Consider the following 57,362-nt stretch of genomic DNA (forward strand, 5'->3'; position numbering starts at 1 on the left):
ACAGCTACCTGACTCGGCACCCGCACGAGCGAGAGTCCCTGGCCGGCCTGTTTGCCGTCCTGGACGGGCCGGACGACCCGTCCAGCCGGGCGACTCTTCCCGGCCACGTCACCTGCAGCGCGGTCGTCATCGACCGAGACCGGCGCGTACTGCACATCGTCCACAAGGCCACTGGGCTGCTGCTCACCCCGGGCGGGCACGCCGAGGCGGACCGGAGCCTGATGGCCGCTGCTCTTCGGGAGGTGTCCGAGGAGACGGGCATCCGGCCCGGTGACCTGTGTCTGACCCCGCAGTTCCTGGGCGGCCCGATCGACATCGACGTGCACGGGATCGACGCCAATCCCGCAAAGGGCGAGCCGAGCCATCAGCACTTCGACTTCCGCTTCGCCTTCTACGTCAGCGCCGAGCAGCTGCCGCCGCTCAGGCTCCAGGACGAAGAGGTCTCGGGTTCCCAGTGGCTTGCGTTCGCCGACGTCAGGTCCCCAACGCTGCGGGCCAAGCTGTTGGACGCCGAAGCCGATGGGCTCGACGGGCAGCCGGAGCCAGTCAACGCGTCGGCTCTGGTCCACGACGGCTTCGGACGCTACCTGCTTCATCTCAGGGATCTGCGGGAGGGCATCTGGGCGCCCGGGGTCTTCGACCTCCTGGGAGGCGGGCGCGAAAGGGATGACCGGTGCCTGGAGGACACCTTGCGGCGGGAGCTCGCCGAGGAGGCCCCCGGCCTTGCACCGGTGGGCTTGGCGCCCTACGCAGTCGAAGAGGCGACGAGCGTCGACGGCCTCGCGGTGCCGATCAAGGTCTTCACGGCCCGCTGGAGCGGACACCCCGACACGGCGGACCTACAAGAGGGCGTCCTTCTGCAATGGTTCACCCCCGACATGCTGGACCGACTACCCATGAGTCCCGGTCTCGGCGACCTGATCCGCCGCCACGCGGCCGAGCACCCCCCGGCCGGCAGCCCGCCGGACCGCATCCGCCCACTGCACGAAGAGGCACCGGAGGGGACCGAACTCCACATCATCGGCGTCCACCTTCACCTCCAGGACGAGCAGGGCCGGATCCTCCTCGGACTGCGCCATCCCGACTCGGCCTTCGCACCGGACGAATGGCACTTTTTGGCAGGCCATTGCGAGAGGAAAGCCGCCATCAGCTGTTTGGTGCGCGAAGCTCAGGAGGAGGCCGGGCTGATCATCGATCCCGGTGACATCGAGCTCGTGCATGTGGTCCACCACGTCGACTCGCCGACGGCGCGGGCACGGATCGCCCTCGTCTTCCAGGCCCGGGCATGGTCCGGTACCCCGCAACTCCTGGAGCCCGACCGGTGCGTGGCGTGGCGGTGGTTCAGCCCGCAGGATCTTCCGGCAAAGGTCGTGCCGTACACCCGCCTGGCGATCGAAGGCATCGTCGCGGGCCGCCCGTACACCCAGACGGGCTGGTGAGCCCCTGTGACGCTCCCACCGACACCCAGCTCTTCCTGGCCTGAGCACTTCCTCGCGCACCGCGCCGGCCACCACTGCCCAATGTGCGGCAACGACTGGACGGCCGATGACATCGGATGGGGGCTGCTGCTGCACCGCGGCGAGGTGTCCCAGTCCTATCTCTGGCGCTCCGGGCGAGTCCGGGGCTACTCCATCACCATCGTGACCGCGCGCCACGTGGCCGAGCCCACCGAACTTTCGGACGACGAAGCCGCCGCCTTCTGGCGGGACACCCTCGCCCTGGGCCGCGCACTTGAGGCGCACTACCAGCCGTTGAAGATGAACTACCTGCTCCTCGGCAACGCCATTCCGCATGCCCACCATCACGTCGTGCCGCGACGGGAGGCGGGTGCGGACCCGGCGCCGGGCGGCCCCTTGCCCTTCGACGTGCTCGACCTCGGGCGCCAGGAAGAGGCCCAACTACAGGCGGACGCCCGGGCGCTGCGCCGGCTGATGAACGGCCCCGGCAGGCCGGAGGCCGGGCATTGAACGCGCAGTTCGACGTCACGGCCGTGGCGGGAATCCTGGCGCTGCACTACCGCGTCGTCCCCACCGACGTCCGCGAAGGGCCGTCAGGGACCGCCACGTGCAACTACGTGGCCAAGGACGGCGACGGCCGCCGATGGTTTGTGAAGGCCTACCCAGAGCACGCTGACCTGGGCGCCGAGGGGCGCGCCCTCGAGCTGGCCGAGTTCGCCGCACTCGGCGGGGTCCCGGTGCCGGCGATGCGCCGGACCCTGGACGGCGACCTCATCGCCGTCGAAGGCGGCCTGGCGGTGGCCGTCACCGCGTTCGCCGAGGGCGCCGAGACAGCGGAAGGCGGCCTGCACGGCGAGCAGTGGGCCGCCGTCGGCGCGACCGTGGGCCGACTGCACCGCACGCTCGCGCGACATCCGGACGGGCCGCCGCGCCGCGCCCCGTCCCACGAGGTCTGTGACATCGAGCGGGGCCGCCAGCGCCTGGAACGGCTCCTCGACAGCTACGCGAAGCAACCCCCGAGTTCCGCGTTCGGAGCGTGGTCGAGAGACGCCGCCCAACAACGGCTGGACGAACTCCCCGCAACGGCATCCATGCTCGAAGCACTCCCCTTGACCCTGGCAGCGCAGATCGTCCATGGCGACCTGTCCTCCCTCAACCTGATGCTGAGAGGCGAGAAGGTCGCCGCGGTCGTCGACTTCCGGCCGCCGACGCACCGCAGCCCGATGTGGGAGCTGGGACGCATCGTGCTCGATCCGCGCACGGTCCTGACCGCCCCGGACTGGCCCACGGGCCTGGCCACGGCCGTCGCCGCCTACCGGGAGACCAACCCGGCCATGCCGGACGAGGACCTCATGACGGTGCCCCGGGTGGCGGCCGGCTACCTGGCCTGCTCGGTGTACCCGCTCTCGGAGCCGCTCGACGACCCAACCGCGGTCACCCCTCAGCTGGAGGCGTACGGGCGGGCCCGCCACGAGGCCCTGGGTGTGCTGTGCGCCCGCCTGGACGAGGCGGAGGAGGTGCTCCGTGACCAGCTCCGCTGACTCTCCCGCTCGGCTCCAGACGTCGCTGTGGCGGCACCGCAACTTCCGGACGTTCCTGATCGGTCAGAGCGCCAGCGTGACCGGCAGCTCGATCAGCTCGATGGTGATCCCGGTGATCGCCGTCCTGGAGCTGCACGCCACCACCTCTCAGGTGGCCTGGTTGGCGTTCCTTGGACTGCTGCCACCCGCGGTGCTCGCCCTGCACGCCGGGGCGCTCGCTGACCGCCATTCCAAGCAGCGCCAGATGATCATCGGGGATCTGGTCAGTGCGGCCGCACTGGCCACGGTGCCGGTGGCGGCAGCCCTCGACGCACTGACCCTGCCCCAGCTCATGGCGGTCGCCGTGGTGCAGGGCGCCGCGGGCGTGGTGCATGACGCGGCGGCCATCAGCATCCTGCCCAGCCTGGTCGACCGGTCCTTGATCCAGCGGAGCAACAGCCGGGTCGGCGCACTCTTCGCCATCTCCGCGACCGGCGGCAGCAACCTCGGCGCCGCGCTGACCGCCTTGGTCGGACCGGCCCGAGCCCTGCTCGGAGACGTCCTCTCCTATCTCATCAGTGCCTGGTGCACCGCACGCATCCGCATGCCCAAGACCGACCGGGCACGTACCGGGGAGCGTCGGCTGTGGGCGGAGATCGGCGAGGGCGTGCGGTATGTACGCAGTGACGACCGGCTGCGTACCTTGACGCTGGTCAACGCGTCGACTTCCTTCGCCCTCGCACTGCTCAACACACTGTGGGCGCTGTACTTGCTGCGCACCCTTGCGATGAGCACCACGGCGTTCGGTGTCGTGCTGGGGCTCGGCGCCCTGGGCGCGGCCGCCGGCGCGCTCCTCGCCCCTGCCCTTGCTCGACGGATCGGGCCCGGGCCGATGATGCTGGCCGCGCTCGCGATCACGCCGGTGACCCAGATTCCGCTGCTGCTCGCCTCTCCCGGCCTTGGCTGGCAGATCGTGATCGGTGCGGCGCTGTTCGTGCAGTTGGCGTGCGCCGGTGCGGCGGGCACCACCCAGCGGTCAATCCGTCAGATCATCACCAACTCCCGCATGCAGGCACGGATGCAGGCGGTGAGCACTTGGCTGACATCGGGTGCCAGGCCGCTCGGCGCGCTGCTCGCCGGCGCACTGGGGACGTGGGCCGGTGTCCGGGCCGCCCTGGTCGTCGGTGCCTTTCTGCTCACTGTGCCGCTCCTGGTCCTGGCGCTCTCTCCGCTGCGCGGCCTGCGGCAGATGCCCGGTGCCCCGCCCGAGCGGGAGGAACCCGCGCCTGCCGAAGAACTACCGCGCCCCGGCCCTCCACCTCAGGTGCCGGCCCCTGGAGCGGCGGCCGCCGCAGACATCCGCCGTGAGAGCTCGTTGGACGGAGGCGCCACATGACGGACCTGAACACCGGGGACACCACGCGACGGCCCGCTGACCCAACTGCGCACGCTCCAGCGACGCTTACCACTACGGACCCCTTCCACACGGAGACGGCAGAAGTCACCGGGTCCGCGGACAGCCGCGGCACCCGGGGTGATCGCGGTGCTGCTGCAGCCCGGGCAGCGATGGTCGCCCGCCTGGAGAAGGCCGGCGATCTGGCGGCCGGCCCGGTACGTGAGGCGCTGCTCGCCCTGCCGCGCGAGGTTCTGATGCCGCAGGCGTACGTACGGCGCAGTGCGCCGAGCGAGGAGCCGCCGCGGTGGGACCTGCTGGACTGGTCGGCGCCGCAGGACCGCCCCGAGCTGCTCGGGCTGCTGTACGGCGGGGCCAGTGTGCTCGTTCAGCACGACGGCGAGCCGTTGGTGGGCCGGGCGCGCGGGACGCGGTCGGGGGCGTCGATCACGTCAATGTCGACGGTGATGGGTCTGACCGCCTCGCTGCTGGAGGAGCTGGATCTGCGTCCGGGTCTGCGGGTGCTGGACGTCGGGACGGGAGCGGGAGTGACCGCCGCGGTGGCCTGCCAGGTCTGCGGCGACCAGGGGGTGGTCTGCCTCGACCGGGATCGGCACCTCACTGACGCGGCTGCGGCCCGGCTGGCCGATCTCGGGTTCCGTCCGGAGGTGGTGTGCGGGTCAGGAGAACAGGGCGTTGCGGGGCGGGAGTTCGACCGGATCTTCGTGTCGTACACGGTGGAGCGCGTGCCCACGGCCCTCGTCGAACAGCTCGCTCCCGGGGGCAAACTGCTGGCGCACGTGAGCAGTGCGTCCCCGTCGTGGCCCGGCCTCGCCGTTGTCGAGCGCACCGCCGACGGGCAGATTACGGCGGAGCTGCGGGCCGTGGAGTTCGCCCACCGGGCGGGACACGGCGTGGCGCGGATCTGGCTCACGAAGGAGTTCCGGCAGCGCATGGCCACCGAGCCGGGCACGTGGACTCAACGGAGCATGCTGGCGCCGCCCCCGGACAGCAATCGCGGTTTCTGGCTGGCGGCCGACCATCTCCTCGGCGGTGGCCTGGTCCGGGACTTCGGCGCCGAGCACGTCGTGATCGGCGCGCCCGGCTGCGGATCCTGGATGCGCGCGGAGGCGGTGGGCCACCGGCGCTGGAGCGTCACCGTCAACGGGCCGCGGGACATCTGGAAAGAGATCCAGGACCTCGCCGACCGGTGGCGGGCCGCACGCTCCCCTGACCGCTACCGCCTCCTTTTCGATGCGGACGGTAGGCAGTGGGCCGCCTCCGAGTGCGGACGCCTGTCCTGGCAACTACCCGCCCCCCACCCGCTCGATGAGGGAGCCACTTCGTGACCTACCCCGACGGTCCCTTTCCGGGCCTCCCATCGGAGCAGGAGGCAATGTTCGAGGCCGCGGCCTCGACCTACGCCTGCCACCGTCCAGGCTTGCCGGACGCGGCGGTGCGCCTGCTCACCGACGCGCTGCGGGGCCGCCCTTCCCCGGTGCTGCTCGACCTGGGCACCGGGACCGGGCAGGTGCCCTTCGCGCTCCTGTCCGCCAGCGCCGGCCTGACGCACATCGAAGCGGTCGACGTCAGCCCGCAGATGCTGCGCCAGGCCGGGCAAGCCCTCGCCCCTGTGCTCGGCAACTGCACCCTCGCCCTGGTCCACGCGGCGGCCGACGCCTACGAGCCGCTCGCGACGCTGCCCGGCGAACCGGATTCCGGCCCGGACCTGATCACCTGCTGCCGGTCCTACCACTGGATGGACGGTCCGTCGGTCCTGGAGATGGCAGACCGGGTCGCCACACCGGGTGCCGCAGTGGCGATCATGGGCGACGGGAGCCTGTGGACCCACGACGCCGACTGGACCCGTGCGCTGCGCGAGCTGATCCAGCTCTACCTGGGCGACGAGCGCCGGGCGGGCGCCCGCAGTTCCTACGCCGAGCCCCGCCGCTCGTACCAGGAGGACCTTGCCGCCTCAGCGTTCAAGGAGGTCACCGAACACCTCTTCCCCGTGACCCGCACCTGGGCGCCGCGGGAGGTACTCGGTTACCTGCGCACCACGTCCTTCGCCGGGGCTGGCCTCTTCGCAGAGCGGCATCAGGCGTTCGAGGACGAGGCCCTCGCACTTCTCCACGCGCACGCGATGGACGGGTCTCTGGTCGAGGAGACGACGTTCAGGGTTCTGCTCGCCCGACGTCCGGAGGGAGCGCGATGAGCGGCGGGCAGCGGCACACCGAGCCGGTGGACGTCCACCTGATCCTGCGCCGGGAGACCGCCGACGGGCCGCAGATCTTGCTGTCGCGGCGGGCCGGGCAGGTGTACGCCGCCGGCCTGTGGCACCTGCCGTCGGGTCATCTGGACGGTCCGCACGAGGACGTCGTCACCGCCCTGATCCGCGAGGCGCGGGAGGAGACCGGTGTCGTCATCGACCCGGCCGACGTGCGGGCCGCCGTGACCGTGCACCACCGCAGCCCCGGAGGCGCCAGCCGTAGCGGGCACTTCTTCGAGGTCCGGAGGTGGAAAGGCGCGCCCGGGATCGCGGAGCCGGACGTCTGCGACGCGATGGACTGGGCATCCCTTTACGCGCTGCCCGCCCAGATGGTGGCGTACTGCCGTGCGGGCCTGGACGCCTACAGCGCCGGCGCACGCCTCGCCGTGCACTTCCAACTGCCCGGCGACAGCATCGCCTTCGACCCCGGCGCCGACCGGCTGCGCCTCGTGCCGGACGTGACCGGTCAGGCGTCTACCGCCCGCCCCGACGCCGCGGTGGTGGAGTTCGCGGAACGGGCGGTCGGCCGGATCACGCAGTGGACGGATACGTCATGGGCGCGCGCGGAGAGCCGCGTGTGGCGGGTCCACGGCGTCCAGGGCGGCACCTGGTACGTGAAGGTGCACCAGAGCGAGCGGTTCCACTCCAGGGAGGTTCGAGGACTACGGACGTGGGCGCAGGAGCTGGGCGCGGCCGCGCCCCGGCTGGTCGCCGCCGACGAGACCGTGCGGGCGGTGGTCCTCACCGCGGTGCCGGCCCACCCGCTGCACGGCACCGTTCTGGCCCCGGACCGGGAGAGGGCTGTCTTCCAACGGATCGGCGCGCTGGCCCGCCGCATCCACCAGTCCTCTCCCCCACGGCCCGCTCCGGTCGGCAGCGGCCCGGCCGTCGCCAAGGCCGACCGGCACCTGGCCGGAGCACGGTCTCATCTGCTCCCGGGTGATGAGGAGTTCGTCCGCGAGCTCGTCCGGCAGGCCGAGGACCTGCAACCGCTGGAATGGGTGGAGACCCACGGAGATCTCCAGCTCCGCAACGTCCTGTTCACCCCTGACGAGTCGGACGCCCTTGATGTCTTCGTCGCGGTGATCGACTTCGAGCGCAGCGAGCCGGGACCGGCCGTACGGGACCTTGTCCGCCTGTCCGATGCCTGGGCTGGCCGCGTCGACTTGTTCGAGGCGTTTCTGGCCGGGTACGGCAGGTCCCTGACCGCCGCTGAGGAAGCCCGCCTCGTCATCGACGCAGCGCTCGATTCCGTGAGCGGGATCGCGTACGGCGTCGCCCACCGCGATCCCGAGCTGGTCGAACGCGGCCGGCGGACCCTGGCCCGGCTGCGCGCCGAGCACCGTGCAGCCCTCTCACCGACAGGAGATGCGACGTGAACGCCGACACGGCACCCACTGCCGCGGCCGAGCCGCATGACGCCGCCGGGCGATCGCCGGTCCGCGCGGCAACGCCTAGTGACGCCGAGGCCATCACCCGGATGCGCTCCGCATACATCCTGTCCGCACCGTTCACCGAGGACTGGGTCCGCCAGTGCACGGACGAGCTGGCGCCACGGCTGACGCCCGAGGGAGATGCGCGGGCCTTCGTCGTCGACGCCCAGGACGGCACGATGGCTGCCTGCGCCCTTGGCCTGATCCACCCCGTCCTGGCGGCGCCGGCCTACCCCCGGGGCCGGGCCGCCCGCGTGCAGTTGGTCGCCACGCACCCGGAGCACCGGCGCTGCGGCTATGCCCGGGCCGTCGTCTCCTCTCTCCTCGACCACCTCGCCGACGTCGAGGACGTCACGCTGTTTGAGCTGCACACCAGCCCGGAGGCCGCGCCCCTGTACCGGGAGCTCGGCTTCAGCGGCAACCCGGCGCTCATGCGGATGACCCGCCACCGCCCACCCGCCGGTCTCGCGCCTGGTGCGCAGCCGGATTCGGCGTGGGTGCCGCCGCAGCAGTACGCCGACGCACTGCCCCGGGCGGCCGCGTTCGTATGCCTCTACGTCACCGACGAGGACGACCAGCCGCTCCAGCTGCACTCCGTCTACTCCCCCGGGCACCCCTGGCACATGATCGGCGGCGCGATGGATCTGGGCGAGCGGCCCTGGGACGCGGTGGTGCGCGAGTGCCGGGAAGAGACCGGCATGACCGCCGTGGGCCCGCCCCGGCTGCTGGCCACTGTGTACGGGCAGCCCCGGGAGAGGCGTCCGTACAGCACGCTGCAGCTCGTCTTCGATGGCGGGCGCCTGACCGATGCACAGATCCGGGGTCTCACCCTCAACGCGCGCGAGCACGACGAGGCCCGCGTTCTGCCTCTGGCCGAGTGGGAGGCGTTGATGCCGGCCCGCGATTTCGTGCGGCTGCGCGCCGTGGAGGAGGCCCGCCGCACCGGCGTGGCCGCATACGTCGACACCTGGGGGAACGCGTGACCGCCAGCAACATTGTCTCGATGTCCGACCGGAGAGTCGCCGCGATCCCCGTCCAGGAGTGCGGCGAGGTCCTCGTCGACGCCCGCGCGCACGGCCTGAAGGTCGACGACCGCAAACGGGACGCGGCGGGCGCCTGGGCCCACGTTCGGCAAGGCGTTCTTGCCCGGCTGCTGCACGCCCAGTCGCTGCTTCCCACCGGTGTGTCGCTGCTGTTCGTCGAGGGCTTCCGGCCGCCGGCCCTGCAGCGCCGGCACTTCGAGGAGTACTCCGACGAGCTCGCGCGCGCCCACCCGGACTGGCAGGCGGCCGAGCTCCGGGCGGCCGCCAGCCGCTTCGTGTCGCCTCCACAGATCGCGCCGCACTCCGCCGGCGCGGCCGTCGACGTGACGCTGATCGACCACCAGGGCCGCGAGCTGGACATGGGAACGCGCGTCAACGCTTCACCGGAGGAGTCCGACGGCGCCTGCTACACCGACGCCCCCGGCCTCAGCGGCCCGGCCCGCACGAACCGGGCCACTTTGAGCCGTGCCCTTGCCGCCGCGGGCATGGTCCCGTACCGAACCGAATGGTGGCACTGGTCGTTCGGCGACCGGTACTGGGCACTGCAGACCCAGCAGCCGGCCGCCCTGTACGGACCCGTCGAACTGCCCTGACACCGCCTGCCCTTTCACGAACGAGGAGCGATCTGTGGGAATCACCCGGACTGACTGGTCCAAGCGCTACACCGAGGGGCGAGGCTTCCGGCGGCTCGGGGACGACGAGAAGGGCTTGATCGTCGAGCACGCGCCGGCGCCCGAGGGCGGCCGCGCGCTCGACGTTGGGTGCGGGACGGGCGAGATGTCCGTGTACCTTGCCTCGCTCGGGTACACCGTCGACGGAGCGGACTTCGCCGAGGGCGCCCTGGAGCAGGCCCGCACGGACCACCCCGACGCGGAAGTGCGGTGGCTGTGCCTGGACATCGAACGCGACGACCCCGCCCCGCTGGGCAACGACCTCTATGACCTGGTGGTCTTCCGCCTCTCGGTGGCCTTCTTGAACGACCGCACCCGGGTCCTGCACGCGCTCGGACGCCGACTGCGCGAGGGCGGCACCATGCTGGTCATTACCCCGCTCGCCGCGCACACCCCGGCCGCAAAGCGGCGCATCGCACTGGACGAGGAGGAGATCACCGCCCTCACCTGCGGATGGACGAGCGTGCAGCGCATCGCCGCCGGCGACCTGGCGGCGCTGGTCCTGCGCGGTCCGTGTGCGGACACGGTCGCCGTGGAGCGGTCCGTGCCGGCCACCGGCTACGCCGTTGCCGGGGCGCTGGCTGTCGTGACCGACGAGCACGGGCGTGTCCTGCTCGGCTGGTCCAAACGCGGCATGTGGGAGGCTCCGGGCGGGAAGATCGACGGTGCGGAACCGCTGGACGGGGCCGGGGTGCGCGAGCTCGCCGAGGAGACCGGCCTGCACGCCACCGGCGCCAGCGTGGTGTCCATCCTCACCGACGCCGCCCAGGGCGTCCCGCGGGTGACCGCCGTCATCCGGATCGCCGGCTTCACCGGCACCCTCACCACGGCGGAGCCGCAGAAGTTCACCCGCTGGGAATGGCACGACCCCCACGGTCTCGGATGTCTCGGCCCGGTGTTCACCCCGGCCGCGAACGCACTGGATGCCGTCTGGCCCGGTGTCATCCCCGGCCTGCCGCCGGTCAACGCCTACCCGACCGCCGCCGAACCCCCGCCGGTGCCTGGAGAGCCGGCCGAAGCTGTCCGGCTACGCCACCGCATGGCAGACGCCGTCATCGCGGGCGGCTGGGCGCCCTCCGCCGTGGTCCAAGACGCGCTGCGCACGGTGCCCCGGCACCGGTTCGCACCGGAGACGGACCTCATGACCGTCTACGACGACGACCTGGCCGTCGTCACGCGCCGGGACGAGCACGGCCGGGCGACCAGCTCGGTCAGCGCGGCCTGGCTCCAGGCCGACATGGCCGAGCAGCTCCAGTTGACGCCCGGGGCGGCCGTGCTTGAGGTCGGATCCGGCGGGTACAACGCGGAGCTGCTCGCCCATGTCGTCGGGCCGGCCGGGCGGGTGGTCACGGTGGACGTCGACCCGTACGTGGTGCACCGCACGCAGCGGCTGTGCGCGGAGGCCGGCAGCGGCCGGGTCACCGCCGTCCTGGGCGACGGTGGTCTTGGCGCACCGGGCCAGGTCCCCGCCCAGGGGTTCGACGGGGTGGTGATCACACACAACGCGGCTGACGTCGCCCCGGCCTGGCGCGAGCAACTCCGTGAGGGCGCACGGTTGGTGGTGCCGCTGGAAATGGGCGGCTACACCCGTTCCCTGACCCTGGTCCGGCGCGGCGACGTGCTGCACTGCGAGCACTGGACGTACTGCGGGTTCGTGCGGGACCGCGGTGCCGCCGCCCGCACGGCCCCCGTCCTCCCCCTGGCCGACGGCGAGGTCACCGTGCGGTGGGAAGACGGTGAGCCCGGTGACACCGCGGGGCTTGAGGAGGCGCTGCGCGGGCCCCGGCGCGAGCTCACCACCGGCCTGGTGGTCCGGGGCACCTTCAATTTCGAGACCTTGCAGGTCTACGCCGCGACGACGCTGCCGGGGTTCTGCCGCCTGACCGCCCGGGAAGGTTCCGCGCTGGTGGCGCAGCAGGACGCAGCGGCGATGGTTTCAGACGGCTCCCTCGCCTACCTGACCTACCGCAAGGTCCAGGACGCCCCGGATCCAGCCGACCGTCTCACCGAGTTCTTCATCCACGCCTACGGCCCAGCGGCCGAAGAGGTGGCGGAGCGCTTCGCGGAGTGCGTGCGCGTTTGGGACCGCGAGGTGCGCGAGAGCGGCTATCCGCCGATGACCATCCACCCGGCCGGCACGCCCGCCGACCAGCTGCCGCCCGGCGACGTGCTCGACAAGCCCAGCGCACGGCTCGTCTTCCAGTGGCCGGCCCGGGCCCCCGCTGGCGCACTGGGCCTTTCGGCCGCAGGGGGACAGCGTGCCTGACTCCGACGAGCTGGTCCCCGAGACGGCGGCGTCCTCCACGATGCCGTCCCTGCTCGGCGTGTTCGGCCACCCCGACGACGAGAGCCTCCTCGCCGGTGGTGTCCTCGCCCAGCACGCCGCCGCGCACGCGCGCACCGCCGTCGTCACCATGACGTGGGCGCCCGACAGCCCGCGGGCTCCCGAACTCGCCGACGCCTTGCGGGCGCTGGGCGCGGGTCCGCCCCGCATACTCGGATACGGCGATGCCCGCAACCCGCAGGCGGCTCCCGGCCGTCCCCGCCTCGTCGACGCACCGCTCGACGAGGTGGTCGCCGCCCTGGTTCAGCAGATCCGCTCGTTCCGCCCCGACATCGTGGTCACGCACGACGCCCTGGGCCAGCTGACCGGTCACCCGGACCACCGCCGCACCCACCAGGCCGCTCTCCTCGCCGCTCAGGACGCGGGCCTCCCGCACCTTCACCCTGCAGCAGGGAAGCCCTGGCAACCGCGCGCCGTGTACTGCGCCACGCACTCCGCATCCGGCGTCGGCGAACTCAGGCCGCTTCTGGAGGCCGTCGGCAAAGATGTGCTCGCAGTCCCGGACTCGTACGCCACCACGGCCATCGACGTCACCCTCTGGCTGGAGCAGAAGTGGGCCGCGATCCTTGCGCACCGCGGGGGAGGTCGCCCGCGAACGGGCGCTGCCGGGGATCCTTGCTCGCCTGCCTGAGGAGACCCGACGAAAGATCATCGCGACCGAATTCTTCACCCGGCTCACGACCGGGCCCCTCCCCAGCGCTCGCCATCGGCTTACCGCCTCACTCTTCCATGGACCCGACCGGCCCTTCTGACTTGGAGAGCAATGACGACCACATCCGTTCCCGGCGAGCTGCCCGGCACCGTCATGACCGACGAGGCGTACGGCGCGATGCGCACCGCGGCCGCCCTGTGGGTCGGCACGTCTGTGCTCATCACCAACCCCTTCGGCCAGGTCCTGGTCCAGCACGTCGACTATCGCGACACCTGTCTCCTGGCCGGCGGCGCCGTTGACAAGAACGAGTCCCCCGCTCGCGCAGCAGCCCGTGAACTGGTCGAGGAGCTCGGAGTCACCGCCACTGTCGACCGCTGCCTGGCCGTCGACTGGATCGCCGCCGACAGCACCGGCGCACCCGCCATCATGCGGTTTCCCGGCGAGATTCTGCACGTCTTCGACGGCGGCACCTGGGACGACGACCGGATCGGCGAAATCCGGTTGCCGCCGAGTGAGATCACCGGGATCGAGTTCGTCGAACCCGCGCGACTGCCCGATCTGCTCTCCCCGGCCGACGCCCGCCGCGCCCTGTCCGCGCTGCGCGCCCGGATCAACGCTGGCGGGACGGTGATCCTTGAGAATGGCCTCCCGCTCGCCCCGACCATTCTCGACCGCGCAGCCGTCCTGCAGACCGCCCGCCCCACCTACCACTATCCCTGGCACCAGGGGCCAGCCCCGCACGACCTCGCAGTCACCCAGGTGTGGGCCTGGTGCTTCGCGCCGGACGGACGCGTCCTCGTCCTTCTCGAACCCCACACCGGAGTCGCCATCCTGCCCGGCGGCACACCCGAGGAACAGGACCAGGGCGACCCCGTAGCCACCCTGCGTCGCGAAGTTAAAGAGGAGGCGACCGCCCGCATTGGTTGCCCGCTGCTCCTGGGACACGTCACCGACCCCTCCGTACGGCGCGGATACCTGCGCTACGCCGCCGCACTCACCAACGTCGGCCCCGCGCAGCCCGATCCAGCCACGGGCCACACCTACATCCGCATCCTGGCCACCCCCGAACAGGCCATGGAACTCTTCGACTGGGGGCCACCGGCCGTTGACCAGCTCGCGGTCGTCCACTGGGCCCGCCAGCAGCTCGGCGTTCCCCGGGCCGTCCGCCAACCTGTCACCGAACTCTCCGGCCCCACTGCCTGGTAGCCGCCGCTTCGTGTTATTTGGGACAACTGGGCGAAGAACCCGGCTCCCTTCAACAGCCGCCTCGACCGCTACCCAGGGCGCCAGCGATTCGCCGACGCCCTCGAACTCCCGCGCCAGGCGTTCGGCCTCGCTCCGCCCGCACCTCGCCCGGAGATACGACACGGTCAGCCGATCGGAGCATCTGCGGCCTTCCCCTGGATGCCGACCCATAGGCTCGGCAGTCCAGGACAGGAGGACGGTGAAGGTCCTTTGCGGCGAAGGAAGTTGATCGCGGGCTTGGCTGCCACGGCCGCGGCAGCCGCCGGCTCCCCACTCCTCGGGAACAGAACAGCCCAGGCAAGCGAGGCCCTGCTCGGAGAGCTGCTCGTCGCCCGTCTGCGTGATGCCATGCTCGGCCTAGGGCAGCCCCCTGTGACGCCGCCGGCCGAGACACTAGCGACGGACTTCACCCGCGCCCTCGCCGACTTCGACGCCTGCCGCTACGCCAGCCTCGCGGTGCGCCTGCCACGTCTCATCCGCTCCGGACATGCGCTCACCGCCAGCACCCGTGAGGCCGGGGACTACGTGCTCCTGGCCAAGAGCTACCTGCTGGCGACCCGCATGCTCGTCAAGTTGGACGAGCAGCAGCTCGGCTGGATGGCCGCCGACCGCGCCCGCCAGCTCGCCGAAGCAGGCGGCGCACCCCTCGCTGTTGCCGAGTCTGCCCGGCAATTGGCCGTGCTCGCTCGAAAAGCTGGATGGCTTCAGGAAGCCCTGTCGATCGCCCTGACCGCCGCCGACCACCCGGACCTGCGCAGTGCCGGACGCGCGGGAACGGCCCTACGAGGGCTCCTCGTCCAGAGCGCGTTAGTCGCGGCAAACACTGTGTCCCCCGCAGGTCGTGTCGCTTTATGCGGAGGGCGAGCCTCGGCGTCGTGTCGCGATGCGCCAAGGCATCGTGTTCCATTTCTGGGCCCCCGTTGTGATGGAGATCATGGGCCACGGTGTCTGGGGTTCCCTGACGCGGAGCTTGGTTTCGGCGGTCCCGCTCCGAATGCCTACACGGTAGCGGGCAGGACGTGGTCGCCGACCTTGTCCGTGCTCAGGCACAGCGAGCAGACGACCGCGTCGTGGGTGACGCAGGCGGCCAGGTCGGGGCGCTCGTAGGGCTGACGGCAGACGTGGCAGTCGAGCGTGACCGCGCTGGGGTTGCCGTCGGTGTCGAGCAGCGGCTCGTCGATGCCGTCCTCGGTGCGGCGCAGGTAGTACTTGCCCTTGGTGACGATCGCCATGATCGGGGTGAGGACGAAGGCGATGACGGCGGAGGCGACGGGGGAGTACGGCTGGAGGGTGTCGCCGAGGGCGTGGAAGTACATGGCGATCGACAGACCGGACGCGGCGACGAAGGCCACAACACCCACCGGGTTGACGGCGTGGAGCATGCCGCGGCGGAACTCCGGCTGGAGCGGGGAGAGCTTCAGGGCGTACTTGTTGATGCCGATGTCGGTGGCGACGGTGACGATCCAGGCGATGGCGCAGTTCGAGTAGAAGCCCAGGATGTTGTTGAGGAAGCTGAACATGTTGGCTTCCATGAGGGCGAGCGCGAAGCCGAGGTTGACCAGGACGAAGACCATGCGGCCGGGGTAGTGCTTGGTGACGCGGGTGAAGGAGTTGGTCCAGGCGAGCGAGCCGGAGTAGGCGTTGGTCACGTTGATCTTGATCTGGCTGATCACGACGAGGGCCACGGCCAGCGGGAGCACCAGCCAGGACGGCATCATCGCGTCGAAGGCGCCCTTGAACTGCTGGATGGGCTCGGGGGCGACGTCCGGGCCGACCTTGGCGAGGATGTAGACGGCGAGGAAGACGCCGATGGCCTGCTTGAGCGCGCCGAGGACCACCCAGCCGGGGCCGGCCATGATGACGGCGGTCCACCAGGTGCGCTTGTTCGCCTCGGTCTTGGGCGGCATGAAGCGCAGGTAGTCGATCTGCTCGCCGATCTGCGCGATGAGCGAGAGACACACGCCCGCGCCGAGCAGTACGGAGGCGGTGTTGACGCCGCCGTCGCCGTCGGTGCCGGCGTAGGCGAGGAAGCGGTCGACGGTGCCGGGGTCCTTGGAGATCAGGTAGACCAGCGGGCCGACCATCAGCAGCAGCCAGACCGGGGTGGTCCACACCTGGAGCTTGCTGAGCGCCTTCATGCCGTAGATCACCAGGGGGATCACCATCAGCGTGGAGACCAGGTAGCCCAGCCACAAAGGCAGCCCGAGGCCCAGTTTGAGGCCCTGGGCCATGATCGAGCCTTCGAGGGCGAAGAAGATGAAGGTGAAGCTGGCGAAGATGACGCTGGTGAGCACCGAGCCGTAGTAGCCGAAGCCGGAGCCGCGGGTGATCAGGTCCAGGTCGATGTTGTAGCGGGCGCCGTAGTAGGCGAGCGGGAAGCCGGTCACGAAGATGACGACGGCGGCCACGGCGATCGCCACGAGCGCGTTGCCGGTGCCGTGCGCCAGTCCGATACCGGCGCCGATGGAGAAGTCGGCCATGTAGGCGATGCCGCCGAGGGCCGTGGTCGCCACGACCATCGGGGTCCAGCGGCGGTAACTGCGAGGCGCGAAACGGAGGGTGTAGTCCTCCAGGGTCTCCTTGACCGCCTGATCGGCTGCGGTCATCGGGGTGTCCGGCATTGCCTGCGGTGACTCGGTGGTGCTCATGCCACGTCTCCCGGTGAGGCTGGGTGCGGGTGCGGTGCTGCGGTGGGGCGCCCCGCGTGGCGTCATCGGCAGAACGGGGAAGCCGACGGGCCGTCAGAAGCTGTCTCTGGCAGCCCTGAATGCGACGGTGATCCCACGGCCCGCCACGCTAGAAAGCGGTTGTTACCACTGATTCCCGTTGACGTGAACGCGATGTTTCCGCAGGCCCGGATCTTCAGAGAGGAATAGCGGCCAGAGCGCGTGCCGGGTGGCGGGGGCTGAGGAAGACCACGATGCCCTTGCCCTCAGGCGAGGGATGGGTGGCCTGGGTCCAGCCCTGCCGGCGGTAGAAGGTGACGGCGCGCGGGGAGCGGATGGAAGTGAGCAGCCAGGAGCGGCCCTCGGGGGCGTCCTCGGTGACCGCTTCCAGCAGTTCGGCGGCCAGCCCCGTGCCGTGGGCCGCCGGGCGGACGGCGAGTTCGTCGATTTCGCGGGCGCCGCACAGCCACTCGACCGTGCGCTGGGCTCCCAGTCCGGCGGCGGCCTGCGGGTAGCAGCGGTCGGTGGGGAAGGGGGCCACGGTCGTCCAAGCGGTGGCGAAGCCGATGGTCTCGGCTCCGGCGAAGGCGAGCGCCGCGGTGAAGCCGGGGCGGCGGACGTTGTCCACCAGCCGGCCCACGAACTCGACTGCCCGCTCCTCGTCCTCGTTCCAGGGCGGGGCGCAGAAGGCTTCGGCGTATACGGAGTGCAGGGCGTCGGCGTGCTTCAGCAGGTCCTTGCCGCGCAAGAGGCGGATGTCAGTTGCCATCAGGCGGCACCTGCCAGGGCGCTCGCCGACGGGTGCGCGGTGGCGCCCCACATGGGTGCCGACGGGGCGATTGACCCTCTGAATGGCGCCGGTTCGATTCCGGGGTGGCCGAGGAGGCGGCAGCAGGTCGCGATGCCCATCTGGTTGTCCGTGTGCAGCCTGAGCGGCGCCGCGGCGCCAGAGCAGTGCCAGTTTTCGGCGCCGGTCTGGGGGTAGCGCCGGTCGCGGCCGAGGGTCATGGAAGAGCCCATGCATTCTCCTTGTAGCCAATCATTCGTTGTTGCGACTAGTGTGCAATAAGCCTCCTCGGGTGTGTACCCGGGCGCACGAGATCTGATCGACTGCGTCGAAGGAGGAGCCGGCGGCGCGGGCACCGATCCGTGCCGCCGTCCCGTACCGGATGCGGGGCGCTGTTTCTGCCTGACAGCGTCCGTCCCAAGGACAGTGCCCCGCGTCCACCTCCATCGGTCGGGGTGCCCGGGAGCTGACCGACGACCGCGTCGGCCGGCGTGGGCGGCGGCGACCCTGCTGATCACCGCGGTGGTGATCCACACCGTCGGCGAGCTGTGGCATTCCGCCGCGGGCTTCGAGGTGTCCTTCGCCCTCGCCCCGCGGCCTGCCACCGGCCAGTACCTGGGCGTGTTCGGCCTCGGCGCAGGTCTTGCCGAGGCCCTCGGCCCCGGATTGTTCCCACGGCGGTGGCGCATGCGTGCCGGTCGCCGGCCCGCGCGCAGGGACGGTCGAAGCCGCCTCGGTGGAGTCGGCGGACGCTTCCCTCGCCGATCCCTCTCGTCCGCTCGGCTGGACCAGTGGCTGCCTTGACCTGGACACTTGCGGTGACGCTGACCGAATACTGACCCGGCCTTTGCGGCAGTCATCTTGTAGTTGCAACTCTTTCGCAGAAACCTGGTAGGCGCGTCTGAAAACAGTCGCTCGCCGAGCAGTAAGGCCCGCGCCCCCATGACCACCGCTCCCGATTCCGCTTCTGCCACCCCAGGCACCGGCCGCGGCTTCTCGTGGCACCGCATCCGTACCTCGATGACCCGCAAGGAATGGGCGAGCCTCGGGGGGATGGCCACCTTCATCCTGGCCCTGCACGTCATCGGCTGGTTCACGCTGGTCGCGATCGTCGCGCCCGAGCACTACAGCCTCGGCACCAAGACCTTCGGCATCGGCATCGGGGTCACCGCCTACACCCTGGGCATGCGGCACGCCTTCGACGCCGACCACATCGCCGCCATCGACAACACGACCCGCAAGCTGATGAACGAGGGCCAGCGCCCCCTGTCGGTCGGCTTCTGGTTCTCCCTCGGCCACTCCAGCATCGTCTTCGCCCTCGCCTTCCTGCTCTCCCTCGGCGTCAAGGAACTGGCCGGCCCCGTCGAGAACGACGACTCCGAGCTGCACAGCGTCACCGGCTGGATCGGCACGACCGTCTCGGGCACCTTCCTCTACGTCATCGCGATCATCAACCTGATGATCATGGTGGGGATCTGGAAGGTCTTCCGGCAGATGCGCTCCGGCCACTTCGACGAGGCCGCCCTCGAGGAGCAGCTCAACAACCGCGGCTTCATGAACCGCCTCTTGGGGCGTCTGATGAAGTCGATCACCAAGCCCTGGCAGATGTACCCCCTGGGCGTCCTGTTCGGCCTCGGCTTCGACACGGCGACCGAGATCGCGCTCCTCGTCCTCGCCGGCTCCGGCGCGGCCTCGGGCCTGCCCTGGTACGCGATCCTCTGCCTGCCGATCCTCTTCGCGGCCGGCACGTCGCTGCTGGACACCATCGACGGCTCGTTCATGAACTTCGCCTACGGCTGGGCCTTTTCCAAGCCGGTCCGCAAGGTCTACTACAACCTCACCATCACCGGCCTGTCCGTCGCCGTCGCCCTCATCATCGGCACCGTCGAACTCCTCGGCCTGATCGCCGAGAAGGCGGACCTGCACGGCCCCTTCTGGGACTGGGTCTCCGGCCTCGACCTGAACATCATCGGATACGTCATCGTCGGCCTGTTCTTCGCCACCTGGGCCATCGCCCTGCTGGTGTGGAAGTTCGGCCGGATCGAGGAGAAGTGGACCGCCGGCCTGGCGCAACCGGCGACGGCGGAGCAGACCGCCGATTAGGGCAGCGTGCGGCGGCGGCCCGTCCCGGGCCGCCGCCAAGCTCGCTGCCGGTCACGTGCTGCAGCGAGTGCACCGCCCGTAGATGAGAAGTGCCCCCTCGGAATCTGGCCGCAGACCCGTCAGCTCCTCGATCCTGTCCACTGCCTCGGTCAGGTGACGGCTCGACAGTCCCGCGACGCTGCCGCACTCGCGGCACACGGTGTGGTGGTGCGGTTCTCCTGTGATGCCGTAGCGCGCCGGGCCAGGACCGTGGACCGAGTGGGTGAGGCCGACGGCCGTCAGGGCGTCCAGCGTGCGATAGACGGTGGTGGGGTTCACGGCGTGGCCGGACCGGGCCAGTTCCTCGAAGGCTTCGGCCGGGGAGAGATGGCGCTGGGAAGCGGACAGCAGCGTCAGCAATCGGAGTCGGCCCGGCGTGCAGCGCAGCCCGTTCCGCTGCAGCCGCACGCGAGCCTCCGACCGTGCTGCCGCCGGGTCACACGCCGGCTGCTGGACCACCCTCACGCTTTTGCCCCTTCCCCGCGACCGCTGCCCGACGGCAAAGACTTGGCTGCAACTACCGCGACACTGCCCCGAGTCCTAGTAGGTCCAATGCCTGATCGGCGGCCACGCTTCTTGCTGCTAGCGTGCAGCTGCACACCATTCGCAATTATGTCGGAGGATGCTGGACATGCCGGTGTACACGCTCCCGGAACTTCCCTACGACTACTCGGCGCTTGCCCCGGTCATCAGCCCCGAGATCATCGAGCTGCACCACGACAAGCACCACGCCGCCTACGTCAAGGGCGCCAACGACACGCTGGAGCAGCTGGCGGAGGCGCGGGACAAGGAGACCTGGGGCTCGATCAACGGCCTGGAGAAGAACCTGGCCTTCCACCTCTCCGGCCACATCCTGCACTCGATCTACTGGCAGAACATGACCGGTGACGGCGGAGGTGAGCCCCTGGCCGCCGACGGTGTGGGCGACCTCGCCGACGCGATCACCGAGTCCTTCGGCTCCTTCGCGGGCTTCAAGGGCCAGCTCACCAAGGCCGCGGCGACCACGCAGGGTTCGGGCTGGGGCGTCCTCGCCTACGAGCCGGTCAGCGGGCGGCTGATCGTCGAGCAGGTCTACGACCACCAGGGCAACGTCGGCCAGGGCTCGACCCCCATCCTGGTCTTCGACGCCTGGGAGCACGCCTTCTACCTCCAGTACCGGAACCAGAAGGTCGACTTCATCGATGCCATGTGGGCCGTAGTCAACTGGCAGGACGTGGCCCGGCGTTACGCCGCCGCCAAGGAGCGCGGCGACAGCCTGCTGCTCGCCCCGTGACCTCGTAGCAGCACCCCCACAGAACGTCCTGCCTCGTGATCGTCTTCTCACCCTTCACGTCGGCAGGCGGTACAACGGACGGCTCCCGCAGGCCCGATGCCTGCGGGAGCCTTCCCGTTTCCGCGGCAGACTCGAAGGGCAGCTACGGCCTCAGGCAGGGGTGAACCGCAGATCGGGCCGCTCCCAGTCGACCTTCGGCGGTGCGGGAGCAACCGTCCCCACCCGGACGGCGCCCAGGCGTCGGTAGAACGCCACGGCCGGCGGATGGGAGACCACCCCCACCCCGCGCAGTCCTGCCGCCCTGGCCTGTCCGAGCATGTGCTCGATGAGGAGCCGGCCGACACCCCTTCCCTGGACGTCATCCGCCACGAACGCCAGGTCCAGCTCCGGTGACTCCAGCACCAGCGCGTAGAAGCCCTGGAGCCGTCCGACCTCATCGATGGCCACAAAGACCTGGTGACGGGCGATGTAGTCGGCGGTGACCCGGTACCCGGGGATGATCGAGGCATACGGTCCCCGGTAGGCACCGGAGTCCTGGACCAGGCCGGTGGGGCGGTCCGCGTCCTGCGCAACGGCGCGCTTGATCGTCGTGGACTGCATCCGTCTACTCCCCGGCTTCCGCGGCGGTCAGTTTCTCCCAGTGGACGGTGCGGTCGCACCAGCGGTCCAGGAGCACCTGGTCGTGGCCGACGGCGAGTAGCCCGGCGCCGGTGGCGGTGCGGTACTCCTCGACGGCCGTCACCAGGGCGGCGGTGGTGGAGGCATCCAGCATCGCGGTCATCTCGTCGCAGATCAGCCAGCGCGGACGCAGAACGAGAGCTCGGGCGAGGCAGGCGCGCTGGAGCTGGCCGTCGCTGACCTCGTGGGGCCGGCGTTCCAGGAGGTCGGGAGTGAGGCCGACGGCTGCGGCCAACTCGGCCGCGCGCTCGGGTATTTCCTCGCGGCGGCCGGTGGCGCGCAGGGGCTCGGCGATCACGTCGGTGAGCCGCAGCCGGGGATCGGCGGAGAGCCGGGGCTGCTGGAAGACGACGCCGATGGCGGTGCGCTGGACGCTCGGGGCTCGGTGACGCCAACGGCGGACGGGCTCGCCGCCGAGCATCACCGTGCCGGCGTCGGGCCGGTGCAACAGGGCCGCGACCCGGGCGAGGGTGGACTTGCCGCAGCCGCTGGGGCCCAGCAGGCCGACGGACTCACCGGGGGCAAGGGTCAGCGTGGCATCGCGGACGACGGGGCGATTCCTGTCGTATCCGGCGGTGATGGCCTGCAGTTCAAGCACGGATGTCCTCCGGCACGTGCGGGTGGTGGCAGGCGACGCCGCCGGCCGTCGAGGGCAGCACGGCGCAGGCGTCGGTGGCCCGCTCGCAGCGGGGCGCGAAGGCGCAGCCGTCGGGGAGGGCACCGAGTTCTGGCGGCATGCCCGGGATCGGGCTGAAGGCGCGCTCAGGAAGGGCTTGGAGGAGGCCGCGGCTGTAAGGGTGGCGGGGGCCATGGGCGCCGAAGAAGGCTCTGGCGTCTGTGAGTTCGACGATCCGGCCCGCGTACATCACGGCCACACGGTCGGCGATGCGCTCGGCGGCGGCCAGGTCGTGGGTGATCACAAGCAGGGCACGGTGGCCGGTGTCGACGTGACGGCGCAGTTCGTCCACGGTGTGGTCGACCAGGTCGCGGTCGAGGCCGGTGGTGGGCTCATCGGCCAGCAGCAGAGGCGTGTCGCCGACGAGGGCGAGAGCGGTGGCGGCCCGCTGGGCCAGGCCGCCGGAGAGTTCGTGCGGGTGGCGGTCGAGGTGGCTGGCAGGGAAGGCGGCGCGCTCCGCGGCAGCCTCGGCCGCGGCTCGTACGGCAGCCCGCCCGCGTATGCCGGTCAACGCCCCGACCATTTCCTCCAGTTGGGAACGAACGGTGCGCACGGGGGTGAGATGGGCAGCAGGGCTCTGCGGGATGAGCCCGATCAGCCGGCCCCGTACCCTCCGCGCCAGTGTCCGTTCGTCGGCGGCGAGCAGATCCAGGTCACCGAGAAGGGCCTCTCCCGCGGCCTGGGCGTTGGCGGGGAGCAGGCCGAGCAGGGCGGAGGCGAGGACCGACTTGCCGCAGCCGCTCTCGCCGATCAGCGCCAGACACTCGCCGGCCGCCACGTCGAAGTGCGCGTCGGTGACGGCGGCGATCCGCCGCCCACCCGGCATGAGGAAGCGCACAGACAGCCCGCGCACCGAAAGGACCGGGGTTCGGTCGGTCACAGCACCAGCTCCGATCGGCGCCGGGGGTTGATCAGCTCCCGCCAGGCTCCAGCGAGCCCGGCGATGGCGAGCGTGGGCACGATGATGAACAGCCCCGGGAAGAGGGTCGGCCACCACTGCCCAGCGAGCAGCGAGCCCCGCGCGCCCTGGATGAGGTTGCCGAGGCTGGCCAGGTGGGTGGGCAGGCCGAGCCCGAGGAAGGACAGCGCGGATTCGTGCCACATGGCGTGCGGCACCATCAGCACGGCGGCCAGCGCGGCCTGCGGCAGCACCGCGGGCAGCAGATGCCGGACCGCCACCCGCCACCGGGACGCACCCCCGGAAACCGCGGCGTCGATGTAGGGGCGCGAGCGCAGGGACAGCACCTCGGCGCGCACGATCCGGGCGGTCGACAGCCAGTGGGTGAGCGCGACCGACACCACCACCGGCCACACCCCGGGCCGGAACATCGCCACGATGAAGATGCCCAGCAGCAGGTGCGGTACCGACGAGACCGTGTCGACGACTCGCATGAGAGCCCGGTCGGCCCAGCCGCCCAGCGCCCCGGCCGTCGCCCCGACGGCCGTGCCAATCACGGTCGCTGTGAATGCTGCCGCGACCCCGACCAGCAGGGACACCCGCAGACCGTAGACACAGCGCAGGAGGAGGTCGCGGCCGAGGTCGTCGGTGCCGAAGGGATGCGACCAGCTCGGCGGCAGCAGCTTCGCGCCCAGGTCGACCGCCTGCTGGTCGAGCTGCACCAGCGGTGGCACGAGGAGTACGGCGAGGACGGTGACACCCACCAGGGCCGCCGAGATGCGGACCCGCAGCGTTCTGGTGGAGCGGCGGCTCGTGCCGTACGACCGCCAGACGGGCTCGGCCGTCGATCCACCTGTCACGTCACCAGTGGCTTCACATGTCACTGAACTTCACCCTCGGGTCGAACAGGCCGTAGAGCAGGTCGGCAAGGAGATTGCCGAGAAGCACCGCGGCGGTGGCCAGAGTCGTCAGGGCGGCGAGCAGCGGGAAGTCGACGGCGGTGGCCGCCTCCACGGTGGCCGCCGCGATGCCGGGCCAGCTGAAGACGCTCTCCACCAGCAGCGCGCCGGTGATCAGTTCGGGCACCCTCGAGCCGACCAGGGTGAGAACCGGCAGCAGCCCGGAGCGCAGGGCATGGTCGAGCAGGACAGTGCGTTCGCTCAACCCTCGCGCGCGGGCGCCGCGTACGGGGTCCTCGGCGAGCGCGTCGCCGACACCCTGGCGGACGTACAAGGTGAACCAGGGCAGCTGGGAGACGGCGAGCACCCCGGCCGGCAGCACGAGGTGACTCGCCACCTGACCGAAGGTGACCTGCTCGCTCGCGGTGTCGGTGAGGCCGCCGGCCGGGAGGACGCCGAGTTGGAGGGCGAACAGCCAGACGGCCAGCAGGGCAAGCCAGAAGACGGGCGCCGCCTCCAACGAGTAGGCCAGCGACGTCACGGCACGGTCGAGCACCGATCCCGGGCGCCGGGCCGCCAGCACACCCAGCACCGTGCCCGTCAGTACGGCCACCACGAACGCCACCGCGCACAACAGGCTGGACCAGAGGAGGCGTTCGCCGATGATCTGGGCGACCGGCTGCCGCAGCACGCTGGACTGCCCGAGATCACCCGTGATGGCTGCGGTCAGCCAGTTCCACCAGCGAGAGGTGAACGGCTGGTCCACGCCCAGGTTCTCCCGCAGCCGCGCCAGCGTCTCGGCGTCGGCTCCGAGCGCGGCCGTGCCGGCGTACGCCTTGACCGGGTCGAAGGGGGAGGCGGCGGCGATCGCGAAGACGCCGAAGGTGACGACGAGCAGGATCGGGGCGGCGAACAGCAGCCGTCGCCCCGCCAGCCGCGCCATCGCGCCCCAGGGCAGAGATCTTCCGGGAGCGGAGGTCACTTCTTCGGCTGCCAGGCTTCGAGGTTCCACCACGGGCCGGACGCGAAGCCGTGCTCGTGCGGCTCGACCTGCGTGGTCAGACCGGTCCAGCGGTCGGCGAGGACGTAGACGTGGTCGATGTGGGTGAGGAAGGTGTAGCCGGGGTTCTTCACCAGTTCGCGCTGGAGACTGTCGTAGGCGGTCTTCCGGGTCGCCTGGTCCGAGCTGCGACGGCCGGTGTCGAGCGCCTTGTCCACGACCGGATCGTCGTAGCGGGCCATGTTGTTGAAGCCGTCGCCGGCGAGGGAGGAGTGCAGGAGGGTGTAGAGGCCGTAGTCGGGGTCGCCGTTGCTGCCGAAGCCGGCAAGCACGGCATCGTCCTTCATCCGCGGCTCGATGACCTCCCAGGTGGCGCTCTCCACCTTCACCTCGATGCCGGCCTTCTTGGCGTCGGAGGCGTAGGCGAGGGCGTGGTCCTGGCGGACCTTGTCGCCGGAGGGGTAGAGCAGGGTGAAGGAAGCGCGCTGTCCCCTCTTCGCGCGGATACCGCCGTCACCCGCCTTCCATCCGGCCTCGTCCAGGATCCGCTTCGCCTTGGCGAGGTCCTGCTCGCGCTCGATGCCCTTGGCGAACCACGGGTCGTCGACGGGCAGTGGACCATACGCGGGGCGTCCTGCGCCGTCGAGGATCTTGTCGACCATGGCCTGCCGGTCCACAGCGGCGTCCAGGGCCTGGCGGATCGCACGGTCTGCGGTGACCTTGTTCTCCTGGGGGAGGGTGACCGTGCGGAAGTCGTAGGTCTTCGCGTCGTACGTCTTCCTCGCCTTGTCGTTCTTGAAGGTGGCGGCGAGGTTGGGCGGGAGGATTGCGCCGTCGAGGTCGCCGGAGCGCAGCCGGGTGGCGCGTACGTCGTCGTCCTCGATGACCGCCATCGTCACCTTCTTCACCTTCGGCGCGCCGCCCCAGTAGTCGGGGTTGGCCTTGAAGGTGAGCTTCTCGCCCTTGCTCCAGGAGGCGAGGACGTACGGCCCTGTGCCGACCGGCTTGGTGTTGAAGGAGCCGGTGTTGGGGTCCTGCTTGCCCGCGATGTGCTCGGGGACGATGGGCAGGACCGTGCGGCCGGCGAAGGGGGCGTAGGGGTACTTGAGGGTGAAGACCACCTTGTTGCCGCCGTCCGCCCGCACGTCCTTGATGGCGTCCAGCTCGCTGCGGTTGGTGTTGTTGGTCTTCGCGTCGAGGATCGTGTCGTATGTGAAGAGGACGTCGGCGGAGGTCAGCGGCTCGCCGTCGCTGAACTCCACGCCGTCGCGCAGGGTGTAGGTGTAGGTGAGGCCGTCGGCGGCGACCTCGGGCAGCGCCTTCGCCAGTGCCGGTCTCAGCTTGAGGTCGGCGTCCCGGGCGAGCAGGCCGTCGAAGATCTTCGAGTTGCCGTCCTTGCCGTAGCCGAGCAGCGGACTAAGCGTGTCCGGCTCGGATGCCACCCCGATCACGACGGAGTCGGCCGTATTACCGCTGCCCGTGCTGTTTCCGGGGGCCGAGCAGGCGGCGACACCCGTGAGTATCGCCGCCGTGGCGGCGGCTGTCCGTATCCGTCGGACCGTCATGGACCTCACACCCTTATTGATGATCTAAAGCTGTTGCATGTTAGTCGCAATAAGGGTTACCCGCGCCGGTCGGCGGACAGTCCGCCGCGTGCGTCACTCTGTGGACAGCTCGGCGCGCACCTCCCGGGCCGCAGCGACCAGGTGCTCCAGGGAGGCGCGGACCTCGGGCCAGCCGCGGGTCTTCAGACCACAGTCGGGGTTAACCCACAGGCGCTCGGCGGGAATGGCCTTGAGGCCGGTGCGCAGCAGGTCGGCGGCCTCCGCGACGCTCGGCACCCGCGGGGAGTGGATGTCGTACACGCCCGGCCCGGCCTCGCGCGGGTAGCCGTGCGCCGCCAGCTCCCGGGCGACCTGCATGTGGGAGCGGGCGGCTTCCAGGCTGATGACGTCGGCGTCGAGGTCGTCGATGGCCTGGACGATGTCGCCGAACTCGGCGTAGCACATATGGGTGTGGATCTGCGTGTCCGGCCGCACGACGCTGGTGGTGAGCCGGAACGCGTCCGTGGCCCAGGCGAGGTAGTCCGGGCGGTCGGCGGCCCGCAGCGGCAGGGTCTCGCGCAGTGCCGGTTCGTCGACCTGGATGACCGAAGTCCCGGCTGTCTCAAGGTCGTTCACCTCGTCGCGCAGGGCGAGGGCGACCTGGCGGGCCGTGTCGGCGAGGGGCTGGTCGTCGCGGACGAAGGACCAGGCGAGCATGGTGACCGGCCCGGTCAGCATGCCCTTGACCGGGCGGGAGGTGAGGGACTGGGCGTACGTCGTCCAGCGCACGGTCATCGGTTCGGGGCGGGAGATGTCGCCGGCCAGGATCGGCGGGCGGACGTAGCGGGTGCCGTAGGACTGGACCCAGCCGTGCTGCGTGGTGAGGTAGCCGGTGAGCTGCTCGGCGAAGTACTGGACCATGTCGTTGCGTTCGGGCTCGCCGTGCACCAGGACGTCGATGCCGGTCTTCTCCTGGAAGGAGACGACCTCCTGGATCTCGGCCTTGACGCGCTCCTCGTATCCGGTGCTGTCGATTCGCCCGGTGCGCAGGTCGGCGCGGGCGAGGCGCAGTTCGTCGGTCTGCGGGAACGAGCCGATGGTCGTCGTCGGCAGCAACGGCAGTCGGAGATGGGCGCGTTGGGCGGCGGCGCGCTGGCGGTACGGGTAGGAGCGGCGGGCGTCGAAAGCTGTGACGGCCGCGGCGCGGGCGCGCACGGCGGGGTCGCGGGTGATCGGTGAACTGGCCCGGGAGGCCAGGTCGGCGCGGTTGGCGGCCAGTTCGGCCGTGATGGTGCCGGTGCCCTGGGCGAGACCCTTGGCGAGGGTGACGATCTCGGTGGTCTTCTGCCGGGCGAAGGCCAGCCAGCGCCGGATCTGCGGCTCGATGTCGCGCTCGGCGGACGCGTCGAGAGGGACGTGGAGGAGCGAGCAGGAGGCGGCGACGTCGACCCGGTCGGCGAGCCCGAGGAGCGTGCCGAGGGTGGACAGGGACTTCGCCAGGTCGTTGATCCAGATGTTGCGGCCGTTGACGACCCCAGCGATCAGCCGCTTGCCGGGCAGTCCGCCGACGGCGGCCAGGGCGTCCAGGCTGGCCGCGGCGGCCTCCGTGAAGTCCAGGGCCAGTCCTTCGACGGGGGCCTTGGCGAGCACGGGCAGGGCGTCGCCGAGGCGGTCGAAGTAGGAGGCGACCAGGAGCTTCGGGCGGTCGGGGAGGGCGCCGAGGTCGCGGTAGGCGCGGGAAGCGGCGTTCAGCTCGGCCGGGGTGCGGTCCTCGACCAGGACGGGCTCGTCCAGCTGCACCCACTCCGCGCCCGCCGCGCGCAGGTCCGCGAGGACCTCGGCGTACACCGGGAGCAGCCGGTCCAGGAGGGTGAGCGGGTCGAAACCGGCCGGGGCGTCGGAGGCGGGCTTGGCGAGCAGCAGGTAGGTGACCGGGCCGACGAGGACGGGCCGGGCGGCGAGCCCCAGCGCCAGGGCTTCCCTCAGCTCACCGACCTGCTTCGCCGAGTCGGCCGCGAACACCGTGTCCGGGCCCAGCTCCGGCACGAGGTAGTGGTAGTTGGTGTCGAACCACTTCGTCATCTCCAGCGGCGCGGTGTCCTGGGTGCCGCGGGCCATGGCGAAATACCCGTCGAGGGCATCGGCGTCGACGGCGGCGCGGTGCCGCGCGGGGATCGCGCCGACCATGACGCTGGTGTCGAGGACGTGGTCGTAGTACGAGAAGTCACCGGTCGGGACCTCGTGGACGCCGGCGTCGGCCAGATGCCGCCAGTTGGCGCGGCGGATGCCGGCGGCGATCTCCTGGAGGGCGTCGGCACTGACGCGGCCCTTCCAGTAGCCCTCGATCGCCTTCTTCAGTTCCCGGTTCGGCCCCTGCCGGGGGTAACCGTGGACGGTGGCCCGTACTGCCGCGGCTGCGGACTTGGCTGTCACGAAACTCTCCTTCGCGAGCTCTGGACGAGAGCGACCCCGGAGGGTGCGCAGACGCGAAGGGACGACAGACCGGACGAGCCACGACACGCGTGCCCGCCGGATATGTACGCCGACCCGCCCACGAGGTCACCGGGATCTCCGCGCACGGCCGTCCGCGCGCGGGCAGCGGCAGGTCTTCGGACTCACGGGCACGCCTCGTTCTTCTCCGAGGCACCTACTGGCCGTCGCTTCCCGGGCCCGTCGCTTCCAGGCCCAGTGCGTATGACGGCGGTCGTTCCCGCTCACCGCTGCGGGGCAGTCCCGGATTCCCACCGGGTTCCCTCTTACGACGCGCCTGCCTGGCGGGCAGGGCGAACCAGCTGCACGGTCAGCGTACACACCGGACCGAGGGGGCGGGCGACCGTGGGAGCACCGTCGCCCGCGCCGAGATGGCCTCAACTGCAGGACCCGTACGGCGCGGTGCCGCTGGCAGGGGTGTGGAGGCTGCGGACGGTGCCGTCAGCGGCGAGCTGCGTGCGCAGCCGCTGGATCTCCTCGTGCTGGGCGGCCAGCCGGGAGATCGCCAGGGTCTGGAACTCGGTCAGCTCTGCGATCTTCTCGTCGCGCCTGGTGAGCCGTTCCCTCAACTCGGCGTTGCGCGTCCTGAGGCGTTCGATCTGCGCAGTGCGGGGGTCGACGATCTCTCCGGCGTCCTGGAGCTGCTTCACCCGCCGCTCGAACTCCTCGGCGAGATGCTGGTAGGCACCGGGCCGGGGGGAGTTGTCGCGGTTCCTCCTGGGATAGAAGCCGGTCCGGGCGACGCCGGCCAGCGCGGCGAGGGTCTTGAGATCGGCCTTGCCACCGGGCGGGAGGTTCCCGCTCAGGATCTGGTCCATCGCCGTGCGGATCGCGGCCTCGTTGCGGTCCTTGTCGTCCTCGGTGAGCCGTGCCATCTCAGGCCACCTCCTCGAGGGCAGTCCCGGCGTGGGCGTCGATCTCGGCGACGACCCGCGTGGCCCGTTCGCGCTCGGGCAGCAGCCGGGCCTTCTCACCCTTGGCGATGCGGGGGCTGTCCAGGAGGGCATCGATCGTGGTGATCGTCCCGATCCACACGGGCCGCTGGCTGCGGTGGTGGGTGGCCTGGGGGCAGCGGGCCGAGTCGCACAGCCCCACCAGGGGACGTGTCGCGTCCGGGGTTCCCGCCAGACGCAGGCACAGAGCCTTGGACGGATCGCGAAACCAGCAGAAGTTGGCCGGCCCGATGTGCAGCGTCTTCGCCAGCTTGCGCAGGAGACTCTCCAGGTGGCGGTCGTCGGTGAGGACCTTCGGGTCGGTCCGGGCCGCGTCCTTGAGCTGGGCGTCCACATGGCGCAGCGCGTCGATCAGACCGCGAGCTCCAGGACCGGCGGGCATGATTCCCGCCTGCGCGTCGCGAAATGCCTGTACGGTCAGCTTCATGTGGTGCTCTTCCTCGGCTGTGTGCATCTCGGCGTGGAAATGGCGCTGGGACCCTCCGGGGCGGGTCTAATGGTGGAGTCGGGTATTGGAACCGTCCGAATACCCTCCCGGCGGGGAGGCGGGAACGGATCACAGCGGCGCCAGGATCATGAGGATCTCGTCGCGGTCGTCATCTGGAGCGAGCCGAAGGGCGCCAGGCCATCGTCCGATCTCCTTCCAGCCGAGACGGCCGTAGAAGTCTTCGAGCCCGACCCCGCCCCGTGCAGCGAGGTGCAGCTGCTTGAGGTTCATCTCGTCGCGGGCGATCTCACGGGCCCGGTTCATCAGCGCAGTGCCGATAGAGCGACCGCGGAAACTGGTGTGGCTCTGGAGGTGGTTGATGGTGCCCCAGTGCGCGACGACCGGGCTTATGTCGCGGCGGATGTTCAGCCAGCCAGCGAGGCTGCCGTCGATGACGGCGCGGAACCTGTCAAAGCGATCAAGGCAGGTAGATCGTTTTAACGCTGTGCTGGGATCAGTGGGCCGTCTGGTGCCGGCTGGTTGATCCAGGCCGCTGCGGGGAGCTTGGGGGGCTCGGGTGGTTTGCGGACGAAGCGTTCGGGGTGCTTCGCGTAGACCGCCTGGAGGACGTCGGCACGCATCTCGCGGAGCTGCTCGGCGAGACCGAAGTGCACGTCGTAGGGCGTGTGCAGGCCGATTCCGGAGTGCCGATGCTCCTCGTTGTACCAGGTGAAGAAGTGGGTGCACCACGCCCGGGCGTCCTCGAGGGATCCGAAACGCTCGGGAAAGTCGTGCCGGTATTTCAGGGTCTTGTACTGGCTCTCGCTGTACGGGTTGTCGTTCGACGTCTTCGGCCGCGAATGCGACTTGGTGACGCCGAGACCGGCCATCATCTGGGCAACGTTCTGCGCGACCATCGGGGACCCGCGGTCCGAGTGGATCGTCAACTGTCCTGGTTCGATACCGTACTTGGCGATCGACTCGGACAGGAACCGCTCCGCGAGGTCCTTGTTCTCGTGCGCGGCGATCATCCAGCCGACCGTGTAGCGGCTGAAGATGTCGATGACCGTGTAGAGGCAGTAGTAGACGCCCTTGACCGGCCCCTTCAGCTTCGTGATGTCCCAACTCCACACCCGGTTCGGGCCCTCGGCGACCAGCTCGGGAACGGTCCGGGGCGGGTGGACGGCCTGGCGGCGGCGTTCACGGACCTCGCCGTGCCGTCGCAGGAGCCGGTACATCGTCGACTCCGAGCACAGGTAGACACCCCGGTCCAGGAGCACCGCGTAGATCTCGGCGGGCGCCATGTCGGCGAACTCCGGGCAATGGAGCACATCGAGGACCCGTATCTCCTCCTCGGGCGCGAGAGCGCGGGGGTGTCGGCGCCGTTCTGGCCGCGGCTTGGCCGGGGCGGGGCTTCGGCGGTGTCGGCGGTAGTAGGTGGCACGGCTCACGCCGAGCGCGGCGCATGCCTGGACGCGTCCGACCAGCCCGGTGAGCTCTTCAAGAGCCTGGTTGCGGGCGGTGTTGAACGCCACGGCCGCGAACTGGGCCCCGGTCACCGGTTCTTCTCGCCGTTCCTGTTCGGGGCGCTGTCCGTGGCGAACTGGTCGAGCAGCGCGGAGAGTTTTCCCTGGACCTCGATGACGGTGCGGGCCTTCGCGAGGTCGGCTTCCAGGCGGGCCTTCTCCGCCTTCAGCTTCGCGATCTCCTTGTCCCTCGGGTCCGCCTTCGGCCGTCCGGCCGACGCGGCGAGCGCGTCCCGGGCGCCCTTGTCCCGTTGCTGCCGCCACGTCGTGATCAACGACGAGTACAGACCCTCCCGCCGCAGCAGAGCGCCCTTGTCCTTCTTGTCCAACGTCTCGTACTCCGCGAGGATTCTCGCCTTGTACTCCGCGGTATACCGGCGCGGACCGGTCGAACGGGCTTCTACCTGCGGATCAGGGGTCCCGTGGTCATTCGTGCTGGCCACCCGGGCACTACTCCTTCTCCGCCCTCGACTCAATGAATCATCCAGTATGCCTGACTCGATCTACTTTGACAGAGAGGGGCGAGGAGGAGTCGGCTGCTATCGGGATCGAGGTCGGCGATGAGCCGGTCGGCGACGGGAGTGACGTGGTCTGTGTCGACGGGCGGGAAGGGGAACCCGGCGGCCCCGCCGGCGTTGGTGACCGTGATCCAGCAGTCGATCAGTTCGCGTTTCAGTTCTGCTGTGATCTCGTGCGGGCGGACGATCTGGTGAAAGACAGGGGTGTTCGTACTGGTCATAACGGGAAGTCTCGCTTTCGGGTCGGTCAAGGTTGGGCTTTCGAGTTGTGCTGGTCACGGTTCCGCTGGGCGACGTCTGAGGCGTAGGCGGCCCAGTCCCCGGCTGATGCTTGCTGCCATTGGACGGCGACTTTGATGTGGACTCCGAGCATCCGGGCGAGGATCGCGGCGGGGACTTCGGTGGCGAGAGTGAACAGCGCGGTGGAACGGTCCTGTTTGGGCCGGATCCCAATTCGGTGAAGGCGTTTGCCGATCTGGCTGTCGGTGAGGGGGAGCCCTGGATGGCCGCCCGGGAACAGCCAGGGAACGTCGTCCGGGGTGCCGATCTTGGCCTTGCCGCGGCGGGTCGTGACGAGCTCGCGGACCAGGCTGGCCAGTGGTGTGGGGAGGACGACTGGCGAGGTGCCGAAGGTGATGGAGACGGTGTCCCCGTCGATGTGGACGTCGTCGACGGTGAGTTGGCTGATGGTGGCGATCTTCTGTGCGTAGAGGATCAGCAGCAGTCCGGCGACGCGGTCTGGGGTCGGCAGTGTGTCGTCGTTGAGGAGGCGCCGGGCGTCGGCCCAGCGTTTCTCGCTGTCGATGACGCCCTGTGGGCCTGTCCAGCGGAGGGTGCCGTAGGTGAGTCCGCGGGCATGCCGGTGCTGTACCGACCAGCGCACGAAGTGGCCGGTCTCGTCGCGGTAGCTGACCGTGGCATCGGCCATCCAACGTTCCAGGTCCGGCTGGGTGCAGGTCCCCAGCGTGAGCCCTTCGCTGTTGAGCCAGGTGAGGAAGCTGTCGGCTGCGGTGACGTGGCAGCGAACGTTCAGATCCTGGAGTCGAGTCGCGTGGCCTTCGCCGAGGCGTCGTCGGAGCCGACGCATGTGGTGCCAGACCGCGTAGCCGTGCAGGATCCGGCGCTCGGCGAGATCGGTGCGGGCCTGGACTGTCTCGGCGATCCATTTCTCGAGGGCGATAAGCCGTTCGTCACGAGGCGGGAGGGTGCCGGTCGCGACCAGGACACTGCGCAGGTGGGCCAGCACTTTGCCTGGGGGGAGTTCGTCGAGGACCTCGTGGGTGACGGGCCTTTCGTCGCGTCCTATGCGCTCGAGGAGGTCGCGGGCCTTCGAGCGGGAGACCCAGGCGATGGCGACGTCCGGGCGCTCGGCACTCGTCAATGCCTCGCGAAACGGGGCGAGTTCGGGACGGAGGGCTCCGGTGGCGTTGCCGAGGAGGTCGCGTACTTGCTGGTCGAGGACGCATCGCTGACAGGGGCGGGGACTGAGCTGCCAGGTGGTGGTGCAGACCGGGCAGCGGCCCCAGAAGTCGGGGTCGGGGTTGGTGCACTTCGCGCACAACGGCGCCTCCCAGGTGCCGCCGCGGGCCTGGGCGACGGTGCCGCAGCCTCTGCAGGCCACCCATCGGTGCTGGCAGCGTTCGCACCACGGCTGGCCGGTGGCCCGGGACATCTCGCAGGGCACCGTCCGTCCACAGATGCCGCACTCAGCGGTGATCCTCGGTCGGCAGTTGTTGCAGCGTGGGCCGTCGGGCAGCCGGTTCGCGACCGGCATGCGTCGGCGGCAGCCGACGCACTCCTCCAGGTTGTCGGGCTGTCTGATCATGCAGTTCGGACACAGCGGCCGGCCCTCGGAGTCGCGGGTGGCGGGCTCACGCACGGCGCCGCAGCCGGAACACGGGACGGCCGCGTGGCGGGCGAAGCAGGCCCGGCAGATCCTCTTGCCCTCCAGCAGTTTGGACAGTGCCTTCACCCCGTAACAGCGCGGGCAGGCCGGCCGGACGACCTTGGTCGCCCCGGCCGCGACGAGCTCATCGATGAACCGCAGGGCAGCAGGAGTAGGGGCTTCGTAACCGGCCCCGGTCAGCAGCTCGGGGCGGGCGACGACGGCCCAGGCCAGGCGGCGCTGCCCGGCGGGCCGGACGGTGGCGCATCCGAGCGCGGTCAGGATCGCGTCGGCATCGAGTGCGGGATCGAGGTTCGTTATGAGTTCGGTGAGTTCCCGAATCGGATCGCCGTCGGTGTCGGGGCAGTTCTGGCAACGGGGCTCGCCGTTGCGGTCCCGGCTGACGACGCGTCGTTCTTCGTGGCAGCCCGCGCAGATGGCTGGCTTGTCGAAGCAGGGTGAGCAGCCCCATCGTCCTCCGGTGCTGCTGCCGACGTAGCGGCATGCGCGGCCGCACTCGCCGCAGCGGGGCAGTGCGACGTCCTGGGCGCCGGCGTCGTGCAGGGACATCAGTAGTTTTGCGACGCAGTAGGGCGCCGGTGGCTGGCCGGTCCGCAGCAGCGACGGGTCGTCGTGCAGGGCCTGGGCGAGGCTGCGGCGGCCCGCTCGTGCGCGTACGACTGTGAGGACGATGTCGCGGACACGCTCGGCGGGCAGGTGCTTTTCGACGTTCCCGACCAGCCGCACGACCAGGCCGACCGGATCCGCGACGACCTCCTCGGCAAGACCGGTCACCGGTCGACTCCGCTGATCCGGGCCCGCCGGGGCCGCAGATCGCCTACTCCTTCGGAGACCGACGTCCCGCCTGCGGCAGCCTTCTTCGGCTTCGTCGCGGAGCCGGCAGCGGCGATGGGTTCGATGAGGTCGTCCATGGTGCAGTCGAGGATGTCGAGCAGGGCCATGAGGATCTTCAGGCTGAGGCGTTCGGGCCGCTCGACGACGAGCCGGTAGACCTGGCTCGACGACAGCGTGATGCCGCGTTCCTTCAGCGGCGGGATGAGGTCGGTGGTGGAGAACATCCCGCGGTCCGCCATGACCTTGCGCAGGTGCCAGTGATAGTCGAGCTTGGCGGCCATCATCAGGTCCTTCCTCGTCAGACGCCGGCGAACGCCGGGGCCAGGGCCTTGCTCAGGGCAGTGTTCATGAAGTCGTCGCTGACGTGCGTGTAGATGGCCGTGGAGCTGTCGCACTCGTGACCGACTTGCTGCTGGATGAAGCGTCGGTCCACCCCGTCCTCGGTCAGATGCGTGACGTAAGAATGACGAATTGAGTGCGGAACTAGATCTTTTGGGAGCTTTAGGGCGTCCCGGTATGCCTCGAACCGGTCGTTGATGGAACTGGGCTGTAGGCGTCCCCCGCGTTCGGTGATCCACAGTGCTGGGTGATCGGGGAAACCGAAGCGCGGCCGGACGTTCTCGACGTAGTCCTCGACCGCCTCGACGGCCCAGTCCATCACCGACAGCACGTTCCGCCGACGTGGCGGCTGACCCTTCTTTGCCTTGCCGTAGCGGACGTTGAGCGTGCCGTACCGGCCGAACTGGCGAGCCTTCGGGTTCCGTCCGAAGTCGACCACGTCCAGCTTCGATGTCTCGGTCCGGCGGAGGCCCCAGCCGTAGATGACCTTGAAGAGGGTGGCGTCGCGGTAGGCGGCGAGGGCGCCCTTGCGCTTGGACTTCACGGCGCGTGCGACCTGGTCGTCGGCGTAGTCGAGGAACCGCTGCAGCTCTTCGCGGCTGAACGGCCGTGCTTCTGGGTCGCCTTCGTAGTCCTGCAGGTGGGGCAGGGTGTTCCACTCGTGTGCGACCGCCACAGGGTGGGCGCCGAAGGCTTCCTCGCAGGCGGGGCCCCAGCCGTAGCGGCCATCGATGAGGAACTCGGTGAACAGCCGAATGTCGCCCTGGTAGCTGCGGAGCGTGGACGGCGCCAAATGCTTCTCGCTCGTCAACGAGGCAGACCACTCGTCCATGTGGGCCGGCGTCCACTGCCACGGGTAGTCGTTCGCGAACTCGAGGAACCGGCGGACGAGCCGTTCCCTGGGGTCGATCGTCTCGTCCTTCAGCCCTCGCGACTTCTGCTGAGCCCGCCAGCCCCGCAGCATCGCGTCGAACATCGCGTCCTCCGGACGCAGCTGAACCACCCCGGACACGAGCTCCATGCGAGCCGACCCGGCCAGGACCACCTTCTGCTGATGCACCACTCCAGACCATCCCTTCTGGAGGGCAGATCATGCATCAAACGGGATGGCCTCGGCAACATGCCTGCTCAGACCGCTAGTTCGTAGTAACGTCGGAGACCGCGAAGCCGTCGCTGTGAGCTGGCGACCTGCGACTTCTCGCCCGTCTGATGCAATTCCCGAGGGTCCGCGTAGCCCTCGGTTGTGGCTACTGAAATGTGCTTCAGCGCGATCTTCGCCGCTAGCAGTCCTCCGGGGCGCTCGGCGATCGACAGTGCGAGCGTGCGACGCAGCATCCTGGGGCTCGTCGGGCCTTGGGGGGATCACGGGAAGCCCCCAGCGCTCCCGGTTTCCAGTGCGCTCCAGCCAGCTACGCAGATTCTGTACCCGGGCACTCAGGCTGACGGAGCCGAACAGGGAGGCACCCCGCGGGCGGCGCACCAGCCGTTCAGCGAGGGCGACGGCCCGGTCGACCTGTTCGATGACCACCCACTCGTCGGGCACGCCGCCGAAGCGCTTCCCCTTGATCAGGCGGCCCGCGAGCCCGTACCGGATGCCCCCTGCCGGCACGCTGCGGGACCGGCGGCAGCCCACCGAGAGCTCCAGCAGTTCGCTGGTCCGCATCCCTGAAAGCGCCGAGGTCAGCACCAGGCAGGCGGTGACCACGTAGTTCGCCATGAGCTGGAGGTCCTCCTCACCCAACGGGGCAGTCCACGGGACGCGTTCGCTGTCGTCCCCACGGGCGACAAGTGCGGCCTGACGCGCCCAAGGCCGTTCGATTCCCACCTCCACGGCCAGCTCCCGGATCTCCGGCAGGACCTGCTCGCGCGCGTACTCGTTGAAGACGCTGGCCCCGGCCATACGCGCGAGCCGCCCCCAGGCGAGATGAGCCAGCGGATCCGTTCCGAATCGTCCGACGCGTCGGTTCACCATGTCGATGGAGAGCGCCGGCAACGGTTCGCCAGCGGCTCTGAGGCGGGCGAGGACCTGGCGCACGGCGGGCACGCGCTCCTTGGTGACTGCGGGCAGGCGCTGACCGGATTCGGCATCCGCACGGACCTCGTCGAGGAGGCGGGCCAGGAGCGGGCCTACGACGTCGACCAGGTACAGGCAGGTGGCCAGCAGCGGTTGCAGAATGTGATCGGGAACCGGTGGGACGCGGTTGCCACCGCTCTTGCTGAGTCCCACCACGGCCGAGGCCGACTTGCCCTCCCATGGGGCGAAGCCCTCGGCGTACCGGTCGCTCGACAGCAACTCACCGTAGAGAACGGGCAACTGCACAGCGCGGACGACCTCGGCCATGGTGTCGGGTTCCAGGCGCCGCCGGGGTTCCCCGGGGACCGGCACGCTCCAGTGCCGTTCTTCGAGGTAGCGCTCGCACAGATGCTGGGTGACATCGCCGAGGCGGGTGATGCCGTGGCTGGTCAGCCAGTTGAACCAATCGGTGAACTGCTGCAGGAACCGGAAGCAGGTCCGCGGACTGCGGAGCGACCGGATCGCGTGCGCGCACTCAAGAACGGCTTGGTGCTGCGGCGCCAACAGCGCCATGAGAATCTCCTTGGCCACCGTGCGCCAGCGCGGGTTGCGGATCTCCGTGAACTCCCAGATCAGCTCGTGGTCCTTGACCATCCGGTGCGCGTCGAGGAGAGCGGACAGCACCCATCGATCCTGGTCGAACAGGACACGCACAGCACCGGATGCCAGGCGCAGTCCGGCGGTCTCGCACACATCCAGGCCGGTGAAGGCCGAGGCCGAACGGCGTGGCCGGGCGGCCGGCGCGGGAGGACGAGGCATCATGCGGTGATCTCCTCGGGCCGGAGGGGGAGCTGTATCTCGTCGTCGTTGGCGACTTCCTGTTCGCCCTTCGTCCTCGCCTCGGCGGACAGCTTGGGGAGGATCTCGCGGGTCAGACGGTCGGCGTACGGGCCGAAAACGCGCAGGTAGTTCTCGGTGGGCATCTGCCGGAACTGGCGGGCGAAGAAGGCGTCCAGCCGTAGCAAATTCGCGGCGTGGCGCGGTAGGAAGACAGCCAGGGGGCACAACAGGCAGACCCATGGGCGTGCGGGCCAGGGCTGGCCGACGGGCCCGTGGACGCCGGCCAGCTGGTCGACGCAGGCGGCGGTGAACACGTCCCGTTCACCGCCGACCAGTTCCCTGATCGCGGCGGCATCCAGTCCGAGCCGCTTCACCTCGTTGGGGAACTCCTCGGCGAACTGGGCTGCTTTCGCGGTCGTCAGGACGACCGGCGGCAGAGCCTTGCGCAGCACATCCGCCATCCCGTCCTCGATGACCGACTCGACGGCGTCGAGCTGGGCCGGAGTGGTCGGGGTGACGTAGTGGTCGCCTTCGGTCCGGGGTGTGTGGTTCGGGTCGATGGTGGCCCGGCCGGTCCAGCCTCTCCTGGCGAGCCGCTCTTCGTACGTGGCCCGGATCCGGCCGCGGTGGACGGCAAGGGGTTTGCCGGTGTCGTCCATGAGGCCCAAGTCCTGGACGAGTACCTGCTGCGGCCGGGCAGTCGGGGCCGTGCCGACGAATCCCTGCGGCAGAGCAAAGGCGATCCAGAGGCGGTCACGGTACGCGGCGGGAGCGAACCGGCGCAGCGGCGCCGAGAACTCCAGCCACCGCTGCAGAAGGTGCACCGCGCGGTCGGCGATGTTCAGGCTCTCCCTCGTCGTTCGTCCCTTGAGGTAGGTCAGCAGGACCGTCGTGTCGCCGGCCCAGTCGATGCCGTCGAGGTCCAGGCCGTCGATACCGTCGGGGACTACGCCGGAGTAGACGCCGAAGAGGAGCGCGTAGGCGATCTGGACGGATCGGGTGGGGAAGAGCCCTTCCCGGACTTTGCCCACGGTGGCGCGGACGGGGTCGACGGAGCGTCTCGGTACGTATCCGCCCACATATTGCTGATATCCGTTCTCGAACGACAGCGGGCCGTCGCGGAGCATCAACCAGGCAATGTCCTCCTCGCTGTGCCGTCCGCTGACCAGAGGGTCCATGCCCCGCTTGGCCTCGGCCAGCAGGCGTTTGTGGCGGGCCCAGCTGTCGTCCACGGCCTTGCGGCACGCTGCCTCCAGCCTCTCCCACTCACCGTCGGTGTACGCCTCGTGGGCCTTGGTGACCTGGTTGGCCTGGATCGGAGCCCCTTCGAGGTAAGTCCGAACGTCCGGGTGCAGCCCACCAGTCACCTGGTCGAAGCCCTTGAGTAGCAGGCGGGTCTCCGACTCCCGAGCACGCGTGCTGGCCAGCCAGTAGCGCATGAGCACAGGCCGGGTCAGATCCGATGCCGCTCCGGTGAATCCCGCAGCGGCCAGCTTCTTCACCATCTGCCGAAGGGCGACGGCCCGGTATTCGGCGACCCGCTTTTTGCCGATGGCGCCGGTCGGATGGGTGTTCTCCGCGAGCCCCAGTGCGAGGTCCTGAGCCAGGTGAGGGTTCGGAAGGCCCTCCAGGTTGGCCGTCCACTCCGTGCCGTCGGGCAGAATGAAGTGGACGGACAACGGGTTCGTGATGACGGTCGCGGGCATCAGTCGGTCTCCTCATCGCTGAACTCGTCGGCCACTTCGCGCGTCACCGACGGGTCCGGCCCAACAGCTGTGGCCTTGTAGGCTTCGCGGAAGATCCGGTTCACGTCGAGTCGAGCGATGTAGAGCTCCGTGGACTGGACGCTCCAGTGACCCAGCAGGTCCCGCAAGATCAGCATGGGTTCGTTCTTCAGTAGGTACAGGGCCATCGCCGCGTCGTCGCCGGTGTCCGAGACCAATGCCGCGGCCCGCTGGTAGTGGCTGGTCATCAGCCACTCCAGGGTCTGCATGGCCATCGAATGACGGAGCCGATGCGGAGCTACCGTCGGGAAGCGCGGCTCATAGCGCTCGCGGATACGGGCCGAGGTACGGCGGAAGACCGTCGCCCAGTCCACGAACGGCTTGCCCGTGGACTGAAGGCCCACCAGCGGCGATTGCCCCTCCGGCGTCACCAGGCACAGGCGCTCCTGCGGCCGCAGCTTCCGCCACGACCTGCGCACGCCGTTGAAGTGAGCCCCCTCCCAGTCCGGGTTCTCTACCAGCAGCGGTGGCCCCAATTTCGCCGGTGGGCGCCACTTGAAGCCCTCTGCTGACGCCGACCGGTCGAGAACGATGTACTGGTGCATCGCGGCGAGCCGGTCGTAGTGGATCCACGTCGTGCGGTCCTTCTCGCCCTTGGTGATCGCACGTGCGAGGGGAAACAGCACCGGCAGTGTCGTCGGACGAGGAGGCAACGGTGGCACCTCGTAGATCGTCAGGTGCGTGAACTCCTTCTTCCGTAGCCCGCTGGAGAGGACCAGGCCGCCCATCGCGGAGTTCCGTGCGCCTTCGCGCGGCCGGCGGTATCGGGTATCTGGCTCTCCGTCCGGCCCCAGCCCCTCCAGGGCGCGAACGAACAGCTCGGAGAAGTCTCGCTCCAGGTGCTTGATCGTCGTGTGCGGGCGCGGCTGACGCACCTTCGCGAGGTTGCGCTCCACGTCCACCAGCACCCCCTGCGCCATGCGCTTGCCGGCCTGGTAGGTGAAGGGCACGGTCACGGGGAATCCCGCGTCGCGGGCCCACCGGTAGAAGTACGACAGGATCCCCACATGCAGGTTCCAGGTGGTGTGGTCCCACCGTGCCTCCAAGGGGCCGGCGAGCCGGTATTGCGCGTACATGCTCAGAGCCGCGCGAAGGACCCTCCGGTCGCCCATGAGGCTGACGCCCCGCTCCTTGAGGAAGACCATCCAGTCGCGGAGACAACCGGCGTTGTTCTCCCAAGTCCGCTGTGCCGGAGCTCCGTTAAGAGGAAGATCCCGTAGCCACTGGTTCACGTACACCGTCGGGCGCGGTGATCCCGGAGCATCCTCGAAGACCAGGTCATCGTCGATCAGGACCGGCATCTGGTCGCGAATGAGCGGCTGATGCGCCAGGGCCCAGGACTCCCAGCCCACCGGGGAGAAGTTGATCAGGTGCATGAGGCGGGACGGTAGGTATCCGACTCGCTCTGATGCAACAGACTGTCCAGTTCACCCCTGGGTTGCGCGGACACAAAGCAACACGAGCATTAAGCAGCGACTTGCGCGTCCTACACCCTGGCCAGGCGGGGCGACCGGGACGGGATGCGTGAGCTCACGGACGAGGCCGCCGCGATCGCCACGGAACTCGGCGGCCGCACCATGCTTCGCGACCACGGCGGGGGCTTCAGCCCCCTCACCGTGCAGCTCCACCGGATCAGCGCCGAAAACCATGCGGGTGATCCTCTGGCCGCGCTTGATGCTGCCCGCAAGATCTCGCTGAAGGCGCTGCCCAGCGTCGAACGTCGCTCTCGCGCCCTCGGTGACATCGCCGTCACCTACGACCGTCTCGGCCGCCGCAGCGACTGCGTCCGAACCCTCCTGGCGGCGGAACGATGCGCTCCCGAGGAGACCCATGCCCGCCCAGCGACGAAATCGCTGATCGCGGGCCTGCTGGTCTTCGGGCCCACATCGACCGAGCTACGCGGCCTTGCCGAGCGCAGCGGCGTTCTCGCCTGAATGCGAAGGTCCTAACCCACTGCGGAGGGCCGAAGGCCGAACCTGATCCACCGGTCGGCCCGGAAGGAGCGCGTCCGGAGAAACCGCCCAGGCCACTGGTGTCGAGCTACGCGTCCTGCGGGTCGAGGTCGGCTGCCCGGATGATCACGCGCTCGCTTGGGGCCCCGGGGACTCCCCCTGACTCACCGCCCAAGGTGGCTGCCGCCACCCGCCGCGCTCCGTCGCCCGAGCCGTGGGGACGGCAACCCCGCCCGGGCCGTCGCCGCGCACGGCGTGCTGTTCCTGGGCGCGTTCGCAAGGTCGTCCAACTACCGTCCATCACGCTCGGCTCCGGCCCGCCGGCCCTGAGCGGTCGGAGTCAGCGGTCGGGGTTTTGACGCCTGAGGAACTCCCGGGCTCCGCGAAGGCGGATGGCCAGGCGCTTTTGGGTGGCGCGGCTGTCGAGCTGAACGCAAAGTCCGCCGGGGAGGCCGCTGTCGGCACGTCGACCGGCCGGAAGCAGCGATGTGTCAAGGCCATCCCGCTGCGCAATGAGGGTGCCCAGCTCGTGACGGCTCAGGGCGTCCGGGCCGGCGAGGTGGAAGACGCCGGCAGCGTCGGAGCGGGTGATCTCCCACAGGGCGGCGGCCAGGTCCGTCACGTGGACGGGGCAGCGGATGTCGTCGGTGAACAAGGCACCCCGCCGGGTGCCGTCGGCCAGCGCGTGCACCAGCTGCTCGTGCTCGGAGTGGCCGTTGCCGATGATCAGGGAGGTGCGGGCGACGGCCGCGTCGGGGCACAGGAGGCGTACTGCGGTCTCGGCTGCCGCCTTGCCGGCCCCGTACGGGGTGAGCGGGTCCGGAAGACAGGACTCGTCATAGCGGTCGCGGCCCGTGCCGGAGAAAACGGCGTCACTGGAGACGTGTACCAGGCGGATACCGCGCTCCGCCGCGGTCAGGGCGAGGCGGATGCCGCCTTCGGCGGTGATGGTCCAGTCCGCTCCGCCGCTCGTCACGTTGATCACCGCGTCCGGAGCCACCGTGGTGAGCACCTCCTCCAGGTGGAGGGGATCGCGAAGGTCGAGATGGTGCCATGCCGCCCCGTCGTAGTCGCCGGGACGGGAATGGTACGTGGCGGCCGGGTGACGGCCCGCGGATACCGCCTGGCGTACTAGCTCGCCCCCCAGGAAGCCGCTGCCGCCGATGATCAGCACAGTCATGCCGCCTCACGCTACGGGCGAGCGCCACCGCCCAGAGCCGCTTCAGCAGAACTCACGCGTCCCCTGGAGACGGTCGCGGTGTTCAAGCGGACCCTCATGTGACGAGGCCCTGATTCTGTACGCGGTATGACTGGCAGGTGGGCGGGGTGGTGTCAGAAGGCCATGCGGGTGTCGCTTCGTGGGTCCCCGGTTACCAGATGTTCGTCGTAGAGCCCGTTCTGTGCCGAACGGCGCCAGGGCCGGGCGTAACGGAGGGCCACGTCGATGTCCGGGTCGGTCGAGTCGAGGTCGATGTCCGCGACCACGAGAGCGGGTTGCCCGTCGGCGGGGCATTGCGCCAACCACCGGCCGCCGGGTGCCACGATCCCGGACGGCACCGTAGCGCTGTACTGGGCTGGGATGGAGTAGCCGAGCCAGTAGTTGTAGAGCGTTCCGTAGGCCTGGGCGACCCGCGCCCGCGGCGCGTCGTCGACCATCACGGAGAGCAGGACGCAGTCGACGTCCAAGCGTTCGTACTCAGCGAAGAGCGGCGGGAAGTTCGCCTCGACGCACAGCGCGCAGCCGATCCGGATGCCGTCCACCTCGAAGACCAGAGGCTCGCTGCCCGGGGTGTACAGGTAGGAGACCTCGGTGTGCGACAGGAAGCGCTTGTCGTACCGCGCGACCAGCTCGCCACGGTCTGAGACGATGAACAGGCTGTTGTGGGGCCGGTTCGGGGGTGTGAGCGGGTGGATCGACCCGAACGCCGTCCACAGCCGCAGTTCCCCCGCCAGCGCAGCGATCGACTCGGCCTCTTCGCGCAGGACGTCCCAAGCGGCACGGCTCCAGTCGGCCGGGGTCAAGCCGCCGTCCGGGGCGGCCGCCATCACGTGCTTGCTCGGGTAGGTGATCGCCCCCTCAGGGAACTGCACCAGGCGCGCGCCCGCGCCGACGGCCTCAGCCATCAGGGCCCGGATCTCCTCCCCGGCCGCTCGCAGCGCGCCTCGGTCGGTGGGATCCTCCGGCACAGTGCTCTGCGCGACAGCCAGCCGCAATGTCCTCGCCATGACGTGGACGCTATGGCATCTCCACCGCCGTGGCGTGAAGCTCCGGCCGGCCCGGCCGGATCCGCGCAGTTCCTGTCCGGTTCGCTGGCTGTGACCGGTGAACTGGCACGCCGACCGCAGTGAGGGTCGGCCCACGTCCAGACCGTGACCACGTGCCTCGTCGACCTTCGGCGCCCCTTTCCACACAAAGTCCCGGCCGTAGACCCGGCGTTCTGGACCGGAGCGGCGCCGGTGGTGCCGCCGGGGTACTCGATGCCGGCAGATCGTCGTGGACTTGGTGTAGATGACGAGGCAGTCCAGGGGACGGCCAGCGGCAACGTCGATCTTCAAGTTCTCACGAACGGATCGCCGCCGTCGGCTGACGCGCACCTACGGAGGCCCGGGCGGGTCAGACGTCCGGTGGGCGGCCGGCCCGTGTCAGTCGCCACACCGTGCACCAGGACATCGCCCGCCGCTCCCCCCGCACCCCCACAAAGCCCCTCGGCGAACCCCCGCAACAGGGCGCGACCACATAGACCCCAAAGGTCACTCCACGGCGCGCCGTGCCCACCAGCATGCGACCGAGGCTCACATGCATGGCGAGCTACAGAGATTCGGGAGCCGAGGGATTCAACAGGAGGCCAATAGCGAGGGAGTAGCGACTTAACCCGAAGGACAGAAGATCTGATTGACGAGTCGATACGCCAGTCGTTAGGCTTTCAGAGTGAGCCTTGATAGGCGAACCGGAGCACCGCTCATGAGGACTTGACACACACCGGGAACCGACTCGACATCATCGCTGCAGCACAGCGTCGGCAGTGCCGCAGCTTAAGGTGCGCTCCGCGCTGACACGTGAGGACCAGCCGTCTACAAGTTCGTACGAGTTCCTGCGCTCGCTTCATGCCCGGGTGCCTCCCAGCTGACGCAGCACCCCAACAGCCCAAACGGAAGAGGTGCCATGACTAGCCCCGAAACGAACCGCACCGGCGCCGAGCGCAAGGCCATGATCGATGCGGCCATGCGGGCCCTTGAGCAGGGCGAGGTGACGCTCGACCCAGGGGAGGCGGCCCGCGTCATCGGCTGCGGCGAGAGGTGGCTACGAGATGGGGCCAACCAGCGCGGCTTCCCTCACCACCGCTTCGGCAAATTTCTGCGGTTCAGCCTCCAGGACTGCCGCGAAATCCGGGAAATTCATCACAAGATGACCCGGCCGTCGGCACTGGCCAAGGCCCGCCGCCGCAAGGCCACTCCACGTAAGTCCACTGGCAGCGGCCCGGCCACGCCGTCCACCGTCCGGTTCAAGCCCGCCGCGTGAAGCGATCCGTAAGGGTATGCCGCGACCTGCAGCCTCACCCCCACCTACTTCTCCCAGACGAAGGAACGCATAGGTCGGCTCGCTCCGCCGGACCCGCCCTGACGTGAGAAAACTCCCGGACCAGGGCGGGTTTTCCCATGCCCGGCAACCTGTGCGCCACCCCCACGCGGCTTGCGTGACCCATCAAGTGGTGGTGTGTCCGTTGCGGACGGTCCGAGTCGCGGGGGTATCCAGGCCGTTCCACGCCAGGCGCCGTGCCGCGTCCAAGGGGTGCATGCCTGATTCCCGCAGTCCCACACCCCGCGACACTTCTGCCTCATTCAGCTGCCCGAGCTCTGCCCCTACCGCCCAGAAAGAAAGACACCTGATGCCCTACATCGAGTGGCGCGGCAACTTCTGCCGCGTCCGCTGGAACACCGGCAAGAAGAACGACAAAGGCCGGTGGATCTTCGACAGCAAGGGCGGCTTCGACACCGAAGAAGAAGCCCTCGAGTACGGCTTGGACCGTGAGTCGGACATCCGCAACGACCGGTACATCAGCCGTCGCGACGGCGCGGTCCTCATGACCGAATACGTCAAGACGTGGCAGCAGACTCTCGACGTCGGCCACCTCCGCAAGAGGAACATCGAGTCCATCGTCCGGCTCTACATCGAGCCGCGCTGGGGCGAGATGGCCGTTGCCGACATCAAGCCATCTCTGTGCCGGGCTTGGGAGATCTGGCTTAAGGAGCAGGACCACATCGGCTACCGCTACCGCGGCGAGATCCTGCTCATTTTCAGCATGATGATGGACGACGCCGTCGATGACGGTCTCCGGCAGACGTCGCCCGTACAGAAGAAGAAGCGGCGGCGCGGCAAGTACAAGAAGAAGCCGCGCGAGCGGAAGCGCAACCTGCGCATCGAGGACGTCCACCAGCTCGCCTGCAACGCCCTCTCGTTCTGGGGGTTCCCTGGCTACGTGTACGTGTGGACGTTTGCCATGACCGGCATGCGGCCCGCTGAGTTGTACGGGCTGCGCCCCGAGTACTGCCACCCCAACTGGCCTGCCTCCGACCCGTTGGACGATCCCGACGAGGAGGACCGCGAGGACCGGCACGCCGAAGACCTGGAACGGTACGGCCCCGACCTCATGCCGGCCATCCGCGTGCAGTGGCAGCATCAGCGCCTTGAAGGAACAGGAAAGCCCGGCCTGTACGTGCCGAAGTACGAGAGCCGGCGCACACTCGTCGTGCCGCCGTTCCTGGCCGAGCTGCTGGAGATGCTGCTCGCAGGCCGGGAGCCCGAGTGGGTTTTTACCTCAATCAATGACGGCCCGCTCATCAACGCGAACTTCCCCTACCACTACTGGAGGAAGTTCGCTGACGGGCGCGACGCCAGGGAGGAATTCGAGCGGGTACGGCTCGGGCAGAAGCAGACCGTCGACTCGCGACGTCCCCTGCCGGAGTTGCCGGCCGTGGAGCGCTGGAAGAACAAGCGGCAGTACCTGATGCGTCACGGACACAAGGAGTGGATCGATGAGGACGGCCACAGCCGCGTCGCCACTGAATCCCGGATGGGCCACGAGCTGGCCGGCGTCGAGGGGTTGTACTCCAACGTGACACCGGCAATGGAGAAGGCCATCATGAAGACGCTGCAGGCGCGGTGGGAGAACTTCGTGCTCACACTCCCCGAGGGGTGGGAGCCGCCCCCGTCTCCCAGTCCTCTCCCAGTTGATCTTTCGGGCTGGATGGCGTTGCAGGTCAAGACTGCCAAGGCTAAGTGGTCATAGGTTTGTTCATGAAGTTCATCTCCCACAAGAGCTTCATGCCGTTCGTCTGGTACCGGATCGCGCTCGGCATCGTCATCATCGCCCTGGTGGCGGCCGGCGGACTGAGCCCCCACGCCGCCGAGTCGGCGGGCTGACGATTCGGCTTCACGGCGCTTGTCGCGTCACGGGCGTGACGGGCAGCAGGGCGGGCGCCCAGGACTCCCGCACGATCCGCGCCCGGTGGCGGGGCGGGGCAGGGCGGCCGGCGTCACCCGTGGCCGTCGGACCGGGTCTGGTCCCGGCCTCCCGCGGCGGCGCCCCCACGGGCCGTGACGAAGCGCATACGGCATGAGTAGCCGACCGGTAGCGCAGTGTCAGTCCATGCCCCTAGGCTGGTGCGCATGTCCCCCGACTTCGCGTTCTCTGGTTCCGTGCGGTCCGCTGCCGCGTTAAACGAGCAGATCCGCGCCCTGTGGATGCGCGCCGGTGGCTCCTTGTCCGCCCAGGAGCGCGCGGAGTACGAGCTGTTGGTCGTGAAGTGGGCGGAAGCGATCCGCGGTGAGGTCATCGAGGCGGCCTGACCCTCTCCACTCCGCAGGACGTCGTGCCGGTCGGCGCGCACTGACCGCGTGCGACCGGAGCGGCACGAGCGCGGTGACCGTCCGCCGGGCCCGAGCCCGCGCATCAGCGCCCCACTTCACTCGGGCCGGCAGGTGCCGCATCCCGTCCGGGTGGGCTGTCGCGACACGGCGACGGAGCTCACGATCCACGGCCGGTGTCCCAGGGCGCGTTGTGAAAGTGGCCATTTTGTGAGCCGTCTTGCGGACGGGCTACCCCCGGAACACGGCGGCCACAGCGATTCTCCTCGCGCACGGGGCGGCCCCCGAGTTGCCGAACGGCTTCGGGCGAACGCCCACACAGGTTGCGGAGTACTACGAGCACGACAGGGCTCAAGACTTGATCAGGCGGTTCACAGCCGCTCGTTGAGGACGGCGATCAGCACGGTCGCCTCGTAGCGGACGGCGAGTTCGTCGTATCTCGTGGCGACCGCGCGGTGGCGCTTGAGACGATTGACGCCCCATTCGACCGCGGGGCGCCCGCGGTGGTCGGACTTGTCGAATTTCGGCGGTCGGCCACCGCCCGAGCCGAGCCCCAGCCGGTTGCGGATCCGGTCAGCCGGAACGGGGCCGCCCTCGAAAGGCGTGCGCCAGTCCGTCCCTTCGCTCATCATGACGAGCCGCGAGTTGGCAGCCGAGATGAGGAGTTCCCACCCGCCATGTGCTTCCGGCCGATCCGGACCCCGTGTGTCCGACGGGTCGGCACGGTCCCTGCGACTCTCCCGGCTACGCTCGCGCGGGAGCGCCCCGCAGCGCGTGGCTGCGGGGCGCCTGGTGGGGTTTAGTCGACCATCTGCCCGTCGAACGAACCACCGCTGCATGTGTTGTTCGCCCAGTTGACCGTTCCGCCGCCCTGCTCGCACTCACCCGGGGTGAGACTGGCGGCGGTGGCGGTGGCGGCGCCTGTGAGGCCGAGTCCGGCGAGGGCTGCCGTGGCGATGACGGCGGCGAGGATTCGTCGAATGCGCATTTGGTTCCCCTTTCACGGAATGCCTCGATTGGGGCACTAGTCAGCTTCACCTTCACCCATGTGGGTGGCACGCCATGTTGCGCCATTCGGGTGACATCGCTGGCGGGGTGCGGGGCGGTGACGCGACCTGTCAGACAGGCCCCAGGGAATCTCGCCACCGGTGCGGGTTGCGTCGGGTCGTGACGGGTCCCGTGGGATGCGCTGTGCCGGGAAGATGAGGTGTCCCGATGGCGGGGCCCGCTACAGCTGGACACGGGACAACTTGGGGTACTCGAGGCGGTGCTGGACGCCGGTCCTGCCGCCTCCGGCTGGAGTGACCAGTGCTGGACGCCGGCCCGGATCGCCGAGATCGTGCGCCGCCGATTCGGCGACGAGTACACCTCGGCCGGGCTGGACCTGCTGCTGCACCGCATCGGCTGGAGCGTGCGGGTGCCCTCCCGCAAGGCCGCCGAGCGCAACGAGGCGAGGATCGCCGCCTGGGAAGACCGGCCTCGGCTTCCCACCGCCGTGACCTCAGCCGTTGAAGATCTCTAAAGGTTGTCCCGTAAGGCTCGTGTCCTGGGAGGACGTCCCGATGGTGAGCATGGAGGCGTGGGAGGAGACGCGTCGCCGACTGCACTTCGGGCAGCGTATTTCCGGAAGGGTGGTCCAGGTACCAAGACCGGGCACGATCGGCGTCTTCGTAGACCTCGGACTCGTCGTCGGCGGCTTCGTCGACATGCTGTTGCTGCCGGAAGATGCCGCTCGGTGGCCGACGGAGGGCACCGAAGAACTCGTAGCGCTCCTGGTCCGCGTCCGCGACGGGGTCCGGCGCGCCGGCTTTCCTGCTGCCGGTCAGCTCTCGTCCAACCTCTTGGCCTTGTTCGGCTGCCGGGCGGGGACGTTGTACTTCGCGACGATGTTCCACAGCGTCCCGATCCCCCAGGGCACACCCTTGGCCTTCGCGAGCGAGGCGACCGGGAGGTCCGGGTCGGCCAGCAGCTCGTCGGCGAGTGCCTTCTGTGCGGCTGCTCGCAGCACGACCTCTTCGGCGACGTTGTCCTCCCACGCCTTGATCGCGGCGCGCGTGGCGTCGCTTAGCTCGTGGTCGGGCTGGATCTGAGCTCCTGGCTTCCTGGGCATGCATCCAAACTTCCATAAATGGACTTTGTAAAACGCGATTGGCGAGTTACGCCCGTGCTGCTGGCTCCGGGCCGGCTGAGGTACGGCACACGAACCGCTGCGGCGCGCGCGAGCGGGGCGTCAGCGTTAGGCGGACGGAAGCAAGCGTCTCTGGCTCACTTCGACCTCAACGCGGTGCTAGCGCTTCTATGTCGCGCGCCAGAGTCAAGCAGCTGTCGACAAAGTCCCGCGCGGCTACTGACGTTACGGTCTGGTCCAGGTGCGCGGCTCGATTGCGGAGGTCGCGCAGCCGATCGAAGACCACAACGGAATCCAGGGACAGGCCGCGTGACGCCAACCATCGACGGACCATTGCGGGGCTCCGTTGGGTCGGATGTTGTGTACGCGGGCCTTCGACCGATGCGATCACGTCGTCGCAGAGGTCGTTGAGGATCTCCCAGGACCCAAGGATTGCTCTGAGAGGGGAGACTTCAGCTGTGCTCCGCAAGTCTCGTAGAGCGGCTAGCCTCTGGCGGCGGTGACCTACATCCGCGCCGTACGTCCCACCAGGTGCGGCTGGATTGGGTGGCCGCGGAGGGAGTTGGCGATGCTGCGGATAGCCATAACCGGATGGCCAATGGGATTCCCCTGACGGAAGTGATGGCTCTGCAGGCGAGGGCCGAGGTTCGGTCGGGGGTGTAGCGGGTGCGGGACCTTGTGGCCCGTTCCAGGGGGGCGGGTATCGGTGGTCGTTCTGGTTCGGGCCGCCCTGGTGGGGAACGGGCGTAGGGTCCTCTTCTTCCGTCTCACCCTCGTCCGAGGCAGGCTGTTGAGGTTGAGGTGATGGCCACCATGGCGGAGGAGTGGGGGGTATTGGTGACTGGTCCGCGCCCGCTGCGCTTTCGGCCTGTTGCAGTACGTCCCGAATCTCTGCAGCGAACTCGATGGAGCCGGCAAGGGTCTCCACACGCGTCATTCGCGCAACAGCCGCCCGTAATTGGGTGCGTAAGGTCCAGATCGCGCCAAAGGCAACGGCAGGCCACGCCAGAGCGTGAAGGTATTTAAGAACCAACTCTGCAATCTCCACGAGATCATACTCAGGCCCAACCTGGGTTCTGGTTATGGGAGTTAGGGATCCGTGACAGATGTGCAACGCGACAGGCGTTGCGAGGCGTTCATGTCGACCGTGCGTCGGTGTGTCATGGCCTTGAAGGGTCGCCCCAGCCTCTCTGGGGGAGTGACGCAGTGCGTTGCGTTCCTGATCCTGGGCAACGGCTCGGGAGCCCGCGAGATCGCGCCTGATGTCAGGCGTGGGTGGTAGCCCGACCCAGACGTAGCGGGCCGCTGGGTGCGACCCGCCCGATCAGGGGGATTCTTGGCAGGTCCGACAGAGGTGGCCTCCCACCAGGACCTTCTTTGGCCGCGGGAAGCATTCGTGACCGAGGCGGCGCAGGACGCGGTGCGGCCCAGGGCTTGATCAAGTTCCGTAGGTGTCTGGTTCGGTTGTGATGCCCAGGATGTGGAGTGCTCGTTCGGGTTCGTTTCGAATCGCTCGGGTGGTTTTGGCGATGTTGTCGGATCCGAGGGTCTTCAGGACGCCGATGGCGAGGTTGCGGAGGGTTGCCATGGCGCGGGGTGCGGTGCCGGTGTGGACGGTGGAGGCGTCTTCGGCGAAGGTGACGTCCCTGATGTGGTGTGAGGAGTTCTCGATCCCCCAGTGCCCGCGGATCGCGGTGGCAAGGCCGGCGGGGCCGGTCTGGTGGGCGTCGAGGCTGGTGACGGCGTAGAGGCTCTCCCGGGTCTCGCGCTGGCCGGTTTGCTTGCGGCGGCGGTGGACACGGATGGCCAGGCGGCCGTGGGGGAAGGAGATCCCGCCGAGTTCGTCCGGGACGGCGCAGGTCTTGATCGAGCGGGACTCGCGCCTGCCGTGCCCGGTGGTGGAGGCGGTGTGCTGGACGGGAATATCGCGCCACGGCAGGTCCGCGAGCTGGCTGTGGGCGGTCGGCTGGTTGGTCTTGATCACGGCGATGTAGTGGGCCTTCTTCGTCTCGACCAGCCAGGAGACGTTCGCCTTGACCGAGTGCAGCGCGTCGAAGGTGACGACGGTGCCGGCCAGGTCCAGCGGTGCCAGGAGCGGTTGGAAATGTGTGGTTTCGTTCGTCTTCGCGCCCACTTCCACCTGCGCGAGGGTGACGACCGGGGCGTGGGTGACCGCGGAGAGCAGATGCCGGCGCTTCGCGGTCAGACGGGCTGATCCCTTGAGTGTCTTGCCGTCGACAGCGATCACACACGGCCGCCCGGACGCCGAGGGCGATGGCCTGTGGGCCGGCTCGGTGGCGACGCGGTGCCGGTCGGCGAGGTAGGCTCCCACCGCCCGGTCCAGGGCGTCACCGTCAACGGTCCCCAGCACCCGGCCGATCGTGGCCGGTGACGGAGTGCGTCGCCAGCCGAGCAGGTGACGCCGGATCCCGATCACTACCAGGAGTGCGTTCGAGGCGCGCTGGCCCCACTCGGCGAGTTCCTCGATGCTCCTCGCTCCCGACACGGCCGCACAGGCGCACACCAGCAAGATCGCGGTCAGTGAGTACCAACGGCCCCGCCGCGAGCGCGGATCGGGCACCGCATCGAGGTAGGAACGCAGATCGGCGACCTGACCGGCGTCCAGCGGACCCAGCCTCATCAGCACGGCAGGGACCGGAGAAGATATTGCAGCAGGCACGGGCCACCTCGTGATCATCGGGCGTAGGAACCACAATGATCACGAAACCCGTGCCTGCCCTGCTATCCACCCCAACCGACGACAGCCCGGCCAACCCTCACCACCCCGGAACTTGCAGCCGCCCTGGGTGCGGCCAAGGCCACGAGTGCTCTACGCGGCCGAAGAACGTCCGCACGGGAAGCAGCGTTTACCGCAGCTGCGCGGGGCGCGACTCGAAGGCCGCCAAGGCAGAGTTCCAAGCTCGGCTCACGGAGGCCGGCGCGACTCTCCTCGAACCGAAGTGGCTCGGCTGCAACAAACCCCACCGGGTCCGCTGCGTCAAGGGCCACATCTGCTTTCGCCGGCCGACCAGCTTGCAACAAGGAGGGGGCGTCCGCTGGGTCTGCGCAGGGCGCGACCCCATCAACTCTGAAGTGCTGTTCCGGGCGAGGCTCCTGGAGATGGGGGCAACTCTCATCGAACCCGGATGGCTCGGATGCGACAAGCCGCACCGTGTGCGCTGCGCCGGGGACAACTCGTCGCCCCGCATCCCAGGAACGTGCAACGCGGATCTGGGATCTGCCGCGTCTGCTCCAGCAGGGCGACCGTCCTGTACGTCGTCGTGGACGACTGCGCTGACGTCCTCAAGTTCGGCATCACCACCGGTAACCCCAAGATTCGCCTGCGCCACCACAGGCGGGACGGACATCGGCGGGCTGCGCGCATCCACACCGGCTTGCCCGAAGGCGCGGCTCTTGAGATCGAGCGCGCCCTGATTTAACGCCCTGCGCGACGTGGGTGAGAGCCCCGTGCGCGGTCGCGAGTACTTCCCCGGCCGGGTCCAACCCCTGGTCGTCCACCTGATCGACAACCACCCCCACATCCTCCTTCAGAAAGGCAGTTGACTGATGAAGCCCCTGACCCGCCTGCTCGCGCTCGCCCCGGAGTGGCCCGAGCCGCCCGCCTCCGCACCGCCCGCCCTGAACCTCACCTGGTGGGACACCATCCGTCCAACGCCGACCCGCTCACGGGCGGCATCATCGACAGCCTTCTGCAGGCCGAGGGTGCGCTCGCTCCCGTGGCCACCGTCGAATGGGCTCCCGACGTGGGCGCCCGCTACGGCAAGGGCTGGATGTGGCGGTGCCGCGGGTACGTGACCGGCGCACCGGTCCGCCGCGCCAACCCCATGGACTCGACTGCCGAGAAGCCTGGCGCGGCACCACCCGCGATGACGCCCGCGGCGCCTTCGCCGCCAACATCCGCACTGCCCATCCGGACGCGGCCGTCATGTGCGACGCCCGCCGTGCCCAGGCCGTCCGCCTCTGGACCTGACCCTCCCCGCCACGCTCCCTCACCCCACACCAGGAGGAACCGCCGTGAACGACTTCTTCGCCGCCGCCCGCCGTCTGCGCCTCGGAGCTGACCTCTTCGACCGCCACGGCCGCCACCGCAACCGCGACCTGAACGGCATCGTGGCCGGGGGATTCCGCACGGCAGCTGACGCCTTCGAGGACACCGTCCCCTGCATCCCGCCGCTGGGGGACCTCGCCTCGGTGAGCGGTGAACTGGCCCGCCGGGACTTCGAACTGCGGAACCGGCGCACCGTCCTGCTCCGCGGCGGCTCCCTCGGCTCGCCCGACGAGACCGCGAGCTGGGCGCTGCGCGCACTGGCCACGATCCACTACAGCCACGAGCGCCTGGCCGCCGAGGTCAAGACGGACAACACCAAGCCCGGCAACAAGGGCCGCCCGCTCGTCCAGTTGCTCCCCGCCGCACGGACGGCACCCGACCACCGCGATGCCTGACAACCCCACCCGACCGAAGGGAAGACCCCATGTTCACGACGTACCAGGCCGAGGCCCCCGCCACCCTCCGCATGCGCTGTGTGCGCTGCGCCCTGGAAGGCCTCGACACCACGGCGGAGGTCCTGGTGAGCGCCACCAGCGGGCACGGCATGGCCGCCTGCGCCCCACACCGAGAGGTCACCCTCGGCACGTTCACCGCGGCCGACGTCGTGGAGCTCCGTGCGGTGTTCACACTCACCGGGATGGCCTGCACGGGAGAGCCCCTGATGGTCGTTGCCGAGCCGGACCGGCCACGGCCGCCCGTCGTCCCGGTCGTGGCGCCCAAGCTGCTGGAACTCCAGGAGACGGCGCGGGACGCCGCGAGGCGGGCGGGCCCCCTCGACGGGCACAAGCTGATCGCTGCCCTCGCCGCGTGCGGCATCCCGGCCTGGCTCGCCGAGGACAGCGGCATCTCCTACATCCTCGCCGCCCTCGACCGGACGGCCGACGAGGGAAAGGCGCACACCGGCCCGAAGGTGTACTCGGGCGAGAACGCGGACCTGGACCCGGCCGACCACACCGACCCCTGGACGTGTGCCCGGTACGACGGCACGGGCGAGTTCGCCGACATCCTGTTCACCGCACGGACCGGGGAGGGCCTCTACGCCGAGTGCGCGCACGCCGCTCTGTGCCTGGCGGCCTGGCCAGATGCGCACGGCCACCGGTACCCGCGCGCCCGACCTGCGACTTCTTGCCCGTCCCTTTACTCAATCGATTTTACTAACACTGTTAGGCGAAGTTGATTTTATAACAAATGAATGTGTAGCCACTCACCCACTTCAGCCCCCCCCATTCGGCGGCACTAGTGTCGACTTCGATCGCGCGACGTTCAGCGGCAGCACGGTAAATTTTGACAGCGCGCAGTTCAGCGGCGAGCGATCCACACTAACGACGCGGTGTTTAGCGGTGGCACGATCAACTTCGGCAGCTCGACGTTCAGTGGCGGGACGGTCAACTTCGGCGGCTCAACGTTCAGCGGAGTCGTCATTGATTGGGGGCCGTTCCCGCAGCCTGCCGGGGCGTGAATGATTCCCGCACGATGACCTACAAGGATGCTGCGGGGGACGTGGCGGAGCAAATGCGAGTTATCGAACCAGTTCATGGCGGTACTCAAGGACGCGCGCGAGTGGAGTTCGAAGACGGCAAGATGCCTGGTTTCCTCTGGGCTTAGTCCCGGAACACCGACCTCTTGTACCCAAGAATCTTCATGGCCTCGTCCTTCTTCTTTCCCCCCTCGAATTGACTCATATGGGCCGCCATCGCGGCCGGGTCCTGGACCTTGAGAAGGTACTCGGCCATTTCCTCCTTCTTGACCGCTTCACGGAACTCACCCTCGGTCAGCGGGGCCACCCCCTCCTCCAGCGAATCCTTCCGCTCGATCGCGACGATGTCGTAGGGTGCGCCCTGCTTCGCGATCCAGCCGTGCTCGGAGCCGGTAGCGCCCTTCGCCAGATACTTCCTCTTGATCCGGATGGTGAGCACGTATCCAAACCGGGCTTCCGACGCGAATTTGGTCGCTATTTCAGCATCCGTAGAAAATTCGATCAGACTCGCGGTCTCCTCGTTGCGGTGCTGACTCACGTATCCTTCGACGTGCTCACGCTCGGGCTTCGTAGCGTGCTCGTCAGGTTTCTGGACCATCTTCGGGAGGCTGACGAAAGAGCCGCGAATCACCTCCTTCTGGAGATGCTTCCTCTGCGTGGGAGTCACACCGCGCTTCAGATAAACTTCCTGTTCGCTGTCCTCGGGCAGCGATGCGATGTGGTCTTCGGCGCTGAGTTCCAGAGGTTGATCCTGCAGCGCGATCCGTCTGCCGGCCTGGGCCCCCTCCGACTGCTCGCCCTCTTCCATCATCCGCTGCACGGGTTCGTGCATCCGCTGGACGGGATCGGGCATCCGCTGCACGGGTTCGTGCGAGCCGTTCGCCGCACGGCGCGGGGCGGTGACGGAGGGGGCGGTCGTCTCACCCGCGGCGTAGGCGTGGCCGTCCCTCTCCGCTGCCCGTTCGGAGTCCTGCTTCGGGTCGGTGACGGTGACTCCGGCCCCGTTGCCGTGACCCGTCTCCGGCATGCCCTTGAGGTTCTTGTCCACATGACTGAGCTCGTGGCCGATCAGCCTCTCGTCCCCTACGGACCCCGCCGAGAGGAAGATGTGGTTGCCGACGGTCATGGCCTGGGCCCCCAGCGCCGCCGTGGCACGCTGGGCCACCGCGTCACGGTGGACGCGCGTGGAGGAGAGCCCCTCGTTCTGATAGAACGCCCCCGCCTTCGCCACCACCGACGAAGGCAACGACTCGCTCGACGAGTTCATGGCCGCGGCGAGCAGGGCGCCCTGCCCTTCCGGGCTGGTGTCCCGCACCCTGCCGCGGACGGGTCCGTCCTCCTCCTCGGCGCGCGCGACGGTGGCGCCGTCCAAGGAACGCTGCACCGGAGGTTCCTGCGCCTGGTGCCCGCATCCAAGACCGTGCTGATGCCGGTCCTGCGCCCCCGGATGCCCGGCCTGCCGCAGCATCTCGGCAACCGCCTTGTTCCCGGTATGGCTCTGCAGGGCAAGCATTCGTTGCACCGCCGTTCCGGCGAATGCGGGAGTCGCTCGCGGGCGCCGAGGTGCCGGCCCTTTCCCCGTCGTGGCGTTCTCTTCACGGGCCAGTCCCATACGTCTTCCTCCGGCATCAAAGACGACCAACCGCGTC

Annotated in this window: 51 protein-coding genes, 3 pseudogenes and 1 riboswitch (1 of these 55 running past the window's edge); of the genes and pseudogenes, 24 read left to right on the top strand and 30 right to left on the bottom strand. The window is 69.4% G+C overall.

Annotated elements, in window-relative coordinates; all coding sequences use genetic code 11:
* The 12 genes and pseudogenes from OHB41_RS10035 to OHB41_RS10090 all read left to right on the top strand — a co-directional run.
* Positions 1-1,439 carry the 3' portion of an NUDIX hydrolase gene (locus OHB41_RS10035; protein ID WP_266697493.1) on the top strand. Its footprint begins 37 nt before the window's first position, so only the last 1,439 of its 1,476 coding nucleotides appear in the window; its start codon lies off the left edge, out of view; it ends in the stop codon at positions 1,437-1,439.
* 81 nt (positions 1,440-1,520) lie between these two features.
* Complete coding sequence (locus tag OHB41_RS10040; protein ID WP_181411833.1) at positions 1,521-1,967, top strand: HIT family protein; 447 nt, start codon at positions 1,521-1,523, stop codon at positions 1,965-1,967.
* Positions 1,964-2,998, top strand: a complete 1,035-nt coding sequence (locus OHB41_RS10045; protein WP_024127160.1) for a phosphotransferase enzyme family protein — start codon at positions 1,964-1,966, stop codon at positions 2,996-2,998. The genes OHB41_RS10040 and OHB41_RS10045 overlap by 4 nt, the downstream gene beginning before the upstream one ends.
* A complete protein-coding gene (locus OHB41_RS10050) occupies positions 2,982-4,373 on the top strand; it encodes an MFS transporter (RefSeq protein WP_266697494.1) in 1,392 nt (463 codons plus the stop codon). The genes OHB41_RS10045 and OHB41_RS10050 overlap by 17 nt, the downstream gene beginning before the upstream one ends.
* Positions 4,370-5,719 carry a protein-L-isoaspartate O-methyltransferase family protein gene (locus tag OHB41_RS10055; protein ID WP_266697495.1) on the top strand — a complete coding sequence of 450 codons (1,350 nt, stop codon included), beginning with the start codon at positions 4,370-4,372 and terminating at the stop codon, positions 5,717-5,719. The genes OHB41_RS10050 and OHB41_RS10055 overlap by 4 nt, the downstream gene beginning before the upstream one ends.
* A 47-nt stretch (positions 5,720-5,766) precedes the next feature.
* Positions 5,767-6,585, top strand: coding sequence for a class I SAM-dependent methyltransferase (locus tag OHB41_RS10060; RefSeq protein ID WP_212728937.1), 819 nt, complete (start codon positions 5,767-5,769; stop codon positions 6,583-6,585).
* Positions 6,582-8,018: a phosphotransferase gene (locus OHB41_RS10065; protein WP_266697496.1), complete on the top strand. Its 1,437-nt coding sequence runs from the start codon at positions 6,582-6,584 to the stop codon at positions 8,016-8,018. Before OHB41_RS10060 ends, OHB41_RS10065 begins: the two co-directional genes overlap by 4 nt.
* Positions 8,015-9,055, top strand: a complete 1,041-nt coding sequence (locus OHB41_RS10070) for a bifunctional GNAT family N-acetyltransferase/NUDIX hydrolase (RefSeq protein ID WP_266697497.1) — start codon at positions 8,015-8,017, stop codon at positions 9,053-9,055. The genes OHB41_RS10065 and OHB41_RS10070 overlap by 4 nt, the downstream gene beginning before the upstream one ends.
* 20 nt (positions 9,056-9,075) lie before the next feature.
* Positions 9,076-9,708: a M15 family metallopeptidase gene (locus OHB41_RS10075; RefSeq protein ID WP_266697498.1), complete on the top strand. Its 633-nt coding sequence runs from the start codon at positions 9,076-9,078 to the stop codon at positions 9,706-9,708.
* A 34-nt stretch (positions 9,709-9,742) separates the two neighbouring features.
* Entirely contained in the window at positions 9,743-12,052 is a 2,310-nt protein-coding gene (gene fxlM, locus OHB41_RS10080) for a methyltransferase, FxLD system (protein WP_266697499.1), read from the top strand.
* Positions 12,053-12,092: 40 nt separating this feature from the next.
* Positions 12,093-12,882, top strand: a pseudogene (locus tag OHB41_RS10085) (PIG-L deacetylase family protein).
* An 11-nt stretch (positions 12,883-12,893) separates the two neighbouring features.
* Complete coding sequence (locus OHB41_RS10090; RefSeq protein WP_266697500.1) at positions 12,894-13,988, top strand: NUDIX hydrolase; 1,095 nt, start codon at positions 12,894-12,896, stop codon at positions 13,986-13,988.
* A gap of 1,037 nt (positions 13,989-15,025) precedes the next feature.
* Here OHB41_RS10090 and OHB41_RS10095 read toward each other — a convergent pair.
* From OHB41_RS10095 to OHB41_RS10105, 3 genes are all read right to left on the bottom strand, one after another.
* Positions 15,026-16,675 carry a purine-cytosine permease family protein gene (locus OHB41_RS10095; protein WP_266697501.1) on the bottom strand — a complete coding sequence of 550 codons (1,650 nt, stop codon included), beginning with the start codon at positions 16,673-16,675 and terminating at the stop codon, positions 15,026-15,028.
* 214 nt (positions 16,676-16,889) lie between these two features.
* Positions 16,890-17,462, bottom strand: coding sequence for a GNAT family N-acetyltransferase (locus tag OHB41_RS10100; protein ID WP_266697502.1), 573 nt, complete (start codon positions 17,460-17,462; stop codon positions 16,890-16,892).
* Positions 17,462-17,713: a hypothetical protein gene (locus OHB41_RS10105; protein WP_266697503.1), complete on the bottom strand. Its 252-nt coding sequence runs from the start codon at positions 17,711-17,713 to the stop codon at positions 17,462-17,464. The genes OHB41_RS10100 and OHB41_RS10105 overlap by 1 nt, the downstream gene beginning before the upstream one ends.
* A 709-nt stretch (positions 17,714-18,422) precedes the next feature.
* Between OHB41_RS10105 and nicT the strand changes: the two genes are divergently transcribed.
* Positions 18,423-19,583 carry a Nickel transporter NicT gene (gene nicT, locus OHB41_RS10110; RefSeq protein WP_266697504.1) on the top strand — a complete coding sequence of 387 codons (1,161 nt, stop codon included), beginning with the start codon at positions 18,423-18,425 and terminating at the stop codon, positions 19,581-19,583.
* A 51-nt stretch (positions 19,584-19,634) separates the two neighbouring features.
* On the opposite strand, the gene OHB41_RS10115 is transcribed toward nicT, so the two are convergent.
* A complete protein-coding gene (locus tag OHB41_RS10115; RefSeq protein WP_266697505.1) occupies positions 19,635-20,030 on the bottom strand; it encodes a Fur family transcriptional regulator in 396 nt (131 codons plus the stop codon).
* A gap of 223 nt (positions 20,031-20,253) precedes the next feature.
* On the opposite strand from OHB41_RS10115, the gene OHB41_RS10120 reads away from it, so the two are divergent.
* A complete protein-coding gene (locus OHB41_RS10120) occupies positions 20,254-20,895 on the top strand; it encodes a superoxide dismutase (RefSeq protein ID WP_266697506.1) in 642 nt (213 codons plus the stop codon).
* Positions 20,896-21,045: 150 nt separating this feature from the next.
* Here OHB41_RS10120 and OHB41_RS10125 read toward each other — a convergent pair whose 3' ends face one another.
* From OHB41_RS10125 to OHB41_RS10215, 19 genes and pseudogenes are all read right to left on the bottom strand, one after another.
* Complete coding sequence (locus OHB41_RS10125) at positions 21,046-21,495, bottom strand: GNAT family N-acetyltransferase (RefSeq protein ID WP_266697507.1); 450 nt, start codon at positions 21,493-21,495, stop codon at positions 21,046-21,048.
* A 4-nt stretch (positions 21,496-21,499) separates the two neighbouring features.
* Positions 21,500-22,171 carry an ABC transporter ATP-binding protein gene (locus OHB41_RS10130; protein ID WP_266697508.1) on the bottom strand — a complete coding sequence of 224 codons (672 nt, stop codon included), beginning with the start codon at positions 22,169-22,171 and terminating at the stop codon, positions 21,500-21,502.
* Positions 22,164-23,129: an ABC transporter ATP-binding protein gene (locus OHB41_RS10135; RefSeq protein WP_266697509.1), complete on the bottom strand. Its 966-nt coding sequence runs from the start codon at positions 23,127-23,129 to the stop codon at positions 22,164-22,166. The genes OHB41_RS10130 and OHB41_RS10135 overlap by 8 nt, the downstream gene beginning before the upstream one ends.
* On the bottom strand, positions 23,126-24,007 hold the full coding sequence (locus OHB41_RS10140) for an ABC transporter permease (protein WP_266697510.1): 882 nt from the start codon (positions 24,005-24,007) through the stop codon (positions 23,126-23,128). Before OHB41_RS10140 ends, OHB41_RS10135 begins: the two co-directional genes overlap by 4 nt.
* Before the next feature lie 13 nt (positions 24,008-24,020).
* Positions 24,021-24,989 (bottom strand): ABC transporter permease, encoded by a 969-nt coding sequence (locus tag OHB41_RS10145; protein WP_266705761.1) that lies wholly within the window; start codon positions 24,987-24,989, stop codon positions 24,021-24,023.
* Between the two features lie 35 nt (positions 24,990-25,024).
* Positions 25,025-26,611, bottom strand: coding sequence for an ABC transporter substrate-binding protein (locus OHB41_RS10150; protein ID WP_266697511.1), 1,587 nt, complete (start codon positions 26,609-26,611; stop codon positions 25,025-25,027).
* Positions 26,612-26,704: 93 nt separating this feature from the next.
* Entirely contained in the window at positions 26,705-29,023 is a 2,319-nt protein-coding gene (gene metE / locus OHB41_RS10155) for a 5-methyltetrahydropteroyltriglutamate--homocysteine S-methyltransferase (protein WP_266697512.1), read from the bottom strand.
* Positions 29,024-29,173: 150 nt separating this feature from the next.
* A riboswitch (cobalamin riboswitch) is annotated at positions 29,174-29,399 on the bottom strand.
* A 58-nt stretch (positions 29,400-29,457) separates the two neighbouring features.
* On the bottom strand, positions 29,458-29,955 hold the full coding sequence (locus OHB41_RS10160) for a hypothetical protein (RefSeq protein WP_266697513.1): 498 nt from the start codon (positions 29,953-29,955) through the stop codon (positions 29,458-29,460).
* A gap of 1 nt (position 29,956) precedes the next feature.
* The gene (locus OHB41_RS10165; protein WP_266697514.1) at positions 29,957-30,460 is read right to left on the bottom strand and encodes a hypothetical protein; all 504 of its coding nucleotides are present in this window, start codon (positions 30,458-30,460) and stop codon (positions 29,957-29,959) included.
* Positions 30,461-30,589: 129 nt separating this feature from the next.
* The gene (locus tag OHB41_RS10170) at positions 30,590-31,009 is read right to left on the bottom strand and encodes a GNAT family N-acetyltransferase (protein ID WP_526025039.1); all 420 of its coding nucleotides are present in this window, start codon (positions 31,007-31,009) and stop codon (positions 30,590-30,592) included.
* Positions 30,958-31,929: pseudogene (locus OHB41_RS10175) on the bottom strand (IS3 family transposase); the annotation flags it as partial. The pseudogene OHB41_RS10175 and the gene OHB41_RS10170, both read right to left, overlap by 52 nt.
* Positions 31,930-32,015: 86 nt before the next feature.
* Complete coding sequence (locus OHB41_RS10180; protein ID WP_266697455.1) at positions 32,016-32,429, bottom strand: transposase; 414 nt, start codon at positions 32,427-32,429, stop codon at positions 32,016-32,018.
* 29 nt (positions 32,430-32,458) lie between these two features.
* Positions 32,459-32,725 carry a hypothetical protein gene (locus tag OHB41_RS10185; protein WP_266697516.1) on the bottom strand — a complete coding sequence of 89 codons (267 nt, stop codon included), beginning with the start codon at positions 32,723-32,725 and terminating at the stop codon, positions 32,459-32,461.
* 26 nt (positions 32,726-32,751) lie between these two features.
* Positions 32,752-35,184: a site-specific integrase gene (locus OHB41_RS10190; RefSeq protein WP_266697517.1), complete on the bottom strand. Its 2,433-nt coding sequence runs from the start codon at positions 35,182-35,184 to the stop codon at positions 32,752-32,754.
* Positions 35,181-35,528, bottom strand: a complete 348-nt coding sequence (locus OHB41_RS10195; protein ID WP_526024906.1) for a helix-turn-helix domain-containing protein — start codon at positions 35,526-35,528, stop codon at positions 35,181-35,183. The genes OHB41_RS10190 and OHB41_RS10195 overlap by 4 nt, the downstream gene beginning before the upstream one ends.
* A 14-nt stretch (positions 35,529-35,542) precedes the next feature.
* The gene (locus OHB41_RS10200) at positions 35,543-36,646 is read right to left on the bottom strand and encodes a tyrosine-type recombinase/integrase (protein WP_266697518.1); all 1,104 of its coding nucleotides are present in this window, start codon (positions 36,644-36,646) and stop codon (positions 35,543-35,545) included.
* Positions 36,647-36,673: 27 nt separating this feature from the next.
* Positions 36,674-38,350 carry a hypothetical protein gene (locus tag OHB41_RS10205; protein WP_266697519.1) on the bottom strand — a complete coding sequence of 559 codons (1,677 nt, stop codon included), beginning with the start codon at positions 38,348-38,350 and terminating at the stop codon, positions 36,674-36,676.
* Positions 38,351-38,415: 65 nt separating this feature from the next.
* Positions 38,416-40,143 carry a hypothetical protein gene (locus OHB41_RS10210; protein ID WP_266697520.1) on the bottom strand — a complete coding sequence of 576 codons (1,728 nt, stop codon included), beginning with the start codon at positions 40,141-40,143 and terminating at the stop codon, positions 38,416-38,418.
* Entirely contained in the window at positions 40,143-41,597 is a 1,455-nt protein-coding gene (locus OHB41_RS10215; protein ID WP_266697521.1) for a site-specific integrase, read from the bottom strand. Before OHB41_RS10215 ends, OHB41_RS10210 begins: the two co-directional genes overlap by 1 nt.
* 144 nt (positions 41,598-41,741) lie before the next feature.
* Between OHB41_RS10215 and OHB41_RS10220 the strand changes: the two genes are divergently transcribed.
* The gene (locus OHB41_RS10220) at positions 41,742-42,155 is read left to right on the top strand and encodes a hypothetical protein (RefSeq protein ID WP_234490834.1); all 414 of its coding nucleotides are present in this window, start codon (positions 41,742-41,744) and stop codon (positions 42,153-42,155) included.
* Between the two features lie 358 nt (positions 42,156-42,513).
* Here the strand turns inward: OHB41_RS10220 and OHB41_RS10225 are convergent, their stop codons facing one another.
* Together OHB41_RS10225 and OHB41_RS10230 are read right to left on the bottom strand one after the other, a co-directional pair.
* A complete protein-coding gene (locus OHB41_RS10225) occupies positions 42,514-43,353 on the bottom strand; it encodes an SDR family oxidoreductase (RefSeq protein ID WP_266697522.1) in 840 nt (279 codons plus the stop codon).
* Between the two features lie 152 nt (positions 43,354-43,505).
* Positions 43,506-44,399 carry a carbon-nitrogen hydrolase family protein gene (locus OHB41_RS10230; RefSeq protein WP_266697523.1) on the bottom strand — a complete coding sequence of 298 codons (894 nt, stop codon included), beginning with the start codon at positions 44,397-44,399 and terminating at the stop codon, positions 43,506-43,508.
* Positions 44,400-45,336: 937 nt separating this feature from the next.
* Here OHB41_RS10230 and OHB41_RS10240 point away from each other — a divergent pair.
* The 4 genes from OHB41_RS10240 to OHB41_RS10255 all read left to right on the top strand — a co-directional run bounded on the left by OHB41_RS10240 (position 45,337) and on the right by OHB41_RS10255 (position 48,021).
* Positions 45,337-45,693, top strand: a complete 357-nt coding sequence (locus OHB41_RS10240) for a helix-turn-helix domain-containing protein (RefSeq protein WP_006378952.1) — start codon at positions 45,337-45,339, stop codon at positions 45,691-45,693.
* A 367-nt stretch (positions 45,694-46,060) separates the two neighbouring features.
* On the top strand, positions 46,061-47,461 hold the full coding sequence (locus OHB41_RS10245; protein WP_266697524.1) for an integrase: 1,401 nt from the start codon (positions 46,061-46,063) through the stop codon (positions 47,459-47,461).
* An 8-nt stretch (positions 47,462-47,469) separates the two neighbouring features.
* A complete protein-coding gene (locus OHB41_RS10250; RefSeq protein WP_266706566.1) occupies positions 47,470-47,595 on the top strand; it encodes a UDP pyrophosphate phosphatase in 126 nt (41 codons plus the stop codon).
* A 246-nt stretch (positions 47,596-47,841) separates the two neighbouring features.
* Positions 47,842-48,021, top strand: coding sequence for a hypothetical protein (locus tag OHB41_RS10255; RefSeq protein ID WP_266697525.1), 180 nt, complete (start codon positions 47,842-47,844; stop codon positions 48,019-48,021).
* Positions 48,022-48,410: 389 nt separating this feature from the next.
* On the opposite strand, the gene OHB41_RS10260 is transcribed toward OHB41_RS10255, so the two are convergent.
* Together OHB41_RS10260 and OHB41_RS10265 are read right to left on the bottom strand one after the other, a co-directional pair.
* The gene (locus OHB41_RS10260) at positions 48,411-48,671 is read right to left on the bottom strand and encodes a hypothetical protein (RefSeq protein ID WP_266697526.1); all 261 of its coding nucleotides are present in this window, start codon (positions 48,669-48,671) and stop codon (positions 48,411-48,413) included.
* Positions 48,672-48,838: 167 nt separating this feature from the next.
* Complete coding sequence (locus tag OHB41_RS10265; RefSeq protein ID WP_266697527.1) at positions 48,839-49,027, bottom strand: hypothetical protein; 189 nt, start codon at positions 49,025-49,027, stop codon at positions 48,839-48,841.
* A 243-nt stretch (positions 49,028-49,270) separates the two neighbouring features.
* On the opposite strand from OHB41_RS10265, the pseudogene OHB41_RS10270 reads away from it, so the two are divergent.
* Positions 49,271-49,513: pseudogene (locus OHB41_RS10270) on the top strand (winged helix-turn-helix domain-containing protein); the annotation flags it as partial.
* A gap of 348 nt (positions 49,514-49,861) precedes the next feature.
* On the opposite strand, the gene OHB41_RS10275 reads toward OHB41_RS10270, so the two are convergent.
* Together OHB41_RS10275 and OHB41_RS10280 are read right to left on the bottom strand one after the other, a co-directional pair.
* Positions 49,862-50,149, bottom strand: coding sequence for a hypothetical protein (locus tag OHB41_RS10275; RefSeq protein WP_266697529.1), 288 nt, complete (start codon positions 50,147-50,149; stop codon positions 49,862-49,864).
* Between the two features lie 1,456 nt (positions 50,150-51,605).
* Positions 51,606-52,808, bottom strand: coding sequence for an ISAs1 family transposase (locus OHB41_RS10280; protein WP_266705556.1), 1,203 nt, complete (start codon positions 52,806-52,808; stop codon positions 51,606-51,608).
* A gap of 577 nt (positions 52,809-53,385) precedes the next feature.
* Between OHB41_RS10280 and OHB41_RS10285 the strand changes: the two genes are divergently transcribed.
* The 4 genes from OHB41_RS10285 to OHB41_RS10300 all read left to right on the top strand — a co-directional run bounded on the left by OHB41_RS10285 (position 53,386) and on the right by OHB41_RS10300 (position 55,413).
* Entirely contained in the window at positions 53,386-53,607 is a 222-nt protein-coding gene (locus tag OHB41_RS10285; protein ID WP_266697530.1) for a hypothetical protein, read from the top strand.
* A gap of 359 nt (positions 53,608-53,966) precedes the next feature.
* Positions 53,967-54,158, top strand: a complete 192-nt coding sequence (locus OHB41_RS10290) for a hypothetical protein (protein ID WP_266697531.1) — start codon at positions 53,967-53,969, stop codon at positions 54,156-54,158.
* A 44-nt stretch (positions 54,159-54,202) separates the two neighbouring features.
* A complete protein-coding gene (locus tag OHB41_RS10295) occupies positions 54,203-54,631 on the top strand; it encodes a hypothetical protein (protein ID WP_266697532.1) in 429 nt (142 codons plus the stop codon).
* A 29-nt stretch (positions 54,632-54,660) separates the two neighbouring features.
* Positions 54,661-55,413 (top strand): hypothetical protein, encoded by a 753-nt coding sequence (locus OHB41_RS10300; RefSeq protein WP_266697533.1) that lies wholly within the window; start codon positions 54,661-54,663, stop codon positions 55,411-55,413.
* A gap of 424 nt (positions 55,414-55,837) precedes the next feature.
* Here the strand turns inward: OHB41_RS10300 and OHB41_RS10305 are convergent, their stop codons facing one another.
* The gene (locus OHB41_RS10305) at positions 55,838-57,226 is read right to left on the bottom strand and encodes an eCIS core domain-containing protein (protein WP_266697534.1); all 1,389 of its coding nucleotides are present in this window, start codon (positions 57,224-57,226) and stop codon (positions 55,838-55,840) included.
* Between the last annotated feature and the right edge of the window lie 136 nt (positions 57,227-57,362).

Source organism: Streptomyces sp. NBC_01571 (assembly GCF_026339875.1).
In the GTDB taxonomy this organism is placed as follows: Bacteria; Actinomycetota; Actinomycetes; order Streptomycetales; family Streptomycetaceae; genus Streptomyces.

Coding starts and splice junctions, on each gene's coding strand:
- OHB41_RS10040 (WP_181411833.1), top strand. CDS start 1,521: ATGTGCGGCAACGACTGGACGGCCGATGACATCGGATGGGGGCTGCTG.
- OHB41_RS10055 (WP_266697495.1), top strand. CDS start 4,370: ATGACGGACCTGAACACCGGGGACACCACGCGACGGCCCGCTGACCCA.
- OHB41_RS10060 (WP_212728937.1), top strand. CDS start 5,767: ATGTTCGAGGCCGCGGCCTCGACCTACGCCTGCCACCGTCCAGGCTTG.
- OHB41_RS10065 (WP_266697496.1), top strand. CDS start 6,582: ATGAGCGGCGGGCAGCGGCACACCGAGCCGGTGGACGTCCACCTGATC.
- OHB41_RS10075 (WP_266697498.1), top strand. CDS start 9,076: ATGTCCGACCGGAGAGTCGCCGCGATCCCCGTCCAGGAGTGCGGCGAG.
- OHB41_RS10090 (WP_266697500.1), top strand. CDS start 12,894: ATGACGACCACATCCGTTCCCGGCGAGCTGCCCGGCACCGTCATGACC.
- OHB41_RS10095 (WP_266697501.1), bottom strand. CDS start 16,675: ATGAGCACCACCGAGTCACCGCAGGCAATGCCGGACACCCCGATGACC.
- OHB41_RS10100 (WP_266697502.1), bottom strand. CDS start 17,462: ATGGCAACTGACATCCGCCTCTTGCGCGGCAAGGACCTGCTGAAGCAC.
- OHB41_RS10105 (WP_266697503.1), bottom strand. CDS start 17,713: ATGGGCTCTTCCATGACCCTCGGCCGCGACCGGCGCTACCCCCAGACC.
- nicT (WP_266697504.1), top strand. CDS start 18,423: ATGACCACCGCTCCCGATTCCGCTTCTGCCACCCCAGGCACCGGCCGC.
- OHB41_RS10120 (WP_266697506.1), top strand. CDS start 20,254: ATGCCGGTGTACACGCTCCCGGAACTTCCCTACGACTACTCGGCGCTT.
- OHB41_RS10125 (WP_266697507.1), bottom strand. CDS start 21,495: ATGCAGTCCACGACGATCAAGCGCGCCGTTGCGCAGGACGCGGACCGC.
- OHB41_RS10145 (WP_266705761.1), bottom strand. CDS start 24,989: ATGGCGCGGCTGGCGGGGCGACGGCTGCTGTTCGCCGCCCCGATCCTG.
- OHB41_RS10150 (WP_266697511.1), bottom strand. CDS start 26,611: ATGACGGTCCGACGGATACGGACAGCCGCCGCCACGGCGGCGATACTC.
- OHB41_RS10160 (WP_266697513.1), bottom strand. CDS start 29,955: ATGGCACGGCTCACCGAGGACGACAAGGACCGCAACGAGGCCGCGATC.
- OHB41_RS10165 (WP_266697514.1), bottom strand. CDS start 30,460: ATGAAGCTGACCGTACAGGCATTTCGCGACGCGCAGGCGGGAATCATG.
- OHB41_RS10185 (WP_266697516.1), bottom strand. CDS start 32,725: ATGACCAGTACGAACACCCCTGTCTTTCACCAGATCGTCCGCCCGCAC.
- OHB41_RS10195 (WP_526024906.1), bottom strand. CDS start 35,528: ATGATGGCCGCCAAGCTCGACTATCACTGGCACCTGCGCAAGGTCATG.
- OHB41_RS10210 (WP_266697520.1), bottom strand. CDS start 40,143: ATGCCCGCGACCGTCATCACGAACCCGTTGTCCGTCCACTTCATTCTG.
- OHB41_RS10215 (WP_266697521.1), bottom strand. CDS start 41,597: ATGCACCTGATCAACTTCTCCCCGGTGGGCTGGGAGTCCTGGGCCCTG.
- OHB41_RS10220 (WP_234490834.1), top strand. CDS start 41,742: ATGCGTGAGCTCACGGACGAGGCCGCCGCGATCGCCACGGAACTCGGC.
- OHB41_RS10225 (WP_266697522.1), bottom strand. CDS start 43,353: ATGACTGTGCTGATCATCGGCGGCAGCGGCTTCCTGGGGGGCGAGCTA.
- OHB41_RS10230 (WP_266697523.1), bottom strand. CDS start 44,399: ATGGCGAGGACATTGCGGCTGGCTGTCGCGCAGAGCACTGTGCCGGAG.
- OHB41_RS10240 (WP_006378952.1), top strand. CDS start 45,337: ATGACTAGCCCCGAAACGAACCGCACCGGCGCCGAGCGCAAGGCCATG.
- OHB41_RS10245 (WP_266697524.1), top strand. CDS start 46,061: ATGCCCTACATCGAGTGGCGCGGCAACTTCTGCCGCGTCCGCTGGAAC.
- OHB41_RS10250 (WP_266706566.1), top strand. CDS start 47,470: ATGAAGTTCATCTCCCACAAGAGCTTCATGCCGTTCGTCTGGTACCGG.
- OHB41_RS10255 (WP_266697525.1), top strand. CDS start 47,842: ATGTCCCCCGACTTCGCGTTCTCTGGTTCCGTGCGGTCCGCTGCCGCG.
- OHB41_RS10260 (WP_266697526.1), bottom strand. CDS start 48,671: ATGATGAGCGAAGGGACGGACTGGCGCACGCCTTTCGAGGGCGGCCCC.
- OHB41_RS10265 (WP_266697527.1), bottom strand. CDS start 49,027: ATGCGCATTCGACGAATCCTCGCCGCCGTCATCGCCACGGCAGCCCTC.
- OHB41_RS10275 (WP_266697529.1), bottom strand. CDS start 50,149: ATGCCCAGGAAGCCAGGAGCTCAGATCCAGCCCGACCACGAGCTAAGC.
- OHB41_RS10280 (WP_266705556.1), bottom strand. CDS start 52,808: ATGAGGCTGGGTCCGCTGGACGCCGGTCAGGTCGCCGATCTGCGTTCC.
- OHB41_RS10300 (WP_266697533.1), top strand. CDS start 54,661: ATGTTCACGACGTACCAGGCCGAGGCCCCCGCCACCCTCCGCATGCGC.
- OHB41_RS10305 (WP_266697534.1), bottom strand. CDS start 57,226: ATGCTTGCCCTGCAGAGCCATACCGGGAACAAGGCGGTTGCCGAGATG.